This is a genomic window from Bradyrhizobium sp., from assembly GCF_030654605.1.
GTDB lineage: Bacteria > Pseudomonadota > Alphaproteobacteria > Rhizobiales > Xanthobacteraceae > Bradyrhizobium.
Genome location: NZ_JAURXB010000066.1, coordinates 55477 through 101259 on the forward strand (window position 1 = coordinate 55477; position 45783 = coordinate 101259).

Sequence of the window (45783 nt, forward strand, 5' to 3'; positions counted from 1 at the left end):
GCCGGATGGTCTGGGTATAGAGGAACACACCGTAGAGAATGAGGGTGACGACACTGACAAAACCGAGCTGGCCGGCCGAATAGATCGGTCCCGAGGTGGTCATCGTATGGTTGGGCATGATCAGCGTGATGGTCGCCATCACGAACAGCACGCTGAGATACAGATTGGCGCCGGTGACCTGAAAATCCTGCTCGCGGTAACGCAGCCCGCCGATGAAGATGCAGATGCCGACCAGTCCGTTGCAGACGATCATTACCACCGCGAACACGGTATCGCGCGCCAGCGTTGGAACTTCCTTCTCGCCGAGCATGATGGTGGCGATCAGCGCGACCTCGATGATGGTGACCGCCAGCGTCAGCAGCAGCGTACCATAGGGTTCGCCGATTCGTTCGGCGATCATTTCCGCATGATGCACGGCCGCGAACACCGTGCCGAACAGGATGACCAGGAGGACAACCGCGAAAACCAGCCCGGCGGCCGAAGGCGTAAACGTAAAGCCCAGCGCGGTGGCGCCGGCGAACAGCAAAACCGCAAGGGCAGGAAAAATCCATGCCGATCGCGGCATCGGACCGTGCGCGCTCATACCGTCATCCCCAAGAATCCCAAGAACCTGCGAAACCGCGATGCATTCCGACCCTAGCATCTATCGCCCGCTCGCGGCCCCGATGAATTGCCGCACCGTTGCCGTCGCACCATAGGCGTCGAGATCGTTATGGCCGCCTTCGGGGAACCGGACGAACTGTTTCGGTTCCGGCGCCAGCGCGAACAGACGCTCGCCAAAGACAATCGGAATCGTTCCATCGCGGGCGCCGTGCATGAACAGCAGCGGTGCTTTCACCCTGGCAATGCGCTGGTCGGAGTGAAACGGATCCCGCATCACGAGGCGGACCGGGAAAATCGGAAACGCCGACGCGGCAACCTCGGCAATCGATGCGTAAGGCGCTTCCAGGATCACTCTGCCGACCGGCTGTTCCGCCGCCAGCGCCACCGCCACGCCGCTGCCGAGCGAAAAGCCCCAGACCATGATTTTGTCCGCGCTGTATCGCGCCGAGGTGAAGGCATAGGCCGCTGCGGCATCCCGCAGCAGCCCCTGCTCGCTCGGGTGTCCGCTCGATCCCGCATAGCCGCGATAGGACAGCGCCACGACGCCGGTGCCGCCAGCGATCAGTTCGCGAAAGCGACCGAACAAGCCGGCGAGGAAATCGCCATTGCCGTGAAAATAGAGAATGACGGGGTGTCCCGGCCTGGCCGCAAGGTGCCAGACGATGACCTTCTCGCCATCCTCCGTGCTCAGCAGATGTTCCTCGACGGCCGCAAAGCCGGCAGCGGCCGGCGCCGTGCGCTCGGTTTGCGGAACCGGAAACAGAAAGAACCGCTGCGCCAGGAACAGAACGGCAAGGCCGCCGAGATAACCGACCGAAACGACGATCAGGAGCCATTTCAGGACGGTCATGATTTCCCGTAACCGGCTTACATCCCCTTGACGATGTTCTCGGTCATCTTCTTGGCGTCGCCGAGCAGCATCATGGTGTTGTCGCGGTAGAACAGCGGATTGTCGATGCCGGCATAGCCTGACGCCAGCGATCGCTTGATGAACATCACGGTGCCGGCCTTCCAGACCTGCAGCACCGGCATGCCGTAGATCGGCGAGGTCTTGTCGTCCTCGGCCGCCGGGTTGGTGACGTCGTTGGCGCCGATCACGAAGGCGACGTCGGCCTGGGCGAATTCGGAATTGATGTCCTCGAGCTCGAACACCTCGTCATAGGGCACGTTGGCTTCGGCCAGCAGCACGTTCATGTGGCCGGGCATGCGGCCCGCCACCGGATGGATGGCGTATTTGACCTCGACGCCTTCCTTCTTGAGCTGGTCGGCCATTTCGCGCAGCGCATGCTGCGCCTGCGCCACCGCCATGCCGTAGCCGGGCACGATGATGACCTTCTGCGCATTCTTCATGATGAAGGCGGCATCGTCGGCCGAGCCCAGTTTCACGGGGCGCACTTCGCCGCCGCCCGCGCCTGCCGCCGCGGTCTCGCCGCCGAAGCCGCCGAGAATGACCGAGATGAAGGAACGGTTCATCGCGTGGCACATGATGCAGGACAGGATCGCGCCGGAGGATCCGACCAGCGCGCCGGTGATGATCAGCGCCGAGTTGCCGAGCGTGAAGCCGATGCCGGCGGCGGCCCAGCCGGAATAGGAATTCAGCATCGAGATCACGACCGGCATGTCGGCGCCGCCGATCGGAATGATCAGCAGGGCACCCAGCACCAGCGCGATGATGGTGATGAGCCAGAAGTCGAGCGCGCTGCCCGACATCACGAGGCCGACGACGAAGAATACCAGCGCCACCGCGAGCACGATGTTGATGATGTGACGGGCCGGCAGGATGATCGGCGCGCCGCTCATGCGGCCGGACAATTTCAGGAACGCGATCACCGAACCGGTGAAGGTCAGCGCGCCGATGGCGACGCCGAGCGACATTTCGATCAGGCTGGCGGCGTGGATCTGGCCGGGCTTGCCGATGTCGAAGGCTTCCGGCGCATAGAACGCACCGGCGGCGACCAGCACCGCGGCCATGCCGACCAGCGAGTGGAACGCGGCAACCAGTTCCGGCATCGATGTCATCGGCACCCGGCGCGCGATCACCGCGCCAATGCCGCCGCCGATGGCGACGCCCAGGATCACCAGCACCCAGGCGAGGCCGTCCGCCGGCGGGTGGCTTGCTATCGTGGTGGCGATCGCGATCGCCATGCCGATCATGCCGAAGAAATTGCCCTGGCGGGATGTGGCGGGACTGGACAGCCCTCGCAGTGACAGGATGAACAGCACACCCGCCACGAGATACAGTACTGCAGCCAGATTGGCGTTCATCTCAGGTCCCCTTTGTCATCGTCACCCCGAGGTGCACGCCGCTCGCTCGTCATTTCACTTGGCCTTCTTCTTGTACATCGCCAGCATGCGCTGGGTGACAAGGAAGCCGCCGAAGATATTCACACAGGCAAAGATCAGCGCGACGAAACCGAAGCCCCGCGCCCAGCCGCTGCCGCTTGAGATCATGGGAACGCCGACCGCGAGCAGCGCGCCGACCACGATCACCGACGAGATCGCGTTGGTCACCGACATCAGCGGCGTATGCAGGGCTGGGGTCACCGACCACACCACGAAATAGCCGACGAACACGGCGAGCACGAAAATCGAAAGCCGGAACACGAAGGGATCGACGGCCTGCGCGATATGATCCATGGCGGCTCTCCTCAAGCTTTCGGCTGAAAATTCGGATGAATGACGGCGCCGTCTTTTGTCAATGCCGTGGCTTTGACCAGTTCGTCGTCCCAGTTCACCGCGAGTGCCTTGCTGGCCTTGTCGACCAGCGTTTCGATGAAGTTGTACAAATTGCGCGCATAGAGGCTCGACGCCGAGGCCGCGACGCGGCCCGCGACATTGGTGTAGCCGACGATCTTGACGCCATCGACGTCGGCGACTTCGCCGGCTTTCGCACCCTCGACATTGCCGCCACGCTCGACGGCGAGATCAACCAGCACCGAACCCGGCTTCATCGACTTCACCATCTCGGCGCTGATGAGTTTTGGCGCCGGGCGGCCCGGGATCAACGCCGTGGTAATGACGATGTCCTGCTTCTTGACGTGCTCGGCGGTGAGCGCGGCCTGCTTGGCCTGATATTCTTTCGACATTTCCTTGGCATAGCCGCCGGCGGTCTGGGCGTTCTTGAACTCTTCGTCCTCGACTGCAAGAAACTTGGCGCCGAGGCTTTCGACCTGCTCCTTGGTGGCGGGACGCACGTCGGTGGCGGTGACGACGGCGCCCAGCCGCCGCGCCGTCGCGATCGCCTGCAGGCCGGCGACGCCGACGCCCATCACGAACACCTTGGCGGCCGGAATGGTGCCTGCCGCGGTCATCATCATCGGAAAGGCGCGGCCGAAGGCCTCCGCCCCCTCGATCACGGCGCGATAGCCGGCGAGATTGGCCTGGCTGGACAGCACGTCCATCGACTGGGCGCGGGTGATGCGCGGCATCAATTCCATCGCGAATGCCGCGACGCCGGCATCCGCCATCGCCTTCAGCGCCGCGTCATTGCCGTAGGGATCCATGATGGCGATCACCAGCGCACCGCGCTTGTAGCTGGCCAGCTCCGACGCCTCGGGCCGCTTCACCTTGATGACGATGTCGGCGTCCTTGAGCGCGTCCGCGCTGACGGTGGCGCCGGCCGCGGTAAATTCGGAATCCGGCAGGCCGGACTTGATGCCGGCGCCGGGCTCGATCGCGATATCGACGCCCAAAGCCTTGAATTTTTTTACCGTGTCGGGCGAAGCGGCAACCCGGGGCTCGGACGGATCGATTTCCTTGGCAACGGCAATCTTCATGGGGCCTCCGGCGGCGCGAGCAGCGCGCGCGCAAGCAAACTAGCGCTTATTGCGTGGGAATGGATACCCGGTTTTGCGACCGGAAGACGGGCAATTTATTCAACCGCCGCCGGATGGCGGCGATCGGGCAGCGATCAGGTCAGGAAAATCCCCATCATGGCAACGATGAAAATAACGGCAGCGGAGCCGTATTTCACCAGCATGATGAAGCCCTCATAGGTCTGCTCATGGGCCGGATAATCGTTGCCGTCAGCGGTCGTGTAGGCCACTTCGTTATGTTCTGCCATCGGTATCCCCAGTCAGGTGTCGACTCTGGCGTGGGAATTACCGCAAACCATCCGGAAGGGCAACGGCGGCGGGCGTTTTGTGCACCCGCGGCCGCCCTTACTTGCCGGCCCCGGCCGGCCAGTTGTCCCTGATCCAGCGGGTCAGGCTCTCCTCACTGACCTCGCCGGCGGCGAGGAAGAGGATGATGGATGTCGACTGCGCGCGCTCTGGGCTGAACGCAACGCCATTCTTGAGCAGAAAGCCCATCATGGCCATGAAGGCGATGCGCTTGTTGCCATCGACAAAGGCATGGTTTTTCGCCAGCCCGAATGCATAGGCTGCGGCAAGCTCAGCCATGTCGGGCTGTTCGTAACGCCATTTATTGACCGGACTTTCGAGCGCGGATCGCAGCATACCTTCGTCGCACAAGCCGGGCGCTCCGCCGAATCGACGTAGCTGACGGCTATGGATTGCGATGGCCTGCTCGCAAGTGATCCAAAGCGGCTCTTTCGGCTCGCTCATGTGAGGCTGCCGCTATTTGGCAAGCGCCGCGAGCGTGTCCTTGTACTTGTCCATGATCTGGTCGGCGATCTCCATGGTCTTCTCGAAATCGGGATCGTACGGCATGGCCTGAAACCCGCCTCCGGCCAGTTCAGTAATGTGCAGTTCCTGGCCCCGTTTGAGGTCGAGTCGCTGCATCAACTCGCGCGGCAAGAGCAAGCCGTCGGAATTGCCGATCTTCTTGATTTCGATTTTCATCGGGAAATCGTCCTTTTCGTTCGGCACAATGGCCGCCAAGGTCGTTCATCAGATCGAGCGATATCGTCGTCATTCCGACCGCCGAAGTTATGTTATACAATTGTATAACATAATTTGGGCGACTGTTTAACAAATGTTTTACGGCGGAAACGCGTGGCTTCCCGGCTTAATTCTACCTTTCCGCTTCATGCGCCCGCCTGATCCCTTCCAACAGGATCTCCAGACCAGTCTCGAACGTCGCCTCAAACTGCTCCGGATGAAAGTACGGGGCCGCCGCCGCAAGGTTCGGGAAATCGGTGGCGATGGTCTCGTCCGATACCGGTTCCGCGGCCGACGGCCCGTTGGCGTAGCCGGCGGTCTCGTCCAGCGCCGCGCCGGTCAGGTAGTAGCCGATCTCGCGAAAATACCGGGCGGCGTCGCGGTCGGAGAACCCGGCATCGCGCAAAATGCCGATGATGCTGTCGATATATCCAACGCCTGCAAGGGTGTTGAGACGGTGCACCGCGAAGAACGGAAAAAATTTCGGATGTTTTAGCGCCATCGCCCGAAAACCGTGCGCCGCCCGGCGCAACCGTTCGAGCCAGCCCCACTCCTCGGCCATCGCGACCCCGGCCTCAGTGAGCATCAGATCGACCACCGCGTCCATCAGGTGCGCCTTGCTCGGAAAATGGTAATAGATGCTCATGGCCTCGCAGCCGAGTTCTTCACCGAGCCGGCGCGTGCTCAAGCCGGCCAGCCCCTCGCGATCGACCAGCGCCAGCGCCGCCGCGGCAATCCGCTCGCGCGACAGTGCCACTCCCGACCGTGCCTGATGCCAGTCGCGGGCTTTGGCCCGCTCCGGGCGAGATTTCGCCTTTGTGATCATCCCTCACCTCTAGCCGCTTGCAACCTTACACTGAAAGGCTGTATTCGGACAGCAAGACTTACACTGTAAGGCAAGAGGAAACCTTCAATGTCAGCCATCGATGTTTTCGGCCTATTGGTACCGTTGACCTATCTGGCCATGCTCGGGATCGAAACCCTGTTCCCGGCGCGTGCGTTTCCCCCGATTCCGTACTGGCGCCTCAAGGGTTTCTGTTTCCTGACGGTACAGGGGCTGCTCGCCACGCTGACGCCGCTGGTGATCCCGGAACATTGGCTGGCAGCGCATCGGCTGATGAACCTGGAGAGCCTCGGCGTGATCGGCGGCGCCGTGCTCGGCTACGCCGTCGTTTCGCTCGCAAGCTACGGCTGGCACCGCAGCGCGCATACCTTCCCGCTGATGTGGCGGCTGTTTCATCAGATCCACCACAGCCCGCAGCGGGTCGACATATCGGGCGCGGCGCTGTTTCATCCGCTGGAGACGGTGGTATTCCTGCTGATCGGAACGGTGACGACCACCCTGGTCCTCGGCCTCGATCCGGTGGCGGCGGCGCTGACCGGTTACATCGCGGCGTTCTACGGCTACTTCCAGCACATGAACATCCGTACCCCGCGATGGCTCGGATACCTCATCCAGCGGCCGGAGGCGCATTGCATCCATCACGCGCGCGACGTGCACGCCTACAATTACGGCGATCTCCCCGTCTGGGACATGCTGTTCGGCAGCTTCCGCAATCCCGGGGAATTCGAAGGACCGGTCGGCTTCGACCAGCCGGCAACGGAACGCCTCGGCGCGATGCTGGGATTCGTCGACGTCAACGAACCCGCGGCAGGGCCTGACACGCTCGGGCGGACGGTGGGCCGCGGCAATTGACCGATCCAGCCATTCGCCGCCCGGAATCGATGATCGGGGAATCCTACTCGACCACGAAGTCGAACCGCCCGGCGAGCCATCCGGCGTTCTTGGCGGTGCGCACCAGCAACTCCTTGCGAAAAAGGCCGTCGGAACGGTTTTGGGACTCGCCGGGGAAATAGAGCTGGGTGGTCAGCACGCGGCCGCCTGATGGCTGTACCTTCACATGGATATGGCGGGTACGGCCGACATAGACGCCGGGCACGATGCTGCGCAGACGATAGCGCCCTTCCGCGTCGGTAAACTGATGGCCACGCAGGCGAAAACCGGAATTGTCATAGCGGCCCTTGTCGTCGGCCTGCCAGAAATCCAGCAAGGCTCCAGCGTGGGGTTTACAGGCGCGGGAAAGGACAAAACCGACCAGTTCGATGGGCTGCCCCGCCATGCCGGTTTCAAGCAGTTCGATCCGCTCGGGCGAGGAGGGCTTGAAGAACGGCCCCTCGGTCTGCCGCAAAGTGGCTTCATCGCCCTCGTGGCAGGCCGGCGTGGCGGGAAGCGGAGCCTGAGCGGCGCTGCGATCGATCGCAAGCCATGAACCGGCCGCGAAGACACCGGCCCCCAGTACCGCGCGGCGTGTCGGCGTATCGATCATGAGCGACCTCGTCAGCCCATCGCTTCCAGTTCGTCGATCATGCCCGAGATCACCGACAGCCCGCCGTCCCAGAATTTCGGGTCTTTGGCATCAAGCCCGAACGGCTTCAGCAGTTCGGAATAATGCCTGGTGCCGCCGGCGGCGAGCATCGCCAGATAGCGCTCGGCGAATCCGTCAGCGGCGTTCTCGTAGACCGCATAGAGCGAGTTCACCAGGCAGTCGCCGAACGCATAGGCGTAAACGTAGAACGGCGAATGGATGAAATGCGGGATGTACATCCAGAAATTCTCGTAGCCGGGGCGGATGTCGATCGCGGGTCCGAGGCTCTCGCCCTGCACGCTGAGCCAGATTTCGCCGATCCGCTCCGCGGTCAATTCGCCGTTCTTCCGCTCGGTGTGGATGGCGCGCTCGAACGAATAGAACGCGATCTGCCGCACCACGGTGTTGATCATATCCTCGACCTTGCCGGCGAGCAGCGCCTGCCGCTGTTTGGCGCTCCTGGTTTGGGCCAGCAACCGCTTGAAGGTCAGCATCTCGCCGAACACGCTGGCGGTCTCGGCCAGGGTCAGCGGCGTCGGCGCCATCAGCGCTCCATTTTTTGCCGCCAGCACCTGATGCACGCCATGGCCGAGTTCATGGGCAAGCGTCATCACGTCGCGCGGCTTGCCCTGGTAGTTCATCAGCACGTAAGGGTGCGCCGACGGCGTGGTCGGATGCGAGAAGGCGCCCGGCGCCTTGCCGGGCCGCACCGGCGCATCGATCCAGCGATCGGTGAAAAAACGCTCGGCGATGTCGGCCATTTCCGGCGAGAAGCCGCGGTAGGCCGACAGCACCATCTGCCTCGCCTCGGGCCAGGCGATCGTACCGGTTGCGGCAAACGGCAGCGGCGCATTGCGGTCCCAATGCGCGAGTTTCTTCTTTTTGAACCAGCCGGCCTTGAGCCGATAATAGCGATGCGACAGTTTCGGATAGGCTGCGCGCACCGATCCCACCAGCGCATCGACCACCTCGCGCTCGACGCGGTTGTTCAGGTGACGCGAATCCGCGACATCGGCAAAGCCGCGCCAGCGGTCGGAAATCTCCTTGTCCTTGGCGAGCGTGTTGGTGATCAGCGCGAAGGTTCGCTCATTGGCCTTGAAGGTTTTCGCCAGCGCCTGCCCTGCCGCCATGCGCTTTTCGGGCGCGCGGTCCTGCAGCAGGGTCAGCGTCGGCTCGATCGCGAGGTCCTTGCCCGCGACCTTGAAGCGCAGGCCTGAGATGGTCTGGTCGAACAGCCGGTTGAAGGCGCCGTAACCTGTCTGGGATTTTTCATGAAACAGCTGCTCGAGGCGATCCTCCAGCTGATACGGCTTTTCCTTGCGCAGATCCTCGAGCCACGGGCGATAATGCGCCAGTTCCGGCACGGCCATCGCGCGTTCGATCACCGCATCGTCGACGCGATTGAGTTCGAGCGCGAAGAACAACAGATGCACCGACGCATTGGTCAGCCGCTCCGAGACGTCGCCGTAGAATTTGGTGATCGCGGGATCGACGCTGTCACCGGCGTGAACCAGCCCGGCATAGGATCCAAGACGCCCGGCGACATCGTCGATCGTCTCGTAGCGCCTGACCGCCTCGGCGAGCCATACGCCGCCGCCTTCGCCGGCGGTTCGTTCCGCGAGCTTGCCCTTGTAGTCCGCCTCGAACGCGACGCACTCGGCATCCATCCTTTGCAGGTCGCGGGTGACTTCCGGCGCGTCGATCCCGGCATAGAGATCGGCCAGATTCCATTCCGGAAGTCCTGGCGTTGACGGCCTGCCGGATGCCTTGCGATTCGCCTTCGTGGTGGCTCCCCTGCTCGGCCCTGTTTTACGGGATGTCTTGGCACGGGAAAGCGCGGTCTTGGTCGGCATAGATACTTTCAAGGTTGGCGTGGACGATCAGGCGAAAATGGCAAGCTGCGGCGCCACATGGACGAGCAATTCCTCACCCTCGATCAGCAGTGGTTCGACCTTTTCCTGGATCGTGTGCCGAACAGTAAACGACAACAGCACCAGACGTGCGACCAGCGACCAGCTCCGGGAACTGACGGCCGCCCTGGCATGCTGCGCGACCAAAGGCAGGCTTCGGTGTTCGAACAGGAGACGGCCCGATCCATCTTCGAGGATGTAGCGCCCGCCGATCCGCGACACACACAATTCGCAAGCCTGATCCGGCAGCGAATCCAGCAGATAGAACTGGGCGTCGCCGCTTTCGGTGGCGCCGGTTTCCCATTCGCGACCCTTCGCCGGCCCGAGCGCGGCATTCAATGCTGCGACAATGGTGTTGAGTTCGCTTTCGCTCCACGCTCCGGTGGCCGATTTGCGCTCGAACGCAACTACGCTCATTTGCTTTCCGCTCCGAACAATAGCCGATGCAATTCCGGCTCGTAGTACATTAACAGATGCTTGGCGAAGGCGCCTTGTTCAATACCCAATTCGTTGGCCCATGCCCCCATGATTTCCGTTGGAACCCGACTGAACCCGTTCTCGACCTGCGAGATGAACGTGTAATATTTCAGGCCAAGGCGTGCAGCGAGATCTGCCTGCGACAGTTCAGCATCCGCCCTGCGCAACTTGAGCCAATCCCCAGCCAGTTTACGCAACTGCCTGGCTTCCGGAACAGCCTGGCCCGGCGACCGTCCAGTAAAAATGTCTTGCTGTTTTGCTCGTTTCATGATTACTAAACTATCTAAATTGAATTACGGGTTAGGTGATGTTCCCTACCACAATCTCAGCTCGCGAATAAGAACAAATGGTTTTCCTGGACCGCAGTCAGGTTGTTCGATCGAGCCCCCGGGCACCATTGGCCCGCGGCAAGGAACTGTTTGCCGGCATCCTGCTTGTGGCGCTGATCGCGACCGTGGGAATCCGGAACCTGGTGCCGTTGGATGCCCTGGCGCCGGCAATCGTCACCCTCTTCTTTGCAGTCGCGGCAATGACAGCCGGGCTCGCGATGCTGTGCCGGGGCGATCGATTCCGCGTCATGTGGTTCGACCTCGCCGGAAGCCTGACCTTCATCGGCGTTGTCATCTCGGCTCTGATCGAGCCGGACCAGATGGTCAGGCTTTTCACCCTCTCCGATCAACCTGAATAACGGGAACGCATTTTGCGCAGTCTGACTGCGTCGTTTCTTTCTGCGCGTCCAAGCCCGGGCCCCTCTGGCAGTTCAAGCGAACTGCGATGTCGGATTGGACTTCAACGGAGTGGCCCGCATGCTGGAATTAATCTCTTCAGAATCGCTGACAGCGCTTTTCCAGGTCGTGATGATCGACCTGGTGCTTGCCGGGGATAATGCGATTGTCATCGGGCTTGCAGCCGCAGGTCTTCCCGAGGGTCAGCGCAAGAAGGCGATCCTGATCGGCATCCTGGCCGCCACGATCCTGCGCATCGGCTTTGCATCCATCACGGTTCAACTCCTGCAGATCATCGGACTGCTGCTCGCCGGCGGGGTCCTGCTGCTGTGGGTATGCTGGAAGATGTGGCGCGAGTTGCATGTCTCATATCATCAGCCGAAAATGCAGAGTCTTTCGTCGGCAAGCACGATGGACACATCTGTCGCGAGCCATGAAAAGACGCTTCGTCAAGCCGTATGGCAAATTACCATCGCTGACGTCTCGATGTCGCTGGACAACGTCCTCGCTGTCGCCGGCGCGGCGCGCGAGCATCCGACGATTCTGATATTCGGCCTGGCCCTCTCCATCGCACTGATGGGATTCGCCGCCAACTTCATTGCCCGGCTTCTGGAAAAGCACCGCTGGGTGGCGTATGTCGGCCTTCTGATCATCCTCTATGTAGCTCTCGACATGTGCTACCGCGGCGTGCTGGAGGTTTGGCCACACCTCACCGCGTAGCCTTTGCCCCAACGATGCCGTTCTCCAACGATTAAGCGGGCGTTAATCGGCATCGGCGAGAGTGCCCCGATTCGAGACAGAGTAACTCGCGGGGAATGCCATGGCTGCGACCATTTTGATTGCCGATGACGATGCGGTAGCCCGCCGTCTGGTCGAAAACATGGTGCAGAAATGCGGCTATGAGACGGTTGTCGTCGACAGCGGCGATGCCGCCATCGCCGCACTTACCGCGGCGGACGCGCAGGCCATCGACGCGGTGGTGCTCGATCTTGTCATGCCCGGCCTCGACGGCATGGGCGTGCTGGCCAAGATCCGCGAAGCCGGCCTCAACATCCCCGTCATCGTGCAGACCGCCCATGGCGGCATCGACAATGTGGTGTCGGCGATGCGCGCCGGCGCCCAGGACTTCGTAGTCAAGCCGGTCGGTGTCGAGCGGCTGCAGGTCAGCTTGCGCAACGCACTCAACGCCAGCGCGCTGAAGGGCGAACTGCAGCGCATCCGCCACGCCAAGGAAGGCCGGCTGACGTTTGCCGATGTCGTCACCCGCAGCGAAACCATGGCCGGCGTGCTGCGCACCGCGCAGAAGGCCGCCGCCTCGACCATTCCGGTGCTGATCGAAGGCGAATCCGGCGTCGGCAAGGAATTATTCGCGCGCGCCATCCACGGCAGCGGCGAACGCAAGGCCAAGCCGTTCGTCGCCGTCAATTGCGGCGCGATCCCCGACAATCTCGTGGAGTCGATTCTGTTCGGCCACGAGAAGGGCGCCTTCACCGGCGCCACCGAACGCCATCTGGGCAAATTCGTCGAAGCCTCCGGCGGCACCCTGTTTCTCGACGAAGTCGGCGAGTTGCCGCTGGCGGCGCAGGTCAAGCTGCTGCGCGCGCTGCAGGAAGGCACCGTCGAGGCGGTCGGGGGACGCAAGCCCGTCAAGGTCGACGTCCGCATCATTTCGGCCACCAACCGCAAGCTGCTCGACCACGTCAAGAACGGCAAGTTTCGCGAGGACCTGTTCTATCGCCTGCATGTGCTGCCGCTGACGATTCCGCCGTTGCGGATGCGGCGCGAGGACATCCCGCATCTGCTGCGGCATTTCCTGGCGAGGTTCTGCGCCGAGGAAAACCGCCCGATCACCGGCATCAGCGGCGAGGCGATGGCGCACCTGTCGCAACTGGAGTGGCCCGGCAATATCCGTCAGCTCGAGAATGCGGTCTATCGCGCCGTCGTCATGAGCGACCACGACCAGCTCGGGCTGGCCGATTTTCCGGTAAGCGCGGCGCAGTCCGCCTCCGCACCCGACGGGCACAACCAGCATGCCGAGCCCCTGATCGTCGGCCCCGCCTTTCATTCGACCGTGCCTACGATGATCCCCGGTAATGAAATACCAATCGTTCCCTTGCCGTCGGCCGGGACCCTGGCGATGCTGACCAGCGCAGGCGAAATGCGCCCGCTCGAGGAGATGGAAAGCGAGATCATCCGGTTCGCAATCTCGCATTACCGCGGCCAGATGTCCGAGGTGGCGCGTCGATTGAAAATCGGCCGCTCGACGCTCTACCGCAAGCTCGACGAGGCTGCCGCGGACGATCCGGCATCCGGCAGCGCGGACGAGGCAAGCTGAACGGGAGTCGGATTGTGGCGATGCGGTGTCCGCGATGCCAAGACCGCCGACATCGCTGTTCCGGAACATTTGAACCGTTGCTTGGCGGTAACAGACAAAAGGCAAAGAGCGTGGCAAAAGCGCGCAATTCGTTGCCAATGGGGTGATTTGAAGTCAGTTTCTCGTGAGTTGCCCCGCGTGGCGCTGGCCGCTTCAAGGGGGCGCATGTACCGTCTGCGTATGAATCGTTGCGTGCAGGCGTAGCAACACTGGAGAGATCCGGAATGCGTTCAGAAACGAACCAATGTCGTTGCTGAATGTTGCTTCCGAACAACAAGGCCGGCGCTTTAGCGAAGCTGTACGGAACGACTACCGTACCGGATTTATCAAGAACTGTTCCAATGCCGGGGCAGTTTCGCCCAAGGGGTGTGACGATGCGTGACCGTTCGACCAACCGTGCTGGATATGACCGCGTGCTGATGGCTGTCGCGGCGACCTTCCTCACGGTGTCCGCGACCTCGGCATTCGCGCAGGCCGGTCCGGCCCGCAGCAGCGCCGCCGAACTCGCGATCGAAGCGGCGATCCCGCGTCCCGAACCCGCCAACGTGCCACCCCCGACCGCCAGCGATTTCAAGCTGGATTCCACCGCGACGCTGCCCGACGCGGCGAAGGCGACGGAGCCCAGGACCGCGGCCGGAACGCCGACGGAGAAAGCCGCCGAGCCCAAACCTGCCGATGTCGTCACCGCGCCCGCCGCCGCACCTCCGACGGCTGCCACCGCAGCGCCGGCTCCCGAGCCGGTCAAGGCCGCGAGCAATGTCCCGGCGGCAGACCAGCCCGTCGCCGACAAGCTTCGTGAACTGATGGGCGCGAAGGCATCGCGCTATTTCGATCGCAAGGGCGAACGGGCCGCGGTCGAGAAGTTTTATGCGGCACGCGAATTTGCCCCGCTGTGGACCCAAAGCGGCACAGCAACCACCAGCGCCAGGGGCGTCATCGCGCGGCTCAAGGATGCCGCCGCCGAGGGCCTGAACGCTGCCGATTATCCGGTGCCGGATTTCACCGCGGCGGCAACGCCCGATGCGCTCGCGGAAGCCGAACTGAAACTGACAGCCAGCATGCTGGACTATGCGCGCCAGGCGCAGAGCAGCCGAATGCACTGGTCGCAGGTCTCGTACGACATCCTCTATCCCGAACACCCGACCGACCCCGCCGAAGTGCTGGCCAATGTCACGACCGCCAAGGACGCGTCGGCCGCGCTCGAGAGCTACAATCCCCCCCACAAGCTTTACAAGAATTTGAAGGCCAAGCTGGCCGAGCTGCGCGGTCAGGGCGAAGGACCGGTGATGCAGATCGCCGAAGGCCCGCCGCTCGCATTCAAGGCCGCCACCAAGAAACAGCCGGCGGTCACGCCGGAAGATCCGCGGGTGCCGCAACTGCGTGCCAAGCTCGGCGTCACCGAGAACCCCGATGACACCAAATACGACGCCAAGGTCGCCGCAGCCGTGCGCAAGTTCCAGGAAGGCGCCGACATCAAGCCGACCGGCGTGCTCGACGACAGGACCGTCAAGGCCATCAACAGCCCGAAGCGCGACCGCCAGATCGACACCGTGATCCTCAACATGGAGCGTCTGCGCTGGCTGCCGCGCCAGCTCGGCGCGCCGGCGCTCAACAACGCCTATGTGATCCTCAATGTGCCCGACTTCACGCTCAAGGTGATGCAGGGTGGCGGTGAGGTCTGGACCACCCGTGTGGTGACCGGCAAGCCGGGCAACCACGCCACGCCGATGCTGACCGAAACGATGAAGTTCATCACGGTCAATCCGACCTGGAACGTGCCGCCGTCGATCATCTACAACGAATACCTGCCGGCGCTGCAGCAGGATCCGACCGTGCTGCAACGCATGGGCCTGAAGATGGAACGCGCTCGTGACGGCAGCATCCGCATTTCGCAGCCGCCCGGCGAAGCCAATGCGCTTGGCCGCATCCGTTTCAACTTCCCGAACAAGTTCCTGGTCTATCAGCACGACACCCCGGACAAGCACCTGTTCGCCAAGGACGAGCGCGCCTTCAGCCATGGCTGCATGCGGGTGCAAAATCCGGATCAGTACGGCGCGACCCTGCTCAACATCGTGCTTCCGAACGAGAAATACACCGCGGAAAAAATCCGCGGCATGTATGGCCGCGGCGAGACGAACATCAATTTCCCGACGCCGGTCCCGGTCCACATCACCTACCAGACCGCGTTCGTGGACGACGCCGGCAAGCTGCAATTCCGCAAGGATGTCTACGGCCGCGATGCCAAGATGATGCCGCTGCTCAAGAACTCCGGCAGCCGGGATCTGGAGAACGTCGTCGCCCACGCCAATCCCAGCTACGGCCGGCCGAACGGCTCGTCGTTGCCCTCCAACGTTGCCTTCAACGACAATTCCGGCCCTTCGTTCTTCGAGCGGCTGTTCGGCGGACCGGCGACACCCCCCGCCCCCGTCGGCCGCCAGCAGCAGCGACGGGTGATCACCCGTTAATTGCCGGATTCGGCCGGTTTGAGTAAATTCTGAAACAATATCAACGATCTCGTCTGATGGGCGAGATCGTTTACGTTAACCATTCTCCATCCCGATTTAAGCAGCGGGCACTTTTTCGCCACACTCGACGGGTTAGGTTATGCCTACTTGGGGGGTGGGACTAAAATCTCAAATAACCCACCCAGTGTTAAGTCTGCATTAACCATCTTTCGCCACATGGGGTAGCGAAAGAGTTCCTCGTTCGGTTGTCCTCTGGGTGGGCTCATACGTGCTGTCTGGTTTCGCACGCCAATTCAACTCGCTGTCGCTCCCGAAAGCCGGCTGTCACGCCGGCCTGACATGCTTGCTGTTGCTGGCCGGCGCCGGCGCAGTCCAGGACGCGACCGCGCTCAACGAAACCCGCACCCTCTCGTTCCACCACACCCATTCCGATGAAGCTCTCACCGTCACCTTCAAGCGCGACGGGCGCTATGACGAAGAAGCGCTGAAGAAACTCAACCACTTCCTCCGCGACTGGCGCAGCCAGGAACAGACCACGATGGACCGTCGGCTGTTCGACATCCTCTGGGAAGTCTACCGCGACGTCGACGGCAAGAAGCCCATCAACATCATCTCCTCCTACCGCTCCCCCGCCACCAACTCGATGCTCCGCCGCCGCTCCTCGGGAGTGGCCCGCAACAGCCAGCACGTACTCGGCCACGCCATCGATTTCTTCATTCCGGAAGTGCCGCTCGAGCAGGTCCGCACCGCCGGGCTTCGCCTGCAGCGCGGCGGCGTCGGATTCTATCCAACTTCCGGATCGCCGTTCGTCCATCTCGATACCGGCAGCATCCGGCACTGGCCGCGGATGAACCACGACCAGCTGGCCCGGGTGTTTCCCGACGGCCGCACCGTACATGTTCCTTCCAACGGCAAACCGCTCAAGGGCTATGAGCTGGCACTGGCCGACATCGAAAAGCGCGGGACCGGCGACGAGGTCTCGAGCAAGGGCAAGCCCGGCCTGTTCGCCTCCCTGTTCCGGAGCAAGTCGAACGACGAGGAAGACGAAGGCGCTCCCGTCGCCCCCGCCGCTCGCGGCAAGCCCTCGCCTGTTAGCGTGATGGCCGCGGCCGCTCCCGCCAAACCCGCCGACCCGGTTCCGATGCCGCGCGCAAAGCCTGTCGGTTCGACGTTCCAGCTGGCCTCGGCCGACGCCCAGATCGCGCAGCCCGCAAAGCCGAAGCAGGCCGCATCGGCTGACAAGGGCGAAGCAAGGCTGCAAACGCCGGCCGACATCATCAATGCCCGCGGCTTCTGGGATGCGGCGCCGAAACAGGCCACTCCGGCGCAGATCGCCGCCATCAGTGCCCGCAACGCCGTCAATTCAGCCGATCCGCAAGCGACCGCCAGCGTCACCGAAGCCTTCAAGAAGGCGCTGGCTTACGCGCCGGCAGCCTCATCGCCGGTCGACCGCGCCAATATCGTCGCAGCCAGCGCGCCGATCCCCCGCAGCGCCCGCCCGGCCCGTAACCCGCTGCTCGCCCCGACGATCGATACGGTGGTCGCCAAGGGACCGCAGGGTCAACCGAGCGTGGTTGCGACCGCGACGCGACTTGCCGCTTCCAGGGGCAATGATGTCTGGATGCGAGTCATGATCCTGGCGCCAAGCGCCAGCACCTCGATGTCCGCGACCGTGCTCGGCGATTCCGACATGACCGTGATGCGCGCCCATTTCGTCAAGCCGCAGGCCATCGTCGCGATGAGCTTCTCGGACGATCCGCAGCCGGGATTGATCTGCGACCGCTTTACCGGATCGGCCACCGCCAGGCTGGCGACGCAGTCGTTCGTGATGCGAACCGCCGCGCTGCGCTGAGCGCTTGCTGGCGCAATCGAACGTCAACTGCTTCAATACATTCGGTGTCGTCCTCGCGAACGCGAGGACCCATACACCGTGCCCTGTCGTTGGAGCACGGCGTCGGAGACCTTCTGCAATTATGAGAGCCGCGGATTATGGGTCCCCGCGTTCGCGGGGACGACGATAGAGGCGCGTTAGCGCCTCACAGCATTCCCAGCGCCTGCAGGTAGGTTTCCAGGATGGTTTCTTCTTCCGCCCGCTCATTGGCGTCCTGCTTGCGCATGCGCACGATGGTGCGCAGCGCCTTGACGTCGAAGCCGTTGCCCTTGGCCTCGGCATAGACGTCGCGGATATCGTCGGCGATGGTCTTCTTTTCCTCTTCCAGCCGTTCGATGCGCTCGATGATGGCCTTGAGCTGATCTTTGGCGAATTTGGTCGCGGGCTCGTCCTGGACGGCAGCGGCTGGGGTGGCCATCGGGTACTCCTGAATGAACTGATGTTGAGGTGTGAGAGAGCGCCGCACGCTTTCCACGCACCGCATTCTGAGAATGACCCTCAAGAGTGCGGTGCCTTGCGTCAAGGCAACATCGCGCTCATCCACAGCGCGCCCACAGGAGAAAGACGGTAGTCGAAACTCGTCATGCCCGGGCTTGTCCCGGCCATGACGACGAATGGAACACGGACTCGACGTTGAAAACGGATTAGTGCCCGCTATGGCTCTTTTTCATCGCAGCGAGTTGCTCTGGTGTGGCCGGGCCCTGATGGGTCGCCTTCCAGGTCTCGTAGGGCATGCCGTAGACCGCCTCGCGGCTTTCGTCCCTGGTCATGGCCACGCCCTTGGCGTCGGCTTCTTCCTTCAGCCAGTTCGACAGGCAGTTGCGGCAGAAACCCGCCAGATTCATCAGGTCGATGTTCTGGACGTCGGTGCGCCCGCGCAGATGCTCGACCAGGCGTCGAAAGGCCGCCGCCTCGAGTTCCGTTGTGGTTTTGTCGTCGATGGCCATGGCCGCGTCTCTTCCCCGGGGTGATATTGTCATAAGGTGGGAGTTGTCACAGATTTTACCATATCGCAGCGCAAAGCGGGGCCTCGAGGCCGAATTTCGGCCCTCTTGCCCAAAACGGCCGCGGCCGGCGTTGACAGCTGCCGATGGCCTACGCGAAATCATCAAGGAACTGATATAGCTTCACTAAATGATCGCAAGCGATTCCCACCGTCGGCATTCCCTTCCCGCTCGCCTGACCGCCGGTCTGATCCCGGCGCTGGTGCTTGCGGTGACATGCCTGTGGAACGGTTCGGCCGCGGCGGACTTTCGTCTCTGCAACAACACCTCCAGCCGGGTCGGCATTGCGCTCGGTTACAAGGATGCCGAGGGCTGGACCACCGAAGGCTGGTGGAACGTGTCCTCCCGTAGCTGCGAAACCCTGCTGCGCGGCACGCTTGTCGCACGCTTCTATTATATCTACGCGCTCGATTACGACCGCGGCGGCGAGTGGTCGGGACAGGCATTCATGTGTTCGCGCGACAAGGAATTCACCATCAAGGGCACCGAAAATTGCCTGGCGCGCGGATTTGACCGCACCGGCTTCTTCGAGGTCGACACCGGCGAGCAGCGCGCCTGGACCGTGCAACTGACCGAATCCAACGAAACCCCTGCGCCGCGCTTGCCGGGGATGCCGGGAACGGTTGGCCCCGGCGGCCCCGGTGGTTTTCAAGGGATGCCGAATTCGCCGGGCGGGCCGCCTCCGGGCGCGCCTGGTCTGCCGCCGGCCCCTGGAAGAAAACAATGAGACGCCTTCGCCGCATCAAGATCCTGGCAACGCTCGGCCCCGCCTCTTCCGACAGCGCGATGATCCGCAAGCTGTTCGAGGCCGGCGCCGACCTGTTCCGCATCAACATGAGCCACACCTCGCACGGCACCATGCGCGAACTGGTCAAGACCATTCGCAATGTCGAGAGCAGCTATGGCCGCCCGATCGGCATCCTGGTCGATCTGCAGGGCCCGAAACTTCGCCTGGGATCGTTCGCCGAAGGCGCGATCCAGCTCAAGAACGGCGAAAGCTTCGTGCTCGATTCCAGCAAGGCCCCGGGCGACAACACTCGCGTCCACCTTCCGCATCCGGAAATTCTGGCCGCGCTGCGGCCGGGCCATGCGCTGCTGCTCGATGACGGCAAGGTCCGCCTGATCGCCGAAGAAACCTCGCCGGAACGCGCGGTCACCCGCGTCGTGATCGGCGGCAGGATGTCGGACCGCAAGGGCGTCAGCCTGCCCGACACCGATCTGCCGGTCTCGGCGATGACGCCGAAGGATCGCGCCGACCTCGACGCCGCGCTGGTGACCGGAATCGACTGGGTCGCGCTGTCCTTCGTGCAGCGCGCCGAAGACGTTCTCGAAGCCAAGAAAATGATCCGCGGTCGCGCCGCCGTGATGGCGAAAATCGAAAAGCCGCAGGCGATCGACCGGCTGCCCGAGATCATCGAGGCCTCCGACGCGCTGATGGTGGCGCGCGGCGATCTCGGCGTCGAACTGCCGCTGGAGCGGGTGCCGAGCCTGCAGAAGCAGATGACCCGGATGGCGCGGCGCGCCGGCAAGCCGGTGGTGGTGGCAACGCAAATGCTGGAATCGATGATCCAGAGTCCGGTGCCGACCCGCGCCGAGGTCTCCGACGTCGCCACCGCGGTCTACGAAGGCGCCGATGCCATCATGCTGTCGGCGGAATCGGCGGCCGGCAAGTTTCCGGTCGAGGCGGTCTCGACCATGAACCGGATCGGCGAGGAAGTGGAGCGCGACCCGACCTATCGCGGTGTGCTCAACGCGCAGCGCGCCGAGCCGGAGCCGACCATCGGCGACGCCATCGCCGATGCCGCGCGGCAGATCGCCGAAACGCTGGACCTGTCGGCGATCATCTGCTGGACCAGTTCGGGCTCGACCGCGCTGCGGGTCGCGCGCGAGCGGCCGAAGCCGCCGGTGGTCGCGATCACGCCGAATCTGGCGACCGGGCGCAAGCTGTCGCTGGTGTGGGGCGTGCATTGCGTGGTCGCCGAAGACGCGCAGGATCTCGACGACATGGTCAGCCGCGCCGGCTCGATTGCGTTTCGAGACGGTTTTGCCAGGGCCGGCCAGCGCGTCATCATCGTGGCCGGTGTGCCGCTCCGTTCGCCCGGCACCACCAACATGCTGCGTATCGCCTCGGTCGGCCCGGACGGCGACGCGGATATGTGATTCTGTCACAACTTGTCGTCGCCCGGCTTGGCCGGGCGATCCAGTACGCCGCGGCTTCTCGGCCCTATCGTTGACTTCTCTGGAATACTGGGTCGCCCGGTCTGCGCCGGGCGATGACAGCGGTGTTTGTGCGAGCGGCGTGCTCCCCAATCCATCAACGTCATTGCGAGCGAAGCGAAGCAATCCAGCTTTCTTTTCAACAGCAAAAGAAGAAAGCTGGATTGCTTCGTCGCAAGAGCTCCTCGCAATGACGTCGATACATTCCAAATACACGTCCGCATTCTCGCGGCGCGATGTGCCCGAGGTATGCCAGCAGTTTCACCCTTCGAAAGAAAGAAGGGCGCAGGGAAAGCCGGGCGCCGATTGCACCCGCGGTCGTACGCACAACAGGCGCACGAGTGGACCACAGGTGAACCGGATCATCCGGCTTTCCCTGCACGATGGCTTACGGCTTATAGGTGATCTCCCCGGTGAGCCCTGCACTTTTGCCACCGTCGCCGTGCGGATTGACGATGCATCTCGACCCGGTTGAGCCGGATGCATCTCCACACGACTTGACGCCAGCCTTGGGGCGTCAGGACCACACCATTTCGCCGTCCGCGCCCATCCTGCCAGAGCTCTCGCCGGTCCTCGTGCGTCCCGGCCAGTTCCAGCGAGGATAGTTGGCAGCGCCGTCGGTCTGCGCGCCGCATGCCGCTCACGAGGTTCATCTCGCCCTGCGGCTGCAACTGCGCGCCCGACGCTGTCGCGTCCATCGCATCCCACCGCGCGTTCGTGACCTGCGCAACGTCCCTCGTTCGGGTGAGACGGGCGAATCAGTAAAGGTGATTTGCCCGACGTGTTAAGCGAAATATTTTTGTGCGGAGGGCTTGACACGATTTCCGATAAACCGAAGTGATTTGCCCGTCGGGTCATCCATGGTCCGTAGGGTGGGCAAAGGCGCGCTCTTCGCGCCGTGCCCACCAATCACATGCGTTGCACGAAGATGGTGGGCACGGCGCAAGCGCGCCTTTGCCCACCCTACGATTCCTGCGATTTTGCTTAAGCCCCGACCAGCGCCTTCGCCGGCAGTACCGCCTGCACCACGAGGCCGCGGGCGCGGGCGTCCATCACGCCGACGGCGCGCAGCGCCAGCAGCGTCACGGTTTGAACGGCGTCGCGCAGCTTTCCGGAATCATCTGAATTGTCCGGCGCCAGCGGCCCGACCAGCGATTCATGCAGCGCGCCGAGCAGTGCGGTGGCGGCGAGTGCGGTGTCCTGCGCCGGCAGATGCCCGGCGCGAACGGCGGCGTCGATCCGGCTCGCTATCTCGCCGGCGATCTCGCGTCGGTTGACGAGCCGGGACGCGGTGACGTCGACATCGACCGGCTCGGCCAAAATGCCCCAGGCGAGCTTGCGCTGCGACAGCACGTGCACCGCCACCGTGGTGACGGCGGCGGCCAACGCCGACGACGGGCCGGGAGCCGCGTCCGCGGCGCGGCGGATCGCCGCCAGTTCGTCGCGCGAGACGTCGGCGATCAGTTCGGAGATCAGATCCGCCTTGGAGGGGAAGTAGCGATAGACGGTACCGGCCGCGACATTGGCGCGGATCGCCACCGGCGCGATCTGCACCGCGGCCATGCCGCCCTCGGCGGCGGCATCCCGCGCCGCCGCCAGGATGGCGCTGCGCCGCGCCGCCAGCCGCTTCACCACCTGATGGGTTCGCCGATAGACCATGGCGCGTTTCTCGTCCCGGGCGCCCTGCCGGCCAAACCGGGCCCGGCAAAACGCGTGCGTCTTCAGTTGTTTTGAGCAGTTTGGCACAAACCGCTTTGAAGAACTGAACAACTATTCAGGGCTGATGACAAGCGACAAATATCGGGATTCAGATGGTGGCGGAGGCGCCGGCAGCGCGTGTCCAGCTCAGGTGGCGGCCGACACCATCGAGGGCGCCGGCTCGGGCCGCCTCCACAGGCTGGCACGACGCAGCACGAGACCGGCCACGATCAGCGTGGCGCCGAAGCCGAGTGGCACGCCGGTGAGGATGAAGCCCGCGATCATGGCCAGCGCGCAGGCCAACGCCGGAAGCTCCCAGGCGAGAAAGCCGCTCGAAAGCCCGATGCGGACCAGGAAAGCGACCGGTATCGCCAGCACCATCATGTCGTACATGAAGAGATAGGGCGTGGTCAGCAAGGTGCCGGTCGCCAATGCGGCGGCCTTAACGGCGTAGCGCACGCGGCTCCGCCACATCAGCGCCAGCACCACCGCCACGGCACCTGCGAAGATCCAGTGGAAGATCCAGGCCAGTTGTTCGGTGCCGCCGAAGGTGCGCACCAGCGCGAACAGGCTCTGCATCTTCCACCACGGCGCCTTGCCTTCGGTGAGGAAGGCCTGCGAAAACATCGGCATCCAGTGGAAGAACGCCTGCCAGCTCTCGGTGCCGAAGGCGAGCCACGATGCGACGGCCATCACCACTGTCACAACAGCGGCGGTGAAGAACACCGTCCATTGCGACGCCGCGATCAGCACCAGCGGAAACAGCAAACCGTATTGCGGCTTGTAGCTGAGCAGCCCAAGGCAGATGCCGGAAAGCATCGGCCGCACCGGCATCAGGTAAAGCGTGCCGCCGATCAGGGCCGCGGTGAGAAACCCATTCTGGCCGACCAGCACATTGTTGAACGCCATCGGCACCGCCACCGCCAGCAACAGGCCAAAGGGACGCCCGACGATCGCGCGCATCATGGCGAGATAAGGCACGAGGCTCAGCAGCGCCCAGCCGATGAACGCGACGGCGTAGGGGAAATGCGCCAGCAGGGAGGCGATGAACAGGAAGGGCGGCGGATAATGCCAGGCGAAATAGCCGGTAAAATCCTGGCCGAGCAGTGCCACTTCGACCTGCTTTTGAATATTCCAGTCCCAGGCCTGAGCGGGATGACCGTCCAGCGCCAGCCGGCCCGCGGCCCAGACGTTGACGAAATCGGTCGGGATGCCCAGTCCGGCGGAATCGGTGATCCACCAGTGGGCCAGATACGCGGTCGGGAAAAACGAGAGGTTGATGACGGCCAGCGCAAAGCAGACGTTCAGCAGCGCCGGGGGGATCGCGCGGTGCTCGCCGGGAGTTGTCGGAACGGATACGGGCGTGGCCATGCGAGCTCCCTTGCGCACGCCGCAAACCTTCGCGACGCGCGCGCTCTCCACCAATAGGCAGACAGCCGTTAAGAAATCTTAAGGTTTGGGGCGGTGGTGATGAGAATTACCCTGTCGTTCCGGCTCCGGGCCGGGGCCATCGCCACCGGCCTATCGCCTCGCACAGATGCCTCAACACCGTATTCCAATCGCACCGGCACGGAGTATGGGTCCCGGCTCGGAGGCCGGGACGACTCGTTGAGGGATTTCGGCAGAGCTCCTCACCGGGCGGGACATCGCATTCAACGACGGGCATGACGAGCCCCCCCACGACGCGAGCATTCACACAAGAAAACGGGCGCATGATGCGCCCGTTTCCAAATCAACGATGGCAGCCACGCCGCATTACGCCTGCGGCTGCGGCTCCAGGCCGGCGTCCGGATCGGGACGCGGGCGCGGCTTGCCGGCCGGCGGTACCGCCGAGGTGCGCGGCGTGGTCGGCTCCAGCACCGACTCGCGGTTCGGCTTCTTGCCCTTGAGCAGGTCCTGAATTTCGTCGCCGCTCAGGGTTTCGAATTCGAGCAGGCCCTTGGCCAGGGCTTCGAGGTCGGCGCGCTTCTCGGTGAGAATGCGGGTCGCTTCCTTGTAGCCCTCTTCGACGAAGCGCCGGATCTCGGTGTCGATCTTCTGAACCGTGGCTTCCGAAGCGTTCTGGGTCCGCGATACCGACATGCCGAGGAACACCTCGTCCTGGTTCTCGCCGTAGGACACGGTGCCGAGTTCTTCCGACAGGCCCCAGCGCGTCACCATCATCCGCGCCAGCCTCGTGGCCTGCTCGATGTCGGACGAAGCGCCTGACGTGACCTTCTCGCGGCCGAAGATCAGTTCTTCCGCCACGCGTCCGCCCATCATGATGGCCAGCCGCGAGGTCATCTGCTCGAGCGACATCGACAGCTTGTCGCGCTCGGGCAGCTGCATCACCATGCCGAGCGCACGGCCGCGCGGAATGATCGTGGCCTTGTGGATCGGATCGGTCGCAATCACGTTGAGCCCGACGATGGCGTGGCCGCCCTCGTGGTAGGCGGTCAGCATCTTCTCTTCTTCGGTCATCACCAGCGACTTGCGCTCGGCGCCCATCATGACCTTGTCCTTGGCCTCTTCGAACTCGGCCTGGGTCACCATGCGCTTGTTGCGGCGCGCGGCGGTGAGGGCCGCTTCGTTGACGAGGTTCATCAGGTCGGCGCCGGAGAAACCGGGCGTGCCGCGGGCGATGGTCTTCAGGTTGATATCCGGCGCCAGCGGCACCTTGCGGACGTGAACCTTGAGGATCTGTTCGCGGCCGACGACGTCCGGATTGGGCACCACCACCTGGCGGTCGAAACGGCCCGGGCGCAGCAGCGCGGGATCGAGCACGTCCGGCCGGTTGGTCGCCGCGATCAGGATCACGCCCTCGTTGGCTTCGAAGCCGTCCATCTCGACCAGCAACTGGTTCAGGGTCTGCTCGCGCTCGTCATTGCCGCCGCCGAGACCGGCGCCGCGATGGCGACCGACCGCGTCGATTTCGTCGATGAAGATGATGCAGGGCGCGTTCTTCTTGGCCTGTTCGAACATGTCACGGACACGGGAGGCGCCGACGCCGACGAACATTTCGACGAAGTCCGAACCCGAGATGGTGAAGAACGGCACGTTGGCTTCGCCCGCCACCGCGCGCGCGATCAAGGTCTTGCCGGTGCCGGGAGGGCCGACCAGCAGCACGCCGTGCGGAATCCGTCCGCCCAGCCGTTGATATTTGCCGGGGTCGCGCAGGAATTCGACGATTTCCTGCAGGTCCTGCTTGGCCTCGTCGACGCCGGCGACGTCCTCGAAGGTGACGCGGCCATGCGCCTCGGTCAGCATCTTGGCGCGCGACTTGCCGAAGCCCATCGCCTTGCCGGCGCCGCCCTGCATCTGTCGCGACAGGAAGACCCAGACGCCGATCAGCGCGATGAATGGCAGCCACGAAACCAGAAGCGACACGAACCACGGCACGTTGTCGCCGGGCGGCTTCGCGCTGACATTCACCTTGGCATCATACAGGCGCTTGACCAGCGTCGGGTCGTTCGGCGCATAGGTCTGGAAGGCCGAGCCGTTGGTGAAGGTGCCGTGGATATCCGGCCCCTGGATGACGACGTCGCGAACCTTGTTCTGATCGACCTCGCTCAACAGCTGCGAGAACGTGATTTCCTGCGAGGCTGCGCGCTGACCAGGATTCTGGAAGAGCGTAAACAGTGCCAACAACAGCAAAACAATAATAACCCAGAGGGCGAAATTGCGCAGATTGGCGTTCATCGATCTTCCTTCGTGGTCGCGCGGATCGCGGCCTTATGTCCTTGGGTGGTGTTCTTGAGGCCGGCACCCGGGAATCTCCAAGGAATCCCCAAGTCCGCTACACTCCAATCTAGGTGTCGCCCCGGTCGATGCCAAGGGAACCAGGCAGGACTATTTAACGCATGTAAGCCGGATTCCCGCTCAAATAATGGCGGTGAAACCGGTGTTTTCCGAGGTGGTTAAGACTCCATCGGCCCCATACGACCGCCAGCACGGGCTCGATCCGGACGTCATTCCGTCCGGCGACGGCGGGCGGGCGCCGGTTCGACGCGAATCCGGCCGCCGGTCAGGCCGACCAGCGCACCGGCAAGGGTCTGTTTCAGCCTCTGTCGGCCAAGTCCGGGCCGTTCTGCCATGGCCCGGTCCAACGCCGCCAGCAGGGCTTCGACCTTGCCGAGTTCCGCCGGTCCCTCATGACCGAAACGGTCGATGGCGCGCTTCAGCAGCCGAAGCCGGATTTCCTCCGGCATGGCGGCGAACGCCTTGGCATCAAAAGACCGGACGTCGAGAGATTCGGCCTCGGACGATTCGGCGGCGAAGGGGGAACCCGGGGCGTCGCGATCCCTCAGCGCGAGATAGCGCTCGGCGCCATCGGTCAGTACTTCCACCGCGGCGTTGGCCCGGGCCAGCCGGGCGGCCAGCCGCGCCAGATTGCGCGGATCGCCGCCCTCGGCGGCGAGCGCGGGCATCAGGGCGCGCAGCCGCGGACGGGTGAAGTGCGGGTCGCGGTTGGTCGGATCGTCGGCAAAGCCGACCTTCGCCTTCTCGAGCGTGACGATCAGCCGCGATTTCGAAACGTCCAGAAAGGGGCGCGCCAACCACACGCCATCGCGCTCCGATTGCCGCGCCATGGCCGAAAGGCCGGCGATGCCACTGCCGCGCAGCAGGCGCATCAGCAGCGTTTCGGCCTGATCGTCACGGGTATGGGCGGTGAGGATGTGGGTGGCGCCGCTCTGCCGCGCCGCCTTCGCCAGCAGGCGGTAGCGCGCCGATCGTGCCGCGGCCGGCAATCCGGCCACAGGCTTCGGACCGCTCCAGTGCAGCGTGCGATGCTCCATTTCGAGCGTGCGCGCCAGCCGTTTCACCTCACGCGCCTCGGCGGCGGCCTCGGCACGCAGGCCATGATCGACCGTGACGGCAACCAACCGCGGACCACGCGTCAGCGCGCGGCGCCAGCGCGCCGCAAGCCACATCAGGGCGATTGAATCGGGACCGCCGGAAACCGCGAGCAGAAGTGCCGGTGCAGTCTTCCAGTCCGCGAACAGCAGCTTCGCGTCCCTCACCGAAATCGGATCGTTGTCGTCGTCGGGCATGGCGCCGCTGGCTGATATCGAGGTCTGATGGCAGACCCGAGCAACCGAGGTTAGCACTTATTCCGCTTCTGCTCGCGGTCCACTGCCGTTTTGACGCCGCTCGAGGCGCGGGGGTATTTTCGCGTCACCTCGCCGAGCGCCGCACAGGCGGCTTCCTTCTCCTTCAGGGCCGCCAGCGACTGGCCAAGCCGCAGCAGGGCGTCCGGGGCCTTGCCCGATTTATCGAATTTGGTGGTCACCGCGAGGAAGGACTCCGCGGCGTCGCGGTAGAGCTGGCGCTGGAAGAAACTCTCGCCGAGCCAGTACTGCGAGTCCGCCATCAGGGGATCGCCGGGGTATTTCTGCGCGAAGCTGCGCATGGTCTCTTCGGCCAGCGCATAGTCCTTGCGCTGCATATAGCCGATGCCGAGGTCGAACTCGTCCTTCGGGGTCGCCGACGGCGGCAGGGTGGTCAGTCCGGCCCCCGCGCCAGGAGTTCGCGCCTGCGGTGGCACGGCGGCGGCCGGATTGCGTGGCCCTCCGGTGTTGGCGAGATCGAGCGGCTCCCCTGCCCCACGGCCGCCGGGAGCGCCGACCGGGCCCTCGGCAGGGATCGGCAGCTGGCCGCCGCCGAGCGCCTGCGGGGCGCCCGGAGCATTGGGATTCTGGCTGGGGTCGAAGGCATCGCCACGGCGACGGCCCGGCCCCTGCGGCACGCCCTGCGCGGGCTCCTGGACGATCGGCGCGGGTGCTGCGATCTGCGGACCCGGCTGGATCTGGGGCTGCCGGAGCGGTGCCAGAGCAGGCTGCGCAGCGATACTGGGCGGGGCTGCGGCGGGCGGTCCGCCGGGGGCTGCCTGGGCACCGCCCTGCAGCGCCCTCAGCCGCTCCTCGAGCTGCCGGTTGCGGTACTGCAGCTCCTCGTTCTGGCCGGTGAGCTGGCGCAGCCGATTCTCCAACTGCTGGATTCGCAACTCCGCATCGGCATCATCGGACTGCTGCGCCCAAGCGGATGACGACAGCGCAAGCATCGCGGCAATCGCCACGGCGCGGGTAATTCCATGAATTCTGGATGACATTTTGGCCTGACGAGATCGGCGTGACATCGAAAGCAAGGGCGTTGCAAAGCGAAACACCTTGAGAGAGGGAGTACGCCAGAATTGTGACTGAAACAAACGGCCGGCAGAGCACCCGCCAAAACGAAACCGGCGCCCAATGGGCGCCGGAAGGACTTTGCGACAAGCCAGTGCTTTCAGGAGCTGGCGTTCAACACCGTGACGGCGCGGCGGTTCTGCGACCAGCACGAGATGTCGTTGCAGACCGCGACCGGGCGTTCCTTGCCGTAGGAGATGGTTCGCATCCGGCTCGCCTCGATGCCGCGCGAGGCAAGGAAGGTGCGAACCGACTGGGCGCGCCGCGCGCCGAGCGCGATGTTGTATTCACGGGTGCCGCGCTCGTCGGCGTGGCCCTCGATGGTGAAGGCGTAGCGGTTATAGCTCTGCAGCCAGCGCGCCTGCTTTTCCAGGGTGGCGATCGCCTGCGGCGACAATTCGGTCTGGTCGCTTTCGAAGAAGACGCGGTCGCCGACATTGACCACGAAATCCTGCTGGCTGCCCGGCGTCGCCGCGCTCGCCATCGCGCCGTCGGCGCCAAGCGGGTTCTTGTTGGCGCAGGCGCCCATCGACAGCGCCACCGCGAGCACCGCGGCCAGCTTCAATCCCTGCAGGATGCGCATCTGATGTATCATTCCGGAGCCTCCGCGCTCACGTTTTCCAACTGTAATCCGGTCTACAGGGCGATGGTTAAGCGAACGTTCCGTCAACCTTGATGACGAGTTGCCGGATCGGATCAAATGCCGGCAAACCGCGAAAAGCAACCGGGATAGTTAATGATTTGTAAATGTGGCGCGACGGTGAAGGGTGCCGGGGGGCACGGCCGCGATCACCTGCTTTTCAGCCGGCAGGGCATCCAGTCCGATCGACCGGGGGGCGCGGAAGCACGCGCAACGGACGGGAACCGGTCCCGGCCGCCTCTGACTCCGCGAAGCCGGGTCGGGTTCTAGCTGCCGACGCGGCAGGACTGCGGGACCAGCGAGGTGCGCTCGGACGGGGAGACGTCCGCCGGCGGCGATTGATGCTCGCCGGCGCGTTCGAACAGCATCCGCCGCTCGAAAGCGCTCGAACGCAGAAACGGATACCGGGCCAGGACCCGCTCACGCACCGTCGGCAAATGTGCCGCCATCAATCCGACCGGCTTCACGAGACCCGGGTACAATCGCGGCTCACACCAGGTTTCCTGCAGAAACACCCGGCGGTAGAACGCCTGATGCTCGGGACGAACGATGGCCAGCCCGTAGTCGGCGTGGAAGTAAACCCCGGCCATCGAACCCAGCCTGACCGTCACATAGGGAAGTTCCGGAAAATTTCTCGCCTTGTCGGGGTCAGCGACGAACCGGGTGGAATCGATGAAGATTTCCCCCTTGTCCAGCCGCGGATGAAGAACATCTCCGAAAAGCTCGACCGACGGCGACATCCGCCATTCCGACGTCAGCACGCTGATGCGGATCGAACTATAGAGTTCTCCGTCGAAATAGACGCCGAACGTCCAGGCGTTGGGAGCATCCTCGAATTGATCGACCACGCGTTCGTCGGCCGAGGCCTTGATGGCCCCCTCGCGAAGATAGGCCCGGTAGCGAAGATTGTAGATCTCTTCCTTTTGCGCCGGTGTCGTCGCAACGCGATAGTCTACCTGATCGACCAGATCCAGACTTCGTCCGCTGGCCACGATCGTCCGTTCGGCAGCGGACCTCATTTAGTACTCCTTACAACTTTCCAACAACTTATACGCGCACCGGAAAAGATTAACAGCTTCTTAACGAAATGCAAAGCCATCACTGGGTTAGGGTTAACCTGTGGCATTTTAATCATCGGGCCCAATCGCGCAGGCCGGTGGAAATTCCGCCCGCAGGCGGGTCGGCGTCTTCAGGCAATCGACCGTGACGGCAGCACCAGCACCTGGTCGTCCGGCAGGCGGCGGCCGTGCGAGGCATTGAGCAACTGGCGGACCCGCATCGCCGGCACCGGCCGGCTGAACAGGTAGCCCTGCGCCTCGGTGACGGTGCCGTCAGCGCTAATCAGCTCCAGCTGTTCGTTGGTCTCGATGCCCTCGACCACGACGGACATTCCGAGATCGGCGGAAAGCCGCGCCACGCCGCGCAGCAGCGTCAGCGGGCGGTCGGTGTCGATGCCTTGCAGGAAGGACCGGTCGATCTTGACCTTCTGCAGCGGGAAATTATGCAGATAGCTCAGGCTGGAATAGCCGGTGCCGAAATCGTCCAGCGAGATTCGCACGCCGAGCGCGTGCAGCTGCGACAGCACGTCATGGGTCAGCTGGGTGTTGCGCAGCAGCGAGGATTCGGTGATCTCGATTTCGAGACGGTCGGCCGGCAGGCCGGAGACCTCGAGCGCGTAGCGAACCTCGCTCAGCACGTCGCGCTGATGGAACTGCTGCGGCGAAAAATTGACCGCGACGCTGACGGCGTCGGGCCATTTCATGCATTCCATGCAGGCCTTGCGCAGGATCCAGCGGCCGAGATCGACGATCAGGCCCATGTCCTCGGCGACCGGAATGATGTCGATCGGGGACACCGTGCCGCGCACCGGATGATTCCAGCGCAGCAGCGCTTCGCAGGTCGCGATCCGCCCCGATTTGAGATTGACCAGCGGCTGGTAGAACAGCTCGAATTCCTCGTTGGCCAGCGCCTTGCGCAGGTCGAGTTCGAGGATGCGGCGCGCCTCGACGGTTTGCGCCATCTCGTCGCGGAAGAAGCAGAAGGTTCCGCGGCCGTCCGCCTTGGCCCGATAGAGCGCCATGTCGGCGTTCTTCAGGAGCGTATCGGCGCTGACGCCGGGGCCGGTCATCGCGATGCCGATACTGGCGCCGATCTCGACCAGGTGATTGTCGATCTTGTAGCGCTCGCTCAGATGCTCGACGATCCGCCGGGCCAGAACGGCGGCTTCCTCGGTCGATTTGAGGTTCTGCTGGAACACCACGAATTCGTCGCCGCCGAAGCGGGCCACGAAATCCTCCGGGCGCAGCATGGCGCGCAGCCGGTCGGCAACCGCGCACAACAGCTGGTCGCCGCACGGATGACCCAGGGTGTCGTTGACCTGCTTGAACTGGTCGAGGTCGATGAACAGCAATGCCGACAACTGCTCGGCATCGTGCCGGATCGCCAGCAAGCGGCCGATCTCGTCGCGGAAATTGACCCGGTTGGGAAGCGCGGTCAGCTCGTCGTAACGCGCCAGGTGACTGATCCTGGCTTCGGCGTTGCGCCGCTCGGTGATGTCTTCGAGCAGCACGACGGCGCCGCCGCCCGCCATCGGCTGGAATGTCCAGGACAGCGACCGGCTTCTGGCGATGTCGGGATCGGCGGTGATGATATCCCTGGCCTGCGAATTCTCGATCTCCGAGAGGATCATCCTGCCGCTCGCCGCCGAAATCGATCCGCCGCCCACGCAGGCGGCGATGATGTCGCGCGCGCCGGCGCCGCGCTGCACCAGGTCGTCGGACAGGTTCATCATTTCGCTGAAGCGGTGATTCATGACGGCAAGCCGCCCGTCGGCGGCGAACATGCACAGGCCATGGGGCATGTTGTTCAGGGCGGTGTCGAACTGGCCGGCCAGCGCCGCCTCGCGTTCGCGCGCCACCAGCGCCTGAACGAAGATCCGCTGCAAATTGGTCGAGATCTGCTTCAGCGCCAGGAAGAACACCGCGCTGACGACCGCCATGCCGATGTAATAAGGAGTGCCCTTGAGCGCCAGCGCGATCGCCGTCGGCCCGCAGGCGAGTGCGATCTGCACATGGAAAATCCACGGCCGTCCGTAGGTCCGGCCGGCGCCCGCCGCCACATATCCCGTCGTGACGGTCACGCAGATCATGTGCGCTACGGCATCATCGCTGAACAGCAAGGCGACCGCGCACCACGTTCCGAGCGCGATGGCATAGACCATCGCCCCGATCTGATAGCGCGCTTCCCAACGTGCGGCTTCCTCGGCGGTGAGCGTCGACCTGCGCGTCTTGTACCAGTGCATGTCGACCGCACGGGCAGCTCCGGATGCGATCAGGAACACGACGCATGGCCAGAGCAGAGCTACTTCGGTCTTGAGGGCCGTCATGACCGCGGCGCCGGCCACCATGACGGCGCCTGCGAACAACGGCGCGGGATTTTGAAAAAGCGAATCGATCAGCGCCGCGTAAGTCGACGGCGACATGTTGTGATCGAGGCTTCTGCTTTCGGTTGCCAACTGCATCGGGCGTGCATGCGTCCTATTTCAGGGCGTAGTTCTACCCGTCGCAGATGAAGCCTTTCTGAGGGAATATCGTTACCGGAATGTTTTTTCGACCGGGTTACAACAAAAATATGCCCGTTAATTCAGCAAGCTAGGCAAGGTTTGCCGATTAACGGGCGCCGAACTCAGGACAGCAGGGGCGACCAGGCCGGATCGGACGCGAAACCGGGGGTCGGGACCTTCTGCTCATTGCGACCGGAAATATCCACCGTGTACAGCGACGGCCCGCCGCCGCCGCCGGGTTCGCGGAAGAACATCAGGACACGGCCGTTCGGCGCGAAGGTCGGGCCTTCATTATGGTAGCCGGAGGTGAGCAGGCGCTCGCCCGAACCGTCGGTCTTCATGATGCCGATCGAGAACTGTCCGCCGCCCTGCTTGGTGAAGGCGATATAGTCGCCGCGCGGCGACCACACCGGCGTGGAGTAACTGCCTTCGCCGAAGGAGATGCGCTGCGCGCCGCCGCCGGTCGCCGCCATGACATAGATCTGAGGCTTGCCGCCCCGGTCGGATTCGAAGCAGATCCTGCTGCCGTCGGGCGAATAGGACGGCGAGGTATCGATGGCGGGTGTGTCGGTCAGGCGCGTGGTCGATTTCGAGCGCAGGTCCATCACGAACAGGTTCGAGTTGCCGCCCTGCTGCAGGCTCATGATCACGCGCTGGCCGTCCGGCGAGAAGCGCGGCGAGAACGACATGCCCGGAAAGTTGCCGACGATCTCGCGCTGCCCGGTTTCGATGTTGAACAGATAGACGCGCGGGTCGCCCTGGCCGAATTCCATATAGGTGATTTCCTGGGTCGACGGCGAGAATCGCGGCGTCAGCACCAGATCGGCGCCGCGCGTGAGGTAGCGGACATTGGCGCCGTCCTGATCCATCATCGCCAGCCGCTTGACGCGCCGCTCCTTCGGCCCGGTCTCGTCGACGAACACGATGCGGCTGTCGAAATAGCCTTTCTCGCCGGTCAGACGTTCGTAGATCTGGTCGGAGATGATGTGCGCGATCCGCCGCCAGTATTCCGGCGAGGTAAAGTACTGCTGGCCGGCCAGCTGCTGGGCGGTGTTGACGTCCCAGAGACGGAATTCGGCCTTCAGCCGCCCGTCGCCCTGCCGGGTCATGCGTCCGGTCACCAGCGCCTGGGCGTTGATGGTCTTCCAGTTCTGGAACTGCGGCGCCGCATCGATGTTGATGACTTTTTCGATATAGGCCGCCTGGTCGATCGGCGCGAACAGCCCGCTGCGCTTGAGGTTGTTGGTGATGACTTGCGTTACACCGACGCCGACCTCGGCATCGGCAGGCGTTCCCGCCACGAAATTCGGGATCGCGATCGGCAGGGGCGCAAAGTCGCCCTCGGGAATGATCACGCGCTTCGGCCCCTGCGCCAGGGCGTGGCGGGCAGAGCCCGTCACCATGCCGAGCGCGGCCATTCCGGAGATGATCTGGCGGCGGCTCAGGCGGAACGGCATCTCGGGCAATTCATTGTTGTCAGTCATTGTTACGGACTTTGTTCCATATTGGCGTTCGTCCACGGGCGAGCGCGTTCAAGTCTTTCGTTCGGTAAACACGGGCGCGAAATATTTCCATTCATCGAAATAGGCCGCGGGCAGCTTATACGGCTGGCACTCGATGATCGCGCGCAGCGCGCTCTCCTGATAAACGCGAAGATACGGCGTGGCCGGGGTGCCCTCCGGAACCGGCATCCCTTCCAGCGTGCCGTCGCGCTTCAGCTTGATGGCGAAGGCGGCTTCCGACTTCTGGGCCTCGATGCCGCCATAGGGTTTCTTCCAGCAGCGCTCGACCTGGGCCTGGAACAGCGCGCCCCAGGTCGCCGAATTATCCGCGGCCTTGCCCTTGGCGAGACCGAGCGCGGCGTTGGAATTCAGCGTATCGCCGGTGACGGCCTGCCTGGAGGGATCGCGCTTGTCGAGCAGCGCTGCGATCTTGGACTGGTCGAAGGCGCGCTCGGTCTTCGGCTTCGCCGGCTCCGGCGGCTTGGCGGCCTGCACCGGCTTCGGCGGCGGCTTCTTCTCTTCCTTCTTGATGGCTTCGGCGATCGGATCGACCTTGGGGTCCGGCTTCTTCTCGATCGGCTTCGGCTCTTCCTTCTTGGGTTCCGGCTTGGCCTCAGCCACCTTGGGCGGATCGGGCTTTTTCTCGACCGGCTTTTCCTCGACCTTCGGCGCCGGCGGCGGCGTCGTCTCGGTCACGACAGGCGCCTTCTCGGTGATCTTGCCGACGGCGTCTTCCACGGGCTTGGCTTCGGCGACCTTCTCCACCAGCGGCGTCGGGGCCTTCTGGCCGGTCTTCATGCCGGCCATGACCTTGGCGAGCTGATCGGCGGAAATGACGTCGACCGGCACCGACTCTTCCGGCATCAGATCAAAGGCCTTGGACGAAAACGACATCAGTCCCCAGCCCAGCACGCAGACGTGCAGGGCAACGGAGGCAATCAGCGTTTTGTCGACCTTGACCTTCACGTCAGCTCATCCCCCCTCGGGAACGATAACGATATTCGCCTTGAAACCCGCGGTGCGAATATAGCCCAGCAATTTCATCATATCCGTATAGCAGACATCCTTGTCGCCCCGGAGGTAGACGACGCTGTCGGCCTCCGACCTGGTATCCCGGATAGCCTTGATTTTGGGCTGCAGTTCGGCGGCCGTAATCAGCGTCTCCCCGAGATACAGTTCGATGTTGGAATTGCAGGCGCCGCCGGTTCGTTTCACGGACAGGGTCAGCGGCGGCGCGTTCGAGGCCAGCGACTTGCCGCCGCTCGCCACCGGCAGGTCGATATCGATGGTCGACGTCATCAGCGGCGCCGCCACCATGAAGATGATGAGCAGCACCAGCATCACGTCGACCATCGGGGTGACGTTGATCTCGGCCATCACAGCCGCGCGGCGCCGGCCACGCCGCCCACCGCCGCCAGACGCGCCTGCCATGTTCATCGACATGATCGGATGCTCACAATGCACTCAAGATATATATCGGCCCTCAAGATCCTGTCCTCACGCCCGCTCGTCGATCTGGCGCGACAGGATCGCTGAAAATTCGTCCGCGAAACCTTCCAGCCGCTGGGCCTGCCGGTTCACCTCGGACGTGAACTTATTGTAGAAGATTGTCGCCGGGATGGCAGCGATAAGGCCGATGGCGGTGGCAAACAGCGCTTCCGCGATACCGGGGGCCACCACCGCCAGCGAGGTGTTCTTGGAGGCGGCGATCGACTGGAAGCTCGACATGATGCCCCAGACCGTGCCGAACAGGCCGACGAAGGGCCCCGCCGAGCCGACCGTCGCCAACACCAGCAGGCGCCGTTCCAGCCGTTCGACCTCGCGGGCGATCGAGACGTTCATGACCTTCTCGATCCGCATCTGCAGGCCTGCGAAGGACCGCGACTGGCTTTCGAACGACCGCTTCCATTCCCGCATCGCCGCGACGAAACACGCCGCCATCGACTGCGTCGGCTTGGCCGACAGCGCGCGGTAGAGTTCCTCGATCGATTGCCCGGACCAGAAGGCCTGTTCGAAGCGATCCATCGCGCGCTTGGTGCGCGAATAGAGAAATATCTTGTCGATCGCGATCGCCCAGACCCAGACCGAGCAGGCCAGCAGCCCGAGCATGACCGTTTTCACGACCCAGTGGGCCTGCAGGAACAGGGTGATCAGCGAGACGTCGGTGGAGGCCAGCGGCAGGGCTGACTGGGCCACGTCGGCGGGATTCATGTCCGGTATCCTCTCAACGCAGATGTCCCAAATCCCCGGGAGCCCTTAGCTGCCGGTTCCACGGCCGCGCGTCAGCCGCGGCGGTAAGCCTGCGCGAAAGCCTTGTTCTGTGTCGCATGGGGGGCCCGTCCAAAGCCGGATCCTGCATCCCCTGCCAACGTGTCAAAACGAGGGCTATCCGTGCGTCTTTCCGCCCCTAACCAGACGCTAATCATGGTTAACAGACGGTTACCAAAGGGGATTTTGCAGGCGGGAAATCGGGGGCGACAGCCCGTGGATCGGGGCTCGTCGGCGCGGCCGACGAAAAATCGCGAAAACAACCCCATGAACAGAATGGCTAGCGCTCCGGTGGCCTTGGCACACCCTAAATCTGGTAGGCGGACGCCCCTTCCGGGCAGTTGGTCAGGCGCGCGGGAACGCCTACCGCAGTGCAGCCATCAGGCACGTCGCCGGTCACGACCGATCCGGCGCCGATCCTGGCAAACTCGCCGATGCTGATGTCGCCAAGTATCGTTGCGCCGCCACCGAGGTAGACACCCCTCCCGATCCGGGGCGCGCGATCCGGCGCCTCGGACATTCGTCCGATCGTGACGTTCTGCAGGATGGTCACCTCGTCGCCGATGACGACGAACGCCCCCACGATGATGCCGGTGGCATGATCCAGGAACACCGAGGTTCCAATCGACGCCGAGGGATGAATGCTGACCTGGAGGGAATCGGAAGACAGGCTTTGCATCAAGAGTGCGAGATCGGTGCGGCCCTGGCGCCACAGCCGGTTGGACACCCGAAAGGCCTGCAGGGCGACGTAGCCCTTGTAGTTCAGAAGCGGCGGCAGCCATCCCGTCGTCGCGGGATCGTGAACGGCGATGCTCTGCAGATCGCGGCTCGCCGCGTCGACCAGATCGGGAGCGTCCGCGAACGCCTCGCGCGCGACGCGCGCGAACTGCTCGCGGTCGTCAGCGCGTCTGCCGAGCCGCTCGCCGATTTGATGGGCCACCGCGCTGCCGAGGTCGGGATGATCGAGAATCGAAGCCGACAGCGACCGGCCGAACAGCGGGTCGCGGGCCAGCGCGGTTTCAGCCTCGCGCCGGATCGCAAGCCACACTTCGCCGCCGGGTGAGATTCCGTTCGGGACCATGTCCATCCGCTCATTCAGCACCGGGTCGCGCCAGCGCACGCGCTTGCATGCTGCAAATATATCGCCGTCCCGTCAAAGCGCCAGTGGGCGTTGGCGACGGCAATTGAATACGGCGCCACGTTCCATCAAACCTTACGCCTCTCGCGCCGAGTGGTGGATGTATAGTATTTCGATCGTGTGGTTCGAAGCCCGATAGAACATCTTGTATGGATATCGAACGAGCGGCACGACTCTTACGCCGGGTTGATCGACCACTTTTTGCGCACTCTCCGGCCACTTCGCTATGCGAGCGACCACGAATTGAAGACGAAGGCGGAATGCTTCCGAGATCGTCGGATAGTTTCGACGGATATAATCGTTGATATCATCGAGGTTGCGGAGCGCTTCCTCGGTGTAGACAACCTTCATGCACGACGAAACTTGTCGAACGCTGCCTTGACTTGCTCGTCGGTTGCAAAGCGCCCTTCGCGAGCGTCCTTTAGGCCACGCTCAATCCCTGCTAGTTCCTCGGGAGTGGCGCGATACACTTCCCCGGAAAATCCCGCGTCGAGTTCCAGCGCAAGCTCAGCAAGCTCCAACTGGGCGGCCTCGGGCCAAGCCTCGACACGTCGCATTGCGTCCTGAAGTATTTTCGTGGTCATCCGATGGACGATAACATACCGGCATCGTTTTTATAGTGGCATCTCCGCGAATTGCGGAGTTTCCGACCAAACGAGCAAGGCGCTGCGCCTGGCCAAAAAGCATACCGCCCGTCTGCTTTCGCAAACGGGCGGCGTTGTCGCTATCGGGCTCTGTGGGGGCACTCCGCCCGAGGCTTTGACTTCGGATCGTTCAGCCTTGTCGTTCAGCCTTGTCGTTCAGCCCTGCGGCTGATCGTTCGGCGGGGTCGGGCGCTGCTTGTGCTGCGCCATGAACTGGTCGAACTCGGCCTTGTCCTTGGCGTGGCGCAGGCGATCGAGGAAATCCTTGAACTCGACCTGCTCTTCCTCGAGCCGCTTCAGCGTCTCGACGCGGTATTCGTCGAAGGCGCGGTTGCCGCTGGAGGGCGGGCCGCCGAAGCCGAAGCCGAAACCGCCGCGCTCACGCATCCGGTCCATCTTGTACTGCATCCGCTCCATCTTGTTGGCGAAACGGTTCTGATTGCTCCAGCAACCCATTTTTCTGCTCCCGAGTGTGAAAAAGAGAAGGGCGAGGCCGATCGGCCACCAGATGATGAAGCCGAGCACGGTCACGGCGATCCAGCCGGGGTGCCATGGCGAATCAAACATGTGCGGGCGGTGGACCTCTTCGGCGGGGCCGCGCCAGCGATTGACATCTGCGGTGTAGGCCATTTCCCTCTCCATCGGCATCACGCCGTTGTGAATGTAAATAACATTTACATAGATAAACGATCCCGGGTTTTTGTCAAGCGGGGCGCCAGCGGCGGCGCCGAATTTATTTTGGGGTGCCCCAGGGACCGGCGGGTGGCACGGGCGGTGGAGCAGCCGGCTTTGCCGATGGATCGTTCGGGCCGGGCGGCCTGCGGTCGGTCGGAAAACCCAATCCGCGCAGATAAATCAGCACTTCCGCTTCCAGCAGATCCTCCGCCGACATCGGCAGCTTGCGGCGGGCCTGGTCGCCGCGCGCGAACAGCGACGCCACGCCGTGCGACATCGACCAGAAGTGCAGCGCCATCATCATCGCCGGCGGCCGCGGCATGCCCGGTGGAACCATGGCGGCGAGACGTTCGGCCGCAGCCCTGATCACACCGAAGGCGCGTTCGCTCGCGGCCTGCAGGGTGGGACTGAGGTCGACAGGAAGGCCGGATTCGAACATTGCCGAGTAGAACGCGGGCTCGTTGTGGGCAAAGGCCAGATAGGCCTTTCCGAGCCGCTCGAACGCAGTGACGGTGTCGGGACGGCCGTCGTCCCAGGCTGCCGTCAGCTGCGCCTCGAACTGCTCGAAACCGCGCTGGGCGACGCTGGAAAGCAGTTCGTCGCGGTCGCGAAAGTGACGGTAGGGGGCTGCGGGGCTGACGCCCGCCATGCGCGCGGCATCGGCAAAGGTGAAGCCGCCGGGCCCTTTTTCGGCAATCAGTCCGAGCGCTGCCTGCAGCAGCGCCTCCTTCAGATTGCCGTGATGATAGCCGCGCTCGGCGCGGCGTTGTTCCTTGCGCCAGCTCATGTGAAAGGCTTTTACATGAGCCGGCGGTAAAGGTCACTACTGGCGGCCGCCGCGTTTTCTTCTCCCCTCCCCCCCGCGCGCGAAGCGCGTGGCGGGGAGGGGAGCTAAAAGTTAACGACCGCTCCTCTTCTGCAGCTCGGGCAGGCCGGCCATGGCGTCCTGCACCTCATCCGACCAATCGTCCATTTCCTGCACCTGGCGGATGTCCTTGTTGGTGGCCGTTATTGTTGGTGGCCGTCGTTCCGCTTTTGCGCCGCCCGATGACAGGCTCCGCGAACCCGGAATGACGAAGGTTATTTTCTCCCCGCCTGCGCACGCAACCGCGTCTCCTGCTCGCGCAATTCGGGCGTCAGCGCCTCGCCGAAATCCTCGGCATCGAACACCTGACGGATTTCGATTTCGGCGCCGCCGTCGAACGGCGCGCGCTTCATCCAGTCGATCGCCTCGTCCAGCGACTTGACCTGAATCAGCCAGAAGCCGGCGACCAGATCGTTGGTCACGGCAAACGGACCGTGGCTGACCTCCGGCGTTTTGCCGGAATATTTGATCCGCGCACCCTTCGATGTCGGATGCAGCCCCTCCTTCAACACCGGCGCGTAGGACGGCCGCGCCTTGCGCCGGTCGAAACAGGCAGTGAGGTTCGCGTGCGTGTCGAACGGCATCACTTCGTTGGCATAGGATAATGCAGGCGCCGCGGCGCAGTCGGCCAGGCTGAAGGCATCGCCCATCGCCAGGTCGTCGCCGGCCCCGTTGCTGGCCGAGACCAGCATGCGGGTCTCGACGCCGAGCCGCCATCGCTCGGGCGTCATGTCCCTGACGTCGATGACGGTCATTGGCTGGCCCTTTCGCTTGCCGCAGGCCTTTGCAGCGTGCCCCGGACGCAACGCTGCATGCAAGGGACACGGCTGGCGGCATGGGTTATAGAGGCGACGAATTCATCTTCAGGCGAAACGGAACATCGATGGTCCCAGCCCCGCAAAGAGTCGCACTGGTAACCGGCGCCGCCCGCGGCATCGGGCTCGCGGTGGCCAAACGTTTTCTCGCCGAGGGCTGGCGCGTGGCGCTGCTCGACATCCAGGACGCCTTGCTGCAGGGCGCGGTCGCCGGCCTGAAAAACCCCGATTCGACTTTGGCGCTGCCTTGCGACGTCTCCGACGCCGGCGCGGTGGCGGACGCGGTCGCCAAAACCGCCACGCGGTTCGGCCGGCTCGATGCACTGGTCAACAATGCCGGGATCGCGGTGTTCGCGCCGCTGCTGGAGACGTCGGATGCGGACTGGAAGCGGGTGCTGGAAGTCAACCTGACCGGGCCGTTCCTGTGCACCAAGGCGGCGGTGCCGCTGATGCGCGAATTCGGCGGCGGCGCGATCGTCAACATCACCTCGATCTCGGCGGTGCGCGCCTCGACGCTGCGCTCGGCCTACGGCACCAGCAAGGCCGGCCTCGCGCATCTGACCAAGCAGCTCGCGGTCGAACTGGCCTCGCTCGGGATTCGCGTCAACGGCGTCGCCCCCGGCCCGGTCGAGACCGCGATGGCCAAGCAGGTGCACACCCCCGAGATCCGCGCCGATTATCACGACGCCATCCCGCTCAACCGCTACGGCCTCGAAGAGGAACTGGCGGAAGCGGTGTTCTTCCTGTGCAGTGACCGCGCCAGCTACATCACCGGCCAGATCCTCGCGGTCGACGGCGGCTTCGATGCCGCCGGCATCGGCCTGCCGACGCTGCGCGGCCAGCGCAGGAACGGGTAGGCCTCCGCCTCTCTCAACCGTCGTCCCTGCGAACGCAGGGACCCATACGCCGCGGCCCATCAGTGAAGAGTGGTATCAGACATCTCCTGCAACAACAGGCGACCGGGATTATGGGTCCCTGCGTTCGCAGGGACGACGTTGCGAGACCTACTCACTCCATCGGACAGTTCACCATCCAGGGCGTGCCGAACTGATCGACGCACATGCCGAATCCCCTGGAGAAGAAGGTCTTGCCGAACGCCATCCTGATGCTGCCGCCTTCGGCCAATGCCTTGAACCGGCGCTCGGCATCGGCGGGATCCTCGACCTGCAGGGCGACGGCAAATCCCTGCGGCTGGTGGAAATCGCCGGGCGAGGCATCGGACGCCATGATCACCTCGCCATCGATCAGGATGCTGGCGTGCAGCACCTTGTCCTTCCAGTCCGGCGGCATCGGCATGTCGGCCGGGCCGGTCGAATAGGGCAGCATCGCCTCGATCTTGGCGCCGAGCACCTTTTGATAGAACTTCAGCGCCGCTTCGCAATTGCCGTTGAAGAACAGATAGGGATTGACCTGCATTACTTGCTCCTTGGGTGATTATTTGACTTGCGGTCCCACCGGCGCTCCCCGCGAAGGGGCGCTGCACCGCGTCCGGGACACGCGTGATCGGTTACTTTTCGGCCAGCCGTTTCAAATTGGCGAGACCCGCCTCGAAATCCTTGCCGACCATTTTGTCGATGTTGATGAACACGTGCATGATCTTCGCCATGAACGACGCCGGGCCGTGCATGCGCCAGATCACCCTTGTTGCATCGTCCTGTGGTAGCATGGTGAACTCGGCGGTGTTGTGGGCCTCGAACGGCGTGTAGAAATCCAGCTTGATGACGACCTTCGACGGCGCCGCGACGTCGAGAATCTCCATGCGGCCGGAACCGACATTCTTGTCGCCGTCCCACGCATAGACGGCGCCGGTGCCGCGCACGGCGCCGCTGAAGGTGCGCTTCATCGCCGGATCCTTGTGCTCATAGGGCGACCAGGCTCCCCATTGACGAAAATCGCTGATCAGCGGGAATATCTTTTCCGCCGGCGCGTTGACGATGGCGGCGCGCTGCACGGCAAAGGTATCCGGCTTGGTCGCGGCGAGGATCAGCACGACCGCAATGGCGATCGCCAGCACGACGGCGGTGATGGCAATGGCTTTCATCATGGAAAACTCTCCTGTCGGTTATCTGTGAATTATCAGCGCCGCAAAATCAACGCCGCCACGGCATCCGGCCGCGCAAGCTCCACTCAAGGACGATGGAGCCGGGCGCGAACCGACAGGGGTACGGGATTTTTTTTCGAAGGCGCCGGACGCGACCGTGCCCCACTATCGTCGTCCCTGCGTGCGCAGGGACGACGATGGCGTGGTGCTACTTCCCTGCCTTGGCATCGCGCGTGGCGCTGTCGCGCATCAGGCGGTCGAGATGCATGCGGATGTGGGCGGCTTCGGCTGACGTGTTGGCCAGCGCAATGGCGCGGTCGAAGGCGATGCGGGCATCCTCGTTGCGGCCGAGCTGCATCAGGAACGCGCCGCGCACGCCGAAGAAATGAAAATAATTCGACAGCCGCGACGCCAGCGGTTCGATCATCTCCAGCGCGGCTTCGGCGCCGCGCACCTTGGACACGGCGACGGCGCGGTTGAGCGTCACCACCGGCGACGGCTGCATCACCTCCAGCGCGCCGTAGAGCAGGTCGATCTGGGTCCAGTCGGTATCCTCGGGTCTCGCGGCGCGGGCATGCAATGCCGCGATCGCCGCCTGGATCTGATAGGGCCCGCTCTGCCGGTGCCGCATCGCCTTGTCGATCAGCGCCAGTCCCTCGGCGATCATCTTCTGATTCCACAGGGAACGATCCTGGTCGTCGAGCAGGATCACGGCGCCCTCGGCGTCGAAGCGCGCCGCGGCTCGGGCATGCTGCAGCATCAGCAGCGCGGTCAGCCCCATGATCTCCGGCTCGCTCTGGAACAGCCGCAGCAACAGCCGCGCCAGCCGGATCGCTTCTTCGCACAAGGGCTTGCGGATTTCGGCGGTATCGCCGCTGGCGGAATAGCCCTCGTTGAAAATCAGGTAGATCATCGCCGCCACCGCGGCGAGCCGCTCGCTGCGCTCCACCGCGCCCGGGGTCTCGAACGGCACGTCGGCGCCGGCGACGCGGGCCTTGGCCCGGGTGATGCGCTGCTCCATCGCCGCCTCCGAGACGATGAAGGCGCGCGCGATCTGCTTCACCGTCAGCCCCGAGACGACGCGCAGCGCCAGCGCGATCTGCTGCGTCGCCGGCAAATCGGGGTGGCAACAGATGAACAGCAGCCGCAGGATGTCGTCGCGGTAATGCGAGCCGTCGAGCCGCTCGGCCAGCCGCTCCTCGGCGTCGTCGAGATCGGAGATCGCCTCGTCCTCGGGCAGCGGCTGCTGCTTGCGCTTGCGCCTGATATCGTCGATCGCGACATTGCGGCCGACCATGATCAGCCACGCCGCGGGATCGCGCGGCGGGCCGTTCTGCGGCCAGTTCTTCAGCGCGCGCAGGCAGGCGTTCTGGAACGCCTCCTCGGCGGTGTCGAGATCGCGGAAATAACGCAAGAGTGCGCCGACCGCCTGGGGGCGCGCCGAGGTCAGCGCGGCATCGATCCAGGCGGCGTCGGTCACGTCGGAAGGCTCCCGGGAAACAGCACCCCCACGGGGCGGATTTCGTAGGCGCCGCCGGGATTGACGGCCGCAAGGTCGCGCGCGACGTCGAGCGCCTCGTCGAGGTTGTTGCAGTCGACCACATAAAAGCCGAGCAGCTGTTCCTTGGTCTCGGCATAGGGGCCGTCGATCACGACGGGCGGATCGTCCTTGCGCAGCGTGGTCGCCGAGGTCGTCGGCAACAGCCGCGCCACCGGGCCGAGCCGGCCTTGCTTTGCCAATTTGTCCTGCACGACAGCGAGTTTCGTCATCACGGCGGCATCCTGTTCCTTGCTCCAGGAACCGACGGTGTCTTCGTCGTGATAGCAGAGGATGGCGTAGAGCATGTGAGCGTGTCCCGTTGACTGAAAGACGAGGGTTGACGGAGGTTTCCTACAGGATAGTCGAAATATTTTGCAGAGCCACCACGCCCCGGTAAGGTCATCCGGGATTCGGCGAAGCATGGGGCAAAAATCAATGAACAAAGGCGCGCTGGCCCTGCTGATCCATGGCGGGGCTCAAAACTGGTCGCCCGAACGGTGGAAGAGCCGGTTCGACGACGTCTGCGGCGATCGCCTTGTGTTGCTGCTGCCCGATCCCGCGCTCGATCCCGCCTGGGTGCATTACGCCGCGGTCTGGAAGCCCGCGCCGGGCGAACTCGCGGGGTTTCCGAACCTGCGCGTCATTTTCAATCTCGGCGCCGGCGTCGATGCGCTGATGGCCGATTCGAGCCTGCCTGACGTGCCGCTGGTTCGCGTCGCGGTCGGCGATCTCACCGCCCGCATGACGGAATACGTCGTGCTGCACGCGCTGATGCACCACCGCCAGGAGCTTTATTTGCGCGCCTGCCAGCGCGAGCAGCGCTGGGAGCCGACCTACCAGTGGGCGGCGGGCGCCGTGACGGTCGGCGTCATGGGGCTCGGCACGCTCGGATCCGACGCCGCCGACGTGCTGCGGCGAATAGGGTTCCGGGTGGCGGGCTGGAGCCGAAGCGCGCGAAGAATCGAAGGCGTCGAATGCTTTCATGGCGAGGGACAACTCGATGCGTTCCTGCGGCGGACCGACATCCTGGTCTGCCTGCTGCCGCTGACGCCGGATACACGGCAGATTTTGAATCGAGGATTGTTCGCAAAGCTCAACCGCGACGGCCCGATGGGCGCGCCGGTCCTGATCAATGCCGGGCGCGGCGGGCTGCAGAACGAAGCCGATATTCTTTCGTGCCTCGACGACGGCACCCTCGGCGCCGCATCGCTGGACGTGTTCTGGAACGAGCCACTGCCGGCCGACAGCCCGTTCTGGACCCATCCGAAGGTGGTGCTGACGCCGCACAACGCCGCCGACACCGATCCCGACGAAATTTCAAAATACGTCGCGCGCCAGATCGCACGGTTCGAAGCGGGCAG

47 protein-coding genes (1 of these 47 only partly in view) are annotated in these 45783 nt (G+C 63.9%); 10 read left to right on the forward strand and 37 right to left on the reverse strand.

Annotated elements, in window-relative coordinates; all coding sequences use genetic code 11:
• From Q7U29_RS06210 to Q7U29_RS06250, 9 genes are all read right to left on the reverse strand, one after another.
• A protein-coding gene (locus Q7U29_RS06210; protein ID WP_304739562.1) for a calcium:proton antiporter crosses the window boundary here: on the reverse strand, positions 1 to 583 show its 5' portion. Its footprint begins 515 nt before the window's first position; only the first 583 of its 1098 coding nucleotides appear in the window; its start codon is at positions 581 to 583; its stop codon lies beyond the left edge, outside the window.
• Between the two features lie 60 nt (positions 584 to 643).
• Positions 644 to 1453 (reverse strand): alpha/beta hydrolase, encoded by an 810-nt coding sequence (locus Q7U29_RS06215; protein WP_304739564.1) that lies wholly within the window; start codon positions 1451 to 1453, stop codon positions 644 to 646.
• Positions 1454 to 1470: 17 nt separating this feature from the next.
• The gene (locus Q7U29_RS06220) at positions 1471 to 2868 is read right to left on the reverse strand and encodes an NAD(P)(+) transhydrogenase (Re/Si-specific) subunit beta (protein WP_304739566.1); all 1398 of its coding nucleotides are present in this window, start codon (positions 2866 to 2868) and stop codon (positions 1471 to 1473) included.
• A gap of 54 nt (positions 2869 to 2922) precedes the next feature.
• Complete coding sequence (locus tag Q7U29_RS06225) at positions 2923 to 3240, reverse strand: proton-translocating transhydrogenase family protein (protein WP_304739568.1); 318 nt, start codon at positions 3238 to 3240, stop codon at positions 2923 to 2925.
• Between the two features lie 11 nt (positions 3241 to 3251).
• On the reverse strand, positions 3252 to 4379 hold the full coding sequence (locus Q7U29_RS06230; RefSeq protein WP_304739570.1) for a Re/Si-specific NAD(P)(+) transhydrogenase subunit alpha: 1128 nt from the start codon (positions 4377 to 4379) through the stop codon (positions 3252 to 3254).
• Between the two features lie 134 nt (positions 4380 to 4513).
• Positions 4514 to 4666 (reverse strand): aa3-type cytochrome c oxidase subunit IV, encoded by a 153-nt coding sequence (locus tag Q7U29_RS06235; RefSeq protein WP_304739572.1) that lies wholly within the window; start codon positions 4664 to 4666, stop codon positions 4514 to 4516.
• A gap of 97 nt (positions 4667 to 4763) precedes the next feature.
• On the reverse strand, positions 4764 to 5168 hold the full coding sequence (locus tag Q7U29_RS06240; protein ID WP_304739574.1) for a type II toxin-antitoxin system death-on-curing family toxin: 405 nt from the start codon (positions 5166 to 5168) through the stop codon (positions 4764 to 4766).
• 12 nt (positions 5169 to 5180) lie between these two features.
• Positions 5181 to 5405 (reverse strand): AbrB family transcriptional regulator, encoded by a 225-nt coding sequence (locus Q7U29_RS06245; protein WP_215605024.1) that lies wholly within the window; start codon positions 5403 to 5405, stop codon positions 5181 to 5183.
• A 172-nt stretch (positions 5406 to 5577) separates the two neighbouring features.
• Complete coding sequence (locus tag Q7U29_RS06250) at positions 5578 to 6270, reverse strand: TetR/AcrR family transcriptional regulator (protein ID WP_304739575.1); 693 nt, start codon at positions 6268 to 6270, stop codon at positions 5578 to 5580.
• An 87-nt stretch (positions 6271 to 6357) separates the two neighbouring features.
• Here Q7U29_RS06250 and Q7U29_RS06255 point away from each other — a divergent pair, with 87 nt between their 5' ends.
• Entirely contained in the window at positions 6358 to 7140 is a 783-nt protein-coding gene (locus Q7U29_RS06255) for a sterol desaturase family protein (RefSeq protein WP_304739577.1), read from the forward strand.
• Between the two features lie 43 nt (positions 7141 to 7183).
• Here the strand turns inward: Q7U29_RS06255 and Q7U29_RS06260 are convergent, their stop codons facing one another.
• From Q7U29_RS06260 to Q7U29_RS06275, 4 genes are read right to left on the reverse strand one after another with little or no spacing between them, the layout of a single operon-like run.
• Complete coding sequence (locus tag Q7U29_RS06260; protein WP_304739578.1) at positions 7184 to 7771, reverse strand: intradiol ring-cleavage dioxygenase; 588 nt, start codon at positions 7769 to 7771, stop codon at positions 7184 to 7186.
• A gap of 11 nt (positions 7772 to 7782) precedes the next feature.
• Entirely contained in the window at positions 7783 to 9663 is a 1881-nt protein-coding gene (locus Q7U29_RS06265) for a M3 family oligoendopeptidase (protein ID WP_304739580.1), read from the reverse strand.
• A 27-nt stretch (positions 9664 to 9690) separates the two neighbouring features.
• Positions 9691 to 10137 carry a hypothetical protein gene (locus Q7U29_RS06270; protein WP_304739582.1) on the reverse strand — a complete coding sequence of 149 codons (447 nt, stop codon included), beginning with the start codon at positions 10135 to 10137 and terminating at the stop codon, positions 9691 to 9693.
• Entirely contained in the window at positions 10134 to 10466 is a 333-nt protein-coding gene (locus tag Q7U29_RS06275) for a helix-turn-helix domain-containing protein (RefSeq protein WP_304739584.1), read from the reverse strand. The genes Q7U29_RS06270 and Q7U29_RS06275 overlap by 4 nt, the downstream gene beginning before the upstream one ends.
• Before the next feature lie 77 nt (positions 10467 to 10543).
• On the opposite strand from Q7U29_RS06275, the gene Q7U29_RS06280 reads away from it, so the two are divergent.
• The 5 genes from Q7U29_RS06280 to Q7U29_RS06300 all read left to right on the forward strand — a co-directional run bounded on the left by Q7U29_RS06280 (position 10544) and on the right by Q7U29_RS06300 (position 17613).
• Entirely contained in the window at positions 10544 to 10885 is a 342-nt protein-coding gene (locus Q7U29_RS06280; protein ID WP_304739586.1) for a hypothetical protein, read from the forward strand.
• A gap of 118 nt (positions 10886 to 11003) precedes the next feature.
• Positions 11004 to 11642 (forward strand): TerC family protein, encoded by a 639-nt coding sequence (locus tag Q7U29_RS06285; RefSeq protein WP_304739588.1) that lies wholly within the window; start codon positions 11004 to 11006, stop codon positions 11640 to 11642.
• 100 nt (positions 11643 to 11742) lie between these two features.
• Entirely contained in the window at positions 11743 to 13257 is a 1515-nt protein-coding gene (locus Q7U29_RS06290) for a sigma-54 dependent transcriptional regulator (protein WP_304739590.1), read from the forward strand.
• A 413-nt stretch (positions 13258 to 13670) separates the two neighbouring features.
• On the forward strand, positions 13671 to 15761 hold the full coding sequence (locus Q7U29_RS06295; protein WP_304739592.1) for a murein L,D-transpeptidase: 2091 nt from the start codon (positions 13671 to 13673) through the stop codon (positions 15759 to 15761).
• 268 nt (positions 15762 to 16029) lie between these two features.
• Positions 16030 to 17613, forward strand: a complete 1584-nt coding sequence (locus Q7U29_RS06300) for a DUF882 domain-containing protein (protein ID WP_304739594.1) — start codon at positions 16030 to 16032, stop codon at positions 17611 to 17613.
• A gap of 184 nt (positions 17614 to 17797) precedes the next feature.
• Here the strand turns inward: Q7U29_RS06300 and Q7U29_RS06305 are convergent, their stop codons facing one another.
• Positions 17798 to 18070 (reverse strand): DUF2312 domain-containing protein, encoded by a 273-nt coding sequence (locus Q7U29_RS06305; RefSeq protein WP_304739596.1) that lies wholly within the window; start codon positions 18068 to 18070, stop codon positions 17798 to 17800.
• A 226-nt stretch (positions 18071 to 18296) separates the two neighbouring features.
• Positions 18297 to 18599, reverse strand: coding sequence for a DUF1244 domain-containing protein (locus tag Q7U29_RS06310; protein ID WP_304739598.1), 303 nt, complete (start codon positions 18597 to 18599; stop codon positions 18297 to 18299).
• 187 nt (positions 18600 to 18786) lie between these two features.
• Here Q7U29_RS06310 and Q7U29_RS06315 point away from each other — a divergent pair, with 187 nt between their 5' ends.
• Together Q7U29_RS06315 and pyk are read left to right on the forward strand one after the other, a co-directional pair.
• A complete protein-coding gene (locus Q7U29_RS06315) occupies positions 18787 to 19383 on the forward strand; it encodes a DUF1036 domain-containing protein (protein ID WP_304739600.1) in 597 nt (198 codons plus the stop codon).
• Positions 19380 to 20816 (forward strand): pyruvate kinase, encoded by a 1437-nt coding sequence (gene pyk, locus Q7U29_RS06320; protein WP_304739602.1) that lies wholly within the window; start codon positions 19380 to 19382, stop codon positions 20814 to 20816. Before Q7U29_RS06315 ends, pyk begins: the two co-directional genes overlap by 4 nt.
• Positions 20817 to 21857: 1041 nt before the next feature.
• Here the strand turns inward: pyk and Q7U29_RS06325 are convergent.
• From Q7U29_RS06325 to Q7U29_RS06405, 18 genes are all read right to left on the reverse strand, one after another.
• Entirely contained in the window at positions 21858 to 22532 is a 675-nt protein-coding gene (locus Q7U29_RS06325) for a TetR/AcrR family transcriptional regulator (protein WP_304739604.1), read from the reverse strand.
• A gap of 186 nt (positions 22533 to 22718) precedes the next feature.
• Entirely contained in the window at positions 22719 to 23942 is a 1224-nt protein-coding gene (locus Q7U29_RS06330) for a glycosyltransferase family 87 protein (protein ID WP_304739606.1), read from the reverse strand.
• 384 nt (positions 23943 to 24326) lie between these two features.
• Positions 24327 to 26249, reverse strand: coding sequence for an ATP-dependent zinc metalloprotease FtsH (gene ftsH / locus Q7U29_RS06335; RefSeq protein WP_304739608.1), 1923 nt, complete (start codon positions 26247 to 26249; stop codon positions 24327 to 24329).
• Positions 26250 to 26518: 269 nt separating this feature from the next.
• The gene (gene tilS, locus Q7U29_RS06340; protein ID WP_304739651.1) at positions 26519 to 27601 is read right to left on the reverse strand and encodes a tRNA lysidine(34) synthetase TilS; all 1083 of its coding nucleotides are present in this window, start codon (positions 27599 to 27601) and stop codon (positions 26519 to 26521) included.
• 50 nt (positions 27602 to 27651) lie between these two features.
• Positions 27652 to 28659, reverse strand: coding sequence for a tol-pal system protein YbgF (gene ybgF / locus Q7U29_RS06345; RefSeq protein ID WP_304739609.1), 1008 nt, complete (start codon positions 28657 to 28659; stop codon positions 27652 to 27654).
• A gap of 173 nt (positions 28660 to 28832) precedes the next feature.
• Positions 28833 to 29327 (reverse strand): peptidoglycan-associated lipoprotein Pal, encoded by a 495-nt coding sequence (pal, locus tag Q7U29_RS06350; protein WP_304739611.1) that lies wholly within the window; start codon positions 29325 to 29327, stop codon positions 28833 to 28835.
• 311 nt (positions 29328 to 29638) lie between these two features.
• Positions 29639 to 30391 (reverse strand): hypothetical protein, encoded by a 753-nt coding sequence (locus tag Q7U29_RS06355; protein WP_304739613.1) that lies wholly within the window; start codon positions 30389 to 30391, stop codon positions 29639 to 29641.
• 170 nt (positions 30392 to 30561) lie between these two features.
• On the reverse strand, positions 30562 to 32892 hold the full coding sequence (locus tag Q7U29_RS06360) for a bifunctional diguanylate cyclase/phosphodiesterase (RefSeq protein WP_304739615.1): 2331 nt from the start codon (positions 32890 to 32892) through the stop codon (positions 30562 to 30564).
• Positions 32893 to 33056: 164 nt separating this feature from the next.
• Entirely contained in the window at positions 33057 to 34391 is a 1335-nt protein-coding gene (tolB, locus tag Q7U29_RS06365) for a Tol-Pal system beta propeller repeat protein TolB (RefSeq protein ID WP_304739653.1), read from the reverse strand.
• A 75-nt stretch (positions 34392 to 34466) separates the two neighbouring features.
• Positions 34467 to 35402: a protein TolA gene (locus Q7U29_RS06370; RefSeq protein ID WP_304739617.1), complete on the reverse strand. Its 936-nt coding sequence runs from the start codon at positions 35400 to 35402 to the stop codon at positions 34467 to 34469.
• Between the two features lie 6 nt (positions 35403 to 35408).
• Positions 35409 to 35879 carry a biopolymer transporter ExbD gene (locus tag Q7U29_RS06375; RefSeq protein WP_304739619.1) on the reverse strand — a complete coding sequence of 157 codons (471 nt, stop codon included), beginning with the start codon at positions 35877 to 35879 and terminating at the stop codon, positions 35409 to 35411.
• 54 nt (positions 35880 to 35933) lie between these two features.
• A complete protein-coding gene (gene tolQ / locus Q7U29_RS06380; protein ID WP_304739620.1) occupies positions 35934 to 36647 on the reverse strand; it encodes a protein TolQ in 714 nt (237 codons plus the stop codon).
• A gap of 364 nt (positions 36648 to 37011) precedes the next feature.
• Positions 37012 to 37785 (reverse strand): serine acetyltransferase, encoded by a 774-nt coding sequence (locus Q7U29_RS06385; protein ID WP_304739655.1) that lies wholly within the window; start codon positions 37783 to 37785, stop codon positions 37012 to 37014.
• Between the two features lie 132 nt (positions 37786 to 37917).
• Positions 37918 to 38193, reverse strand: coding sequence for a type II toxin-antitoxin system RelE/ParE family toxin (locus Q7U29_RS27685; protein ID WP_370691703.1), 276 nt, complete (start codon positions 38191 to 38193; stop codon positions 37918 to 37920).
• The gene (locus tag Q7U29_RS06390; RefSeq protein ID WP_304739622.1) at positions 38190 to 38426 is read right to left on the reverse strand and encodes a hypothetical protein; all 237 of its coding nucleotides are present in this window, start codon (positions 38424 to 38426) and stop codon (positions 38190 to 38192) included. The genes Q7U29_RS27685 and Q7U29_RS06390 overlap by 4 nt, the downstream gene beginning before the upstream one ends.
• Before the next feature lie 216 nt (positions 38427 to 38642).
• Positions 38643 to 39116 carry a DUF2852 domain-containing protein gene (locus tag Q7U29_RS06395; protein ID WP_304739624.1) on the reverse strand — a complete coding sequence of 158 codons (474 nt, stop codon included), beginning with the start codon at positions 39114 to 39116 and terminating at the stop codon, positions 38643 to 38645.
• Positions 39117 to 39219: 103 nt separating this feature from the next.
• Positions 39220 to 39948 carry a TetR/AcrR family transcriptional regulator gene (locus Q7U29_RS06400; protein WP_304739626.1) on the reverse strand — a complete coding sequence of 243 codons (729 nt, stop codon included), beginning with the start codon at positions 39946 to 39948 and terminating at the stop codon, positions 39220 to 39222.
• Between the two features lie 293 nt (positions 39949 to 40241).
• A complete protein-coding gene (locus tag Q7U29_RS06405) occupies positions 40242 to 40781 on the reverse strand; it encodes a YciI family protein (RefSeq protein WP_304739628.1) in 540 nt (179 codons plus the stop codon).
• 128 nt (positions 40782 to 40909) lie between these two features.
• Here Q7U29_RS06405 and Q7U29_RS06410 point away from each other — a divergent pair, with 128 nt between their 5' ends.
• Positions 40910 to 41698 carry an SDR family NAD(P)-dependent oxidoreductase gene (locus tag Q7U29_RS06410; RefSeq protein WP_304739630.1) on the forward strand — a complete coding sequence of 263 codons (789 nt, stop codon included), beginning with the start codon at positions 40910 to 40912 and terminating at the stop codon, positions 41696 to 41698.
• Between the two features lie 151 nt (positions 41699 to 41849).
• Here the strand turns inward: Q7U29_RS06410 and Q7U29_RS06415 are convergent, their stop codons facing one another.
• The 4 genes from Q7U29_RS06415 to Q7U29_RS06430 form a co-directional block, all read right to left on the reverse strand.
• Positions 41850 to 42257: a VOC family protein gene (locus Q7U29_RS06415; RefSeq protein WP_304739632.1), complete on the reverse strand. Its 408-nt coding sequence runs from the start codon at positions 42255 to 42257 to the stop codon at positions 41850 to 41852.
• A 91-nt stretch (positions 42258 to 42348) separates the two neighbouring features.
• A complete protein-coding gene (locus tag Q7U29_RS06420; RefSeq protein WP_304739633.1) occupies positions 42349 to 42885 on the reverse strand; it encodes an SRPBCC family protein in 537 nt (178 codons plus the stop codon).
• Positions 42886 to 43090: 205 nt separating this feature from the next.
• The gene (locus tag Q7U29_RS06425) at positions 43091 to 44362 is read right to left on the reverse strand and encodes an RNA polymerase sigma factor (RefSeq protein WP_304739635.1); all 1272 of its coding nucleotides are present in this window, start codon (positions 44360 to 44362) and stop codon (positions 43091 to 43093) included.
• Positions 44359 to 44727, reverse strand: a complete 369-nt coding sequence (locus tag Q7U29_RS06430; RefSeq protein WP_304739637.1) for a YciI family protein — start codon at positions 44725 to 44727, stop codon at positions 44359 to 44361. Before Q7U29_RS06430 ends, Q7U29_RS06425 begins: the two co-directional genes overlap by 4 nt.
• 130 nt (positions 44728 to 44857) lie before the next feature.
• Between Q7U29_RS06430 and Q7U29_RS06435 the strand changes: the two genes are divergently transcribed.
• On the forward strand, positions 44858 to 45783 hold a 926-nt coding region (locus Q7U29_RS06435; protein WP_304739639.1), incomplete at its 3' end, for a glyoxylate/hydroxypyruvate reductase A.

Bases quoted from the DNA above. Each gene is read 5' to 3' on its own strand.
- Q7U29_RS06215 (WP_304739564.1), bottom strand. From the start codon at position 1,453: ATGACCGTCCTGAAATGGCTCCTGATCGTCGTTTCGGTCGGTTATCTC.
- Q7U29_RS06220 (WP_304739566.1), bottom strand. From the start codon at position 2,868: ATGAACGCCAATCTGGCTGCAGTACTGTATCTCGTGGCGGGTGTGCTG.
- Q7U29_RS06225 (WP_304739568.1), bottom strand. From the start codon at position 3,240: ATGGATCATATCGCGCAGGCCGTCGATCCCTTCGTGTTCCGGCTTTCG.
- Q7U29_RS06230 (WP_304739570.1), bottom strand. From the start codon at position 4,379: ATGAAGATTGCCGTTGCCAAGGAAATCGATCCGTCCGAGCCCCGGGTT.
- Q7U29_RS06235 (WP_304739572.1), bottom strand. From the start codon at position 4,666: ATGGCAGAACATAACGAAGTGGCCTACACGACCGCTGACGGCAACGAT.
- Q7U29_RS06240 (WP_304739574.1), bottom strand. From the start codon at position 5,168: ATGAGCGAGCCGAAAGAGCCGCTTTGGATCACTTGCGAGCAGGCCATC.
- Q7U29_RS06245 (WP_215605024.1), bottom strand. From the start codon at position 5,405: ATGAAAATCGAAATCAAGAAGATCGGCAATTCCGACGGCTTGCTCTTG.
- Q7U29_RS06250 (WP_304739575.1), bottom strand. From the start codon at position 6,270: ATGATCACAAAGGCGAAATCTCGCCCGGAGCGGGCCAAAGCCCGCGAC.
- Q7U29_RS06255 (WP_304739577.1), top strand. From the start codon at position 6,358: ATGTCAGCCATCGATGTTTTCGGCCTATTGGTACCGTTGACCTATCTG.
- Q7U29_RS06260 (WP_304739578.1), bottom strand. From the start codon at position 7,771: ATGATCGATACGCCGACACGCCGCGCGGTACTGGGGGCCGGTGTCTTC.
- Q7U29_RS06265 (WP_304739580.1), bottom strand. From the start codon at position 9,663: ATGCCGACCAAGACCGCGCTTTCCCGTGCCAAGACATCCCGTAAAACA.
- Q7U29_RS06270 (WP_304739582.1), bottom strand. From the start codon at position 10,137: ATGAGCGTAGTTGCGTTCGAGCGCAAATCGGCCACCGGAGCGTGGAGC.
- Q7U29_RS06275 (WP_304739584.1), bottom strand. From the start codon at position 10,466: ATGAAACGAGCAAAACAGCAAGACATTTTTACTGGACGGTCGCCGGGC.
- Q7U29_RS06280 (WP_304739586.1), top strand. From the start codon at position 10,544: ATGGTTTTCCTGGACCGCAGTCAGGTTGTTCGATCGAGCCCCCGGGCA.
- Q7U29_RS06285 (WP_304739588.1), top strand. From the start codon at position 11,004: ATGCTGGAATTAATCTCTTCAGAATCGCTGACAGCGCTTTTCCAGGTC.
- Q7U29_RS06290 (WP_304739590.1), top strand. From the start codon at position 11,743: ATGGCTGCGACCATTTTGATTGCCGATGACGATGCGGTAGCCCGCCGT.
- Q7U29_RS06295 (WP_304739592.1), top strand. From the start codon at position 13,671: ATGCGTGACCGTTCGACCAACCGTGCTGGATATGACCGCGTGCTGATG.
- Q7U29_RS06305 (WP_304739596.1), bottom strand. From the start codon at position 18,070: ATGGCCACCCCAGCCGCTGCCGTCCAGGACGAGCCCGCGACCAAATTC.
- Q7U29_RS06310 (WP_304739598.1), bottom strand. From the start codon at position 18,599: ATGGCCATCGACGACAAAACCACAACGGAACTCGAGGCGGCGGCCTTT.
- Q7U29_RS06315 (WP_304739600.1), top strand. From the start codon at position 18,787: ATGATCGCAAGCGATTCCCACCGTCGGCATTCCCTTCCCGCTCGCCTG.
- pyk (WP_304739602.1), top strand. From the start codon at position 19,380: ATGAGACGCCTTCGCCGCATCAAGATCCTGGCAACGCTCGGCCCCGCC.
- Q7U29_RS06325 (WP_304739604.1), bottom strand. From the start codon at position 22,532: ATGGTCTATCGGCGAACCCATCAGGTGGTGAAGCGGCTGGCGGCGCGG.
- Q7U29_RS06330 (WP_304739606.1), bottom strand. From the start codon at position 23,942: ATGGCCACGCCCGTATCCGTTCCGACAACTCCCGGCGAGCACCGCGCG.
- ftsH (WP_304739608.1), bottom strand. From the start codon at position 26,249: ATGAACGCCAATCTGCGCAATTTCGCCCTCTGGGTTATTATTGTTTTG.
- tilS (WP_304739651.1), bottom strand. From the start codon at position 27,601: ATGCCCGACGACGACAACGATCCGATTTCGGTGAGGGACGCGAAGCTG.
- ybgF (WP_304739609.1), bottom strand. From the start codon at position 28,659: ATGTCATCCAGAATTCATGGAATTACCCGCGCCGTGGCGATTGCCGCG.
- pal (WP_304739611.1), bottom strand. From the start codon at position 29,327: ATGATACATCAGATGCGCATCCTGCAGGGATTGAAGCTGGCCGCGGTG.
- Q7U29_RS06355 (WP_304739613.1), bottom strand. From the start codon at position 30,391: ATGAGGTCCGCTGCCGAACGGACGATCGTGGCCAGCGGACGAAGTCTG.
- Q7U29_RS06360 (WP_304739615.1), bottom strand. From the start codon at position 32,892: ATGCAGTTGGCAACCGAAAGCAGAAGCCTCGATCACAACATGTCGCCG.
- tolB (WP_304739653.1), bottom strand. From the start codon at position 34,391: ATGCCGTTCCGCCTGAGCCGCCGCCAGATCATCTCCGGAATGGCCGCG.
- Q7U29_RS06375 (WP_304739619.1), bottom strand. From the start codon at position 35,879: ATGTCGATGAACATGGCAGGCGCGTCTGGCGGCGGTGGGCGGCGTGGC.
- tolQ (WP_304739620.1), bottom strand. From the start codon at position 36,647: ATGAATCCCGCCGACGTGGCCCAGTCAGCCCTGCCGCTGGCCTCCACC.
- Q7U29_RS06385 (WP_304739655.1), bottom strand. From the start codon at position 37,785: ATGGTCCCGAACGGAATCTCACCCGGCGGCGAAGTGTGGCTTGCGATC.
- Q7U29_RS27685 (WP_370691703.1), bottom strand. From the start codon at position 38,193: ATGAAGGTTGTCTACACCGAGGAAGCGCTCCGCAACCTCGATGATATC.
- Q7U29_RS06390 (WP_304739622.1), bottom strand. From the start codon at position 38,426: ATGACCACGAAAATACTTCAGGACGCAATGCGACGTGTCGAGGCTTGG.
- Q7U29_RS06395 (WP_304739624.1), bottom strand. From the start codon at position 39,116: ATGGCCTACACCGCAGATGTCAATCGCTGGCGCGGCCCCGCCGAAGAG.
- Q7U29_RS06400 (WP_304739626.1), bottom strand. From the start codon at position 39,948: ATGAGCTGGCGCAAGGAACAACGCCGCGCCGAGCGCGGCTATCATCAC.
- Q7U29_RS06405 (WP_304739628.1), bottom strand. From the start codon at position 40,781: ATGACCGTCATCGACGTCAGGGACATGACGCCCGAGCGATGGCGGCTC.
- Q7U29_RS06410 (WP_304739630.1), top strand. From the start codon at position 40,910: ATGGTCCCAGCCCCGCAAAGAGTCGCACTGGTAACCGGCGCCGCCCGC.
- Q7U29_RS06415 (WP_304739632.1), bottom strand. From the start codon at position 42,257: ATGCAGGTCAATCCCTATCTGTTCTTCAACGGCAATTGCGAAGCGGCG.
- Q7U29_RS06420 (WP_304739633.1), bottom strand. From the start codon at position 42,885: ATGATGAAAGCCATTGCCATCACCGCCGTCGTGCTGGCGATCGCCATT.
- Q7U29_RS06430 (WP_304739637.1), bottom strand. From the start codon at position 44,727: ATGCTCTACGCCATCCTCTGCTATCACGACGAAGACACCGTCGGTTCC.